This is a genomic window from Algoriphagus antarcticus, from assembly GCF_002150685.1.
Taxonomy (GTDB): domain Bacteria; phylum Bacteroidota; class Bacteroidia; order Cytophagales; family Cyclobacteriaceae; genus Algoriphagus; species Algoriphagus antarcticus.
On record NZ_MSSW01000073.1, the window covers coordinates 1 to 52272 of the forward strand.

Sequence of the window (52272 nt, forward strand, 5' to 3'; positions counted from 1 at the left end):
ATCTTGCGTTTTTATCCATTCGCAATCTTTGTTTTTTAGACGTTCTTATAAATTCCGTCGTATTTTTTTTAAAGTTCTAATTTAATAATTTCCATTTAGATTCCATTACGGTTTTCCGCATTCAGTGTTTAAATATTTTTTCGGATAAATCTAATTTGGTCGGGAAACACAAAGTTTCGGTTTTGCACTTATAAACCAAAAAAAATTTCGATTTAATTTCCGCGTTATTATTCCGTAAGAGTAAATTTCGGCGTAATGCTTTTAAAATAATTGGCAATTGCCTTGGGGCAAGCTCAATGTCTCCCGTGATGCAACTTAAAATTGGAAAGCGGGGAAATTAAATTTTTCGTATGAGTGATAATTTCGGCGTAATGATTTTTTAAGTTTCTATTTCTATTTCTATTTGTATTTCAGTTTCAGTTTATTTTTGGGATTTCAATGCGTAATGTCTTGAATTTCATCACAATTTTTGTTAAATGCAAGATAACGTTTTGGGGCTTTGCGAAGGTGGGGAAATCGAAGCACAAATGTTCATTTTAGCACAAATGCTGATTAGAATTCCAATGCTCAAATTTAGCACAAATGCCCCACTTTTGCAAAACCCTTGTTAGCGGTTCGTTGTTTTTTCAGTTTTAATGCCAGCTGGATTATTTAAACAATTTTAAAATTTCTTTATAAGTCCACTCGTTCCCTTTTTCAAAGAAAGTATATGTTTTGTCCCAATGACTGCCTTGTCCCCAACCAACCATAGTTGAAATGATTTTTGTTTTTCCGTTTCCAATATCAACACATTGAATTATCTCTTGTAGATTTTTGTCTTCACTTCTTGCTTCTATTGGGAAATTATTGTTGAGATTTACTTTTAGAGTTAGCATTTCATTTTCTAAGTAGTTAATAATGTCTAATTGAATAGCTGTTGAGTCTTCTGTTGTTTTTGTTTTGTCGTAATTTGTTCTTATCCAACCACCAATTTTTATATTTGTTTTTACAACAGGTGCTATCCATTTTTCAAGCCCTTTGTCTGTGGTAAATAGTTTCCAAACTTCTGCTTTACTAATTGGCACTTCTATCGAGAACTGTAAGGTTTTCTCTCCAAATTTTGTAACATATGATGAGTTGGTTACTTGTGCTTGAACTCCAACAAAAGGAATAGAAAACAAACTAAATAATATTAATAATTTAACGGGTTTCATATTTTTAAAATTTTATACTTAATATTTAAGATTTTTCTACAAAGTTTTTAAAGTCTATTAAATACTGCATTGATTGTTTTTTAAATGCACTTGGCATTAGAAAACCTATTATTTTCATAAAACCTTTAAATTGAAATTCTTGTTCAGAAATATATCTTGTTCTATTGTCAGAAAGTGAGATAAATTTATTCTTTACGATATTAAATACTCCTTTTGCCTCATAAGTTCCGCTAAAATCTTCTGGTAAATTTCTAGCTGTAATTGTTTCAATCATTTCGATTTCACGTTTACCCATTTTAAATTTAAGTCGTGATTTAGCCCCAACTTGTCCCGGCTTTCCACTAATTTGTTCAAAACTCTGGAGACCTTTCATCCATTTGTCCATATTGCTTGGATTGTCAAAGAGTTCAATTACTCTGTCAATGGGACTGTTGATTTCGATTTCAGAAGTATATTTCATTGGTCTTTATTTTGATTGTTTAATTTTCTTGTCTTTTGCTGTCTTCCTACAATGACCGCTAACGTTTTGCAGCTACCCGAAGGGCGGGAATTTTACCACTAAACTTCATTCGGAGAACTGAACTTTCGGCTACCACAAAACTGTCTGCGGAGCACGAAACCCCGCCTTTTGGGTAGGTGCTGTTATGTGTAGTTTTTCTTTCCATTGTCATTCGTTTATACTTTTATGTGTCCCCAGTTTTCGCCTGTCTTAATGCGATGCAATGTCATTTCGCTTACACCAAATTTTTTAGCAAAAATCTTCAAACGTGTCTTGCGGTTTGGGTCAAGCAGTTTCTTTTTTAACCATATTACTTGCGTTTCTGTCAATTAAGTGCCGTTCGATTTTATTCTGTGTTCAATTAGTTTTTTCTTAGCTTCAATAACATACGGGCTTGTCTTGCTGTGTTCCAACATTTCAGGTTTTGTCGCCCATTTTAAATTGCCCACAAAGTTGTTGGCTCGATTGCGGTCTAAATGCAAAACATAAACTTAAGTGTCTGATGTTTTTGGAATAAAATAATTTGCAACAAGTCTATAGAAGAAATATTGTTTATTTTTTATGTTGTTGTCAGCGTCACGAATTTTAAATCTAAATACTCTGTAGCCGTCTAAAATTGAACCTTTTACAAGTCTTCCGTTTTTTGGTTCGTCCGTGTAGCTCACAAGTCGTCCATAATTTGATATTGCGTAACGCAGTCTTAGTTTATAGTCAAATGAAATTTCTTTAAATGTTTCTAATGCAAAAAATTGTAGCATAAGTCGTCAAAATTGTTTTGTTGGTGATGTCAAAGTTAGATTTTATTTTTAAATAGAAATTGTCATTATTTGTCGGTCAGTTTTGATGTCTATTGGGTCGCACTAAAATTACACATAACGTTGATGTGTATGAGCAGTAAGGGGCAAAATAAGCAATAATATTCCGTCATTAACTGAACATTGCTGAAAGATAATAACTTTCGGGTTAAACACAAAGCCCTTATTGCTTATACACGGTGTTAGCGGCTGGCTTTGTTCCGTTCTGCTTTTCAATTCCGATGTTTCTATTTCTGTTCGGATTGAGCGTTGGCGAGACATACTCTTTTGCAATTTTTGGCTTGAGCTTTGGCTGGTGCGAATTGCAAATGTGTATGGCTTTTAGCGTTGGCATTATGCTATAAAAATATGATTTGTGAATAAAGTATGTGGTGCACTCACAAGATTAATGTCAAATTTCAATGATGGTTCAATTCTGGAACTTGCATTATGAATTCTAAAGGATATTTGCCAACCTTCATTTAAAGAAACCAATAAAGTGGTAGTCGAATTATCCTGATAAACAATTTCGATTAATCTTGTCGGCAATTTAAGTTTAGGAATTTTGGCTTTTGGTTTTACAGATTCAAATGGTAAATTCAAAGTTCCCTTTAAATTATATGCTTGAATTTCAACTTTTTTGTTTCCTTTGATGACTTTATAGAAATCTTCATTTCCAATCAAATATTGCACAAGATTCTCGGCTACAATATTTGGGTTTGCTTTATCAAGTCTTAAAAGTTCTTTTCTAAAAGCATTTAAAATTGGCACGTAAACTACTTCGTGCATATTTTCAATCGAAGTCCATTTCGTGGATTTATCCTTTGCTTTTAGATTTGCCAACATATCAAATATTGGCTTAATTTCAGCAAAGTAATTTTGTGAACAAGGAACTCCTAACCACTTTTCGCCAAAATCAATGTTCAATGATAATCGAGAATGTTTAACTGCTCTATGATTGTTCTTCGCAGAAATTCCAATTTCCCATTTTTGAAGAGAGCGAATTACTAAAACATCACGAACATCGCCTGTTTGTCCTGCTTGGTCGCTCACGATTTCAAGAACCAATATGTCATTTTTGTTAATTCCATTTGACAATCTTGGTTCAATATCAATCAAAAAATTAATCGCTGCACTTGCTGTGATTCTGAAAGTATCTTGCTCATCTTCAATAAAACTTTCAAAACAACCTTTTGCGTTTTGATAAGGTTCATTTTCGGTAATCGAAACACTTGTTATAATTTTCAAACGTTCATAAAATTCCAAAAGCAAAGCATATTCAAAAGCTTTTCCATTTATTGTCTGATTTGCCATACTTTAAGATAATGTGTTTTCTAATTCCAATTGTTTTTTATTTGTTTTTGCAGGTCGTTTTTCTGCGTTTTCAATTTGAATTTTAATGCTCAAAGCCATATGTTTTGCAAGATTTACTGGAACTGCGTTTCCAATCATTTTATAACCTGCTGCAATGTGGTGGTAATGGAACGTAAAATTATCTGGGAATGTTTGTATTCTTGCACATTCTCTTACGCTCAATCTTCTGTATAAATCCTCTTTTCCTTTCACAAACTCACGAACGTTTTGTTCAATAAATTTCATTTTTGGTGCTTGAGGATGAATAGGTGCGTGGCGACCTCCTGCTTGAATTGTAAATGATTGTTCGTCCCAAGTTCTCACTCGATTTCTCGACATAAACATTGAAGAAAATCCGCCAATCATAAATTCGTGATTTGAGATTTTACAAATTTCTTTGTTTGTTTTGTTTCCTTCTTTGGCTGGAACAACGCTATTTTTTAAATCCGAAATCGCTTGGTCGAGCGTAATTTTTTCTTGTACTGGTTTTGGAAATTGAAATTTAAAATTTAAGTCTTTGCGAATACCAACAAAAAATACTCTTTTTCTGTCTTGTGGAACATCAAAGTCAGATGCGTTGAGTAATTGGAATGATAATTCATATCCAATCCCTGCATTTTTAAAAAGTTCTTTAATGTTTTTTAAAGCTTCGCTATGTCTATCCAATAGCATTCCACTCACATTTTCGGCAAGGAAAAACTTTGGTTGTTTTGCTTCTAATATTCTTATGAAATCGAAAAATAATTGTCCGCGTATGTCATTTATTCCACGCAATGAACCTGCTTCGCTCCAACTTTGGCAAGGTGGTCCACCAATAATTCCATCACATTCAGGAACTTCATCAGATTTTATGTTAACAATACTTCTTTTATCCAAAGTCGTTTTGGGATGGTTTTTTTCATAAGTTTCCCAAATTTCTTTGTCATATTCGTTCGCCCAAATGACATCGAATCCCGCTTTTTGGAATCCTAAATCAAGTCCGCCTGCTCCTGCAAAAAATGATACTATTTTCATACTGCTTTTTCTGTTTGAAGGTTTTTATTGAGTGTTCTGCGATATTCTGCTTTTTCTTCAGCAACTTTTAAGAGTTGTTTTGTGCAGTTCGTTTCGTAGATTTTTTTTCCGAGTTGGTCTGTTATATATTCTTCTCGTAAATCTTTTAAGTTTAGTTTAAAAATTCTCGCCAATTTTGGAAGTCTTTTTTCGTCAAAATCTCGAATTCCATTCTCTATTTTGCTCAAATTGGCAGAGTCTAAATTCAGTTTGGCCGCAAGTTGGGTCAAGGTCAATTCCTTTTCGGTTCTTAAAAGTCGAATATATTCGCCAAATGTTGTTTTCATAAGACTTGTCATTTTTTGACAAATTTAAAACATTTTTATTAATATCCAAATTTTGCGGTGGGAAAATTTTAGCTCTTTTGGTTTTTTCAGCGTTGGCGTTTTGTAGTGGCAAAAACCAAATGTGCTAAAATGTGCGGCTGGCTTTTCGGTTGGATTTTCAATTGAAGCGAGATTTTTTTTTTAGCTTGCCGCTAACGTTTTGCAGCTACAAGAAGTTGGCGATTTTTACCACAAATGCCAATGCGGAGAACCAATGTTTGATTAACCACAAATGTGTCTGCGGAGCACTGAACCGCCAATTTCTTGTAGGTGCTGTTAGCGGTTCGGCTTTTTTCGTCTAGTTTTAAATTCATTTCAAGTTAGTCCCCTTTAATTTTCTTTGAATATATTCTTTATGTGCAAATTCAAATGCTTGAGGGTCTATGCATGAGCTGTTAAATGTTAAAACTTCTTGTTGATATAATTCTCTTAAGTCAAGAATAAATTTGGGATAGCATTCATCAGCATTTACCATTACCATTATTAAATATCTAAAGCCGTCCCAAGAGTAGGATTGTCGATTGTCACGATAGAGGGCAATGTTCATATACTTTGTATTCATTTCTTCATAAAACTGAACTCTATTTTTGAAAAATTTATCAAATAATTCCTTAGTATCATTTTCTGATAAAATTTTGTATTGCTTTTCGAATAAATAATCGTGTATGACAAGAAGTTGTTTGCTTAATTCCTTAAGCATTAGTGGATTCTCTTCTTTTAACTCACTTAAAAATTCTTTGGTCGTTTGTATCCAAATTGTTCTATTACTCGCTTTAAATGCATTGTTATTAGCGTCATTCATAAGCCCAAGTCGTTCGATTGCTAGATGCGTTGTTAATACAACGAAAGTTGCCGCAAACAATATGGAATATGGAGTGAACATTTTTAAATATTCTTGAAACCCATTTGATGAAAGATCTAAGGACATTTTAAATCCTTCAATTGTTGCTAGTATAAATGCGACAATGGAAAAGACTATTAATGTCCATTGTAGATAGAATATGGGTTGCTTAATTTTGTTCATTTCAATTCTTTTGCTTTTTTGATATTATCTCGGCAACTATGCAGGAGTTGTATTTTGAAACATAATTTGCAGTCACACGATTGAAAATTCTTAATACTTCTGGAACATCTGTCGGGAAGACTATGCCATGTTTATGAACTATAAATAACACTCCGTTTACATACTCATCAGAGCAAACTTCAAGAATTTCTGAGCATATAATTGTATATCTTTTGTCCTTAAATGTAAAGTCATGCGTGTTAAAAGTAAGATTGTTCAAAGTCCTTTTTATTGCTGTTTGAATTTCGTAAGAAGCTCCGCTAATTCGTTCTTCGTCCAAAAGTCCCTTCGGCAATATTTCGGAAAGTTCAAGCTCATCTCTAAGTATTATTAAACCTTTGTCTGAAATTGATTCCCAGTCCGAAATATACTTTCCCCATTCTGCTTCCTTAATTTCTATTTCGTCATAATTATTCGGAAACTTCTGGTATGCGTCAAGGTGAATGCCAATTGTAAACTTTTTTTCAGTTGATGTATCAAGAATAACGTCTGTGTATGAAACTATCGGCTGTAACAATTCAGTTAATCTTACCTCCAATTCCTTATCACATAAATGCTCATTGTCGCCTGCCGAATCTATAAAGCAAGTTTGTTTATTCAATCCCTGAATTGCAGTATTGATATATTCGTTAATCGCTTTTTGCCTGTCAAACAATTTGTTTTTTCTTCCAATTGTCTTTTAGAAATTAACTCATCAACTATTGAACTTGGAAACTTAAATTGATAAGCTGCTTTGATTACAACTAAAAATATATAAACCAAACTGCAAGCAAATAGTATTCCTGTCCAATGATTAAAATTGTCGTCAATTTTGTTTGAAGCAACACCTATAACGATTACAAGTATAGCTTCAATAATTATTGTCCCAAGTAATGCTGCTTGAATTACTTTTATCCAATCCTTAAGTTTTTCTAATAGTTTGTCCATTTATTTTCTTTTGGTGTAGTCTTTTAAGCTGACCGCTAACGGTTTGCAGCTACAAGAAGTTGGCGATTTTTACCACAAATGTTGATGCGGAGAACCAATGTTTGATTAACCACAAATGTGTCTGCGGAGCACTGAACCGCCAATTTCTTGTAGGTGCTGTTAGCGGTTCGTTGTTCTCTTTCGTTTTTATCGGTCAGCATTATTTTGTCTGTTGAACTCCGTCTAATATTGCCACCTCAAGCGTGTCAATATTTATGTCAGTTAGTGTTTTGAACTTTATGCAATAACCTGTTACACTTGCCTTACCTATTGTTTTTCCGTAGGTTTCAGTCAAATACTTTTTGTTTTCAATACCCATAATGTAAACAGATATTCCTGTCGTGTTTGCACTGATACCAATTTGATAAAACTCTTTGGTCTTTCCGTCAGCATATTTTATTGTTTGAAGACCGTAGCCTATGTTGGGATTTGAAACAATTTTCCCTTTATCGTCTTTACCGTCTAAGAAGCATAGTTTACATTTTGGCAAAGCTTGCATTATACGTAGATGCAACGCGTGAATGTCAGAACGTTTTGGCTCAGATTGGCTGTCGATGTAATTTTTGATTTGTTTTACTCCGTTCATCTTAGATTGTCAATTATCTTTTCAAGTGTAGTTATGGTTTGTATATACTCTTGTTCGGAAATATTTTTCATTGATTTATGTCTGAATTCTTTCTGTTTTTGGAAACATTTATTAAAAATATCTTTCCCTTTTTCAGTAAGTTTCAGTTCCGTATCTTCCTTTATTAATTCGCCATTTATCATTTTGCCGATAGTATTGATTATAACTTCTTTTTCTGCAAACTCTATCAATATACTTATTATGTGATTTCTGCTAATGTTATTGCTCTCATTTATTGAATTAAGAATTTGCCACTGAGTTCGGTTGATGTCAAACTCTTTATGAATGTCATTAATTCCTTCGGTCAAGACATTGTCGGCTTTTTTAAGGTAGTATCCTATTGGTAATTTATTTTTCATTTTTCTCTGTTTGTTTATTTGAGGGCTGTCGTCCTACAATGACCGCTAACGTCTTGCTATCACCCATTATAGCTGATATCTACCCCGATAGGAATGCTATCAGCTATTATAGGTGATATTTTTTATTTATTTCAAGTTAGTCAGCTTCGTTACAGATCCAAGGCATCCAGTGGACTTATTATTTGATCGAATCCTTTGGTGGTGATATGGGTATAGATTTGAGTAGTCTTGGGACTCTCATGACCTAACAAACTCTGGATGTATCTGATGTCTGTTCCTCTCTCTAGGAGATGAGTAGCGAATGAATGTCTCAAGGTATGGACGGTTATTTTCTTTTTGATTGTTGTCTTGGATACCGCTGTTTTTAGGATGGCACTAATGCTAGTCGTCGAATACCTCATCGGTTTTTCCGCAGTACTACCTTGTCCTTCAAATAGATATTCGTGTGGCCTTTCTTTTTGGATGTAGTCCCTAAGCGTCAATAAAGTTCTGTTTGAAAGCAAGGTATATCTGTCTTTTTTCCCTTTAGCTTGTTCGATTCTTATTTGCATTCGTTTGGAGTCTATATTCTTGATCTTAAGATTGACTAATTCGCCGATTCTTAGGCCTGCCGAATAAATTGTCATTAAAATTGCCTTGTGCTTTAGATTGTCTATTGCTTTAAGGATTGCTATTATTTCTTCCTCACTGCAAACCTCTGGCAGTATCTTTTCACGAATTGGCCTATCTACATGGTAGTATTTTCGTTCGCCTCCTTTGACCTTTTCGTAATAAAATTTAATGGCATTGATCGCTTGATTTTGATGGGAACTCGACACTTTCCGTTCGTTAACCAAGAACCTGGAAAACTCCATAATTTCTTTTTCTCCGAGGCTATCTATTTCGGAATCTGGGAAGTGGTTGATAAATTCTTCGAACAAAGGAACGTAGGATCTGATAGTGCTTTGACTATATCTCCTTTCCTCCAACTTATGAACATACGCTTCGGGGCACTTTTTGTAATTTGAAAAGGAGAGCGGACTAGCCTTTGGAACACCTTCATTTTTTCCCTCTTGTTCATAGCTAAAGGTTAAACCCAATTGTCCAATTTTCATTTTAATCTCGGCCTCAAACTGCTCAGAATAGGGAATCGTCCACCATTTGTTTTTACCATCCCAGTGATGATATGGAATAGTTTTGATGTGCTTGATCAGTTCAGTGAGGTAGCCAAAAATCAGTTTAATCCGACCTGAATTGGTCCGAATCATCAAGACTTGATCTTTTTGAAGTGCGGAATGGCCTGATAGAGTGACTGGTATTTCGGCTGATTTCTCAAGGGAGTCCACACGATCTCCGAAATAGCTGGTTATTCTCTCTAGGTTGCCGGGATAATGGGGGATTTCCCAATGAAAGCCAGACTGATTCCAGCGAACATAGCGTATTGATCTAATAAATTGGATGTCCTGCTCATTCTTGGGTATTTTGAGTAGGATTTTTCGACCAATCACTCGGATTTCTATAGGGCCCGATTTCATCATTTACAAAATAAAATTTGCATATATTTTTACATAGAATAAATATGCGAATTATTTTTTTGATTGTTAGACACAAAAAAAAATCCCTCAGATTGCTTTAAGGGATTTAGTTATTTTTCAGCTTTCTATTTTTAGCCTTCAGAATTCTCCTCAACCCACTCCCTCGCATTCACAAAAGCCTCCATCCATGGTGTAAAGTCATCTTTGCGATCTGCCGGATAGTGTGCCCAGTTCCAAGGCTTCAGGCTTCGCTCGATATGCGGCATAATTACCAAGTGTCTGCCGTCTGCTGATGCAATGCCTGCTGTGGCGTGGTCCGAACCGTTTGGATTGCCAGGATAGGCTTCGTAGCTGTATCTCATTGTGAAGTTGTAATCGCTTTCTGCCTGAGGAAGATAGAACTTGCCTTCTCCGTGTGCTACCCATACGCCCAATCGCTGTCCGCTGAGCGAACCTAGCATCACAGATTCATTCTGAGGAATAGTCACATTCACGAAAGTGGATTCGAACTTGTGACTTGCATTATGAAGCATCTTCGGTTTGTTCGCATGATCTGGAGTAACCAAACCCAGCTCGATCATCAGCTGGCAACCGTTACAGACTCCCAAGCTCAAGGTATCTTCACGAGCATAGAAATTATCCAAAGCCTGCTTTGCTTTTGGATTGTACAAGAAGGCGCCGGCCCAGCCTTTGGCCGAACCTAAAACATCGGAGTTGGAGAATCCACCTACAAAGACGATCATCTGCACATCTTCCAAGTTTTCACGACCTGCAATCAGATCTGTCATGTGAATGTCCTTCACCTCGAATCCAGCCAACCAAAGCGAATAGGCCATTTCTCTGTCACCGTTCACGCCTTTCTCTCGGATAATTGCGGCTTTGGCTTTGGATTTTTCGGTACGGAAAGGATCAAGTCCAGCTGTTTCGAAATTTCCTTTCCAGCCTTCGGCAAACTCATAAGACAAAGGCTGGTTTTTATAATTGTCAAAGCGGTCTTTGGCAAGTTGCTCACCGCTTTGCTTTTTGTCCAATAGATAAGAAGATCTGAACCATACATCACGAAGATCAGCGATGTCCAGTGTCAGGTCTTTTCCTGCAAACTCAATATTTCCTGTGTCAGTGACTTTCGCCAGCTCCACATAATCTACATCGGCTTCCACCAATAAGGCCTCCACTGCATGATCATCTTCGACTTGAATCAGGATTCCAGGATTTTCGGCAAAAAGTGCTTTGATGATGTCTTCCTCGTGCAAGCGATCTAGTTTTACTTTCAAACCTACTTGCTGCACAGGGAAACACATCTCCAACAATGCAGTGACCAATCCGCCCGAGGATACATCGTGACCTGCAAGAATCCAAGTCTGATCGATCAGATCCTGAATTGCTGTAAATGCTTTCGCAAAATATCTCGGGTTTTTGACGTCTGGAGTTTCTGTTCCGACTTTATTCAGCGCCTGATAGAAACTGGAACCAGCCAGTTTGAAGCTGTCCTTCGAAAAATCTATGTATAAAATTCTACTTCCTTTGATTGGTTGCAAGGCAGTTTTCACTGTTTTCTTGATGTCGCTACATTCGCCGACAGTGGAGATAATCACCGTCCCCGGAGAATAGACCGTTTTTCCGTCAGGGTATTTCTGAGTCATGGAAAGGGAGTCTTTTCCCGTAGGGATATTCACACCCAACTCAATCGCAAAATCAGAAACTGCCTGAACGGCTCTATATAATCTATCGTTTTCACCTTTGTTTTTCGCAGGCCACATCCAGTTGGCAGAAAGGGAAATCCCCTGCAAGCCATCTTGAATATGCGCGAAAATCAAATTGGTCATCGCCTCAGCAATCGCCAATCGGCTACCTGCTTCCGGATTTGCCAAAGCTGCCACTGGCGCATGACCGATGGAAGTTGCGATTCCTTTATTTCCGGTAAAGTCCAATGCCATCACTGCCACATCATTCAGCGGAAGTTGGATTTCACCCACCGTCTGCTGAGTTGCTACACGGCCAGTCACAGAGCGATCAACTTTATTCGTCAACCAATCCTTACATGCCACAGCTTCCAGTTGCAGGACTTGACGGATGTATGCTTGGATCAAATCGGCTTCATAGTTTGCTTCGGTAAAAGAAGCGTTTGAAGTATCGTCTTCCAAAATGGTTTTTGGCGATGAGCCAAACATATAGCTGAGGTTCCAGTCCACCGGCTTTTCACCGTTCTTCTGATTCTCAAACTTGAAATGCATGTCTCCGGTCGCCTCGCCCACCACATAGAATGGCGCGCGCTCACGGTCAGAAATCTGATGCAAGGTGTCCACGTCTTTTTTGCCGATCACCAATCCCATTCGCTCCTGGGATTCGTTTCCGATGATCTCTTTGGAAGAAAGGGTAGGGTCACCCACTGGTAGTTGATCGATGTGAATCGTACCACCGGAATTTTCCACCAATTCAGAAAGGCAGTTTAAATGTCCGCCAGCTCCGTGATCGTGAATGGAAATGATCGGGTTGTTTTCGCTTTCGGCCATCGCACGGATCACGTTGGCTACACGCTTCTGCATCTCAGGATTGGATCGCTGGATGGCATTCAGCTCGATTGCGTTGGATAGTTCGCCGGTATTCAGTGAAGAAACCGCCGAACCGCCCATTCCGATTCTATAGTTGTCACCGCCCATGATCACAATCTGATCACCGGCTTTTGGTTCGTCTTTCTTGGTGTATTTGGCATTGGTGAAGCCTACGCCACCAGCCATCATGATTACCTTGTCAAAGCCATGATGCTTGCCGTCTTCCTCATGTTCAAAAGTCAAGACTGATCCTGAGATCAGCGGCTGACCGAATTTATTTCCGAAATCAGAAGCTCCGTTGGAAGCTTTGATCAGGATATCCATAGGCGTTTGGTAGAGCCAATCACGTTCATCAAGGTTGCTTTCCCAGCTTCTTCCGCTTTCAGATCGAGGATAGGAGGTCATGTAAACAGCAGTTCCTGCGAGAGGAATAGATGCTGTGCCGCCAGCGAGACGGTCTCTGATTTCTCCACCTGCTCCGGTGGCAGCACCGTTGAAAGGCTCGACGGTAGTTGGGAAGTTATGTGTTTCAGCTTTTAGGGAAATGACTGTATCGATCTCACGGGTTTCGAAAAAGTCAGCTTGATGGGCTGTTTTTGGAGAAAATTGCTGGGCTTTTGGGCCACCTACAAATGCAACGTTGTCTTTGTAGGCAGAAGCGATTCTGTTCGGATGCTTCTTGGAAGTTTCTTTGATGAGTTGGAAAAGCGTCTGTGGTTTTTCCTCGCCATTTATTATAAACGTGCCATTGAAAATCTTGTGACGGCAGTGCTCAGAATTCACTTGAGAAAAGCCGAAAACTTCCGAATCAGTCAGTGGGCGTTCCAATTCTTTCGCAACATTGTCCAGGTAATCCACCTCTTCTTGGCTAAGTGCTAATCCATTCTTGGTATTGTAAGCAGCGATGTCGGTGACTTCTACAATAGGCTCGGGCTGCAAGTGGATGTCAAAAATCTCCTGATCCAATCCATCAAATTCATGCTGAAGCATCGGGTCTATCTTGTCTCCTTCGTTTAGCGGAGAGAACTCCTCGATGCGCACAATGCCCGCAATTCCCATGTTTGCGGTGATTTCCACGGCATTGGTTGACCATGGTGTAATCATTTCCTTGCGTGGTCCTGAATACTTTTCGGTGAGCGATGGGTCGCTTATTGCTGTGGCTCCGCCAAAAAGCCAGGTTAGCTTTTCTAAGTCTTCTGGTGCGAAAGGTTGTGGAGATTGTACAGCGTAAACGGTTTTTTGAGGGGATTCAAAGAAGAAAATCATGTCCTTTGGCTGGTAAGATGCAAAGGTAAGCATTTGGGGGGGAGTTTGAAATGTGTGGAGGGGAGAAAAGTTAGTGATCAGTCGCGGTCTCAGTGGGCAGTTACAGTTGTCAGTCTCAGTGGGCAGTCATAGTAGCAGTAGGCAGTAGAAGTCACCGTTGAGCGGATTCCCCCTTAGTTTAGGATTTCTTGTGAAAACGAAAAGTAAGTCAAAGGGGGCAAGGGGGATTTTTAAGATTTTCGTTTTGGTGTGGTAACGCCTTTGGTCATACTTCCCCCGTAATAATTCATGCATTGGCGATCCAATTAGTATTTGACTCTTGTTTCTTGTCTCTTGATTCCATCTACCTGTTAGTATTGACTTGGTACTTAATACTTATGACTTACTACTTAAAACTATTTATTTCACCATCATAAATTCTAAATAATCACCTCACTGTCCGCGATCGCACACTTTTCTATATTATTTTATTGTTAAAGCCGAATATTGTTCGTTTTTGATACGGAAGAAACTTTTGAAGAGAAGAAAGTTTCCGTAGTTTTGCATTTCGAAATTTAAGTTGATTAGCGGAGATGAGAGAGAAGATTCTAGGAATAGCCAGTGAACAGTTTAGCCAGTATGGGGTTAGAGCCATTACCATGGAGGATATTGCCCGATTGGCAGGCATTTCCAAAAAGACAATCTATCAGGAATTTGTTGATAAAAAGCAGCTCGTCAAAGAGGCATTTTCTTTGGCTTTGAAAGAAGATCAGGACACCCTCAAAAAAATTATGGACGGGGAAGATGGTGTCATTGAGCACCTAGTCCATACTTCAAAGATGGTTCGGGAGCGCTTGGCAACTTTAAACCCTATGGTTCTATTTGAAATACAAAAATACTTCCCGGAGGTTTGGGAGATGTTCAATGAATTCAAAGAAGAAATTATAGTGACAGACATCGTCAATGTCATCGAGAAAGGCAAAGCACTTGGATATTTTCGCCCCGAAATAAATGCCAAGATTTTGGCGAATATGCGAATGGATCAAATAAGTGCCGCTATGAATCCATCTAACAATAATAGGAGAGATGTCAGTCTATTGGCTATGCATATGGAAATGCTTGATCATTTCCTCCATGGTATTTTTACCGAGAAAGGCAGGCAGGCTTACTTGCAAAAGCAGAATTCGAATTAATCAATCTCTATTCATTACCTCTACCAGCTAGTTTTTAAGATCAGAACCTTTTTAGATTCAATTATGCATAAGACAAAAATTTATTTAATAGCTCTCCTTTCCTTGAGTTTGTTCAGGTTAGAAGCTATTGCCCAAGGAGCGCCACCCTTGGAGACGCTGCAACTTACTCTACAGCAGGCCTTAGAATATGCCTTAGAAAACAACGTGGATGCTAAAAATGCCCGTCTGGAGCTTTTGATAGCGGAGACCACCGTGAAAGAGGAATTATCAAAAGGTCTTCCACAGATCGACGGTTCGTTTAATTTTAATTACAATCCGGCAGTTCCTATATTATTTGTTCCGAATGAGGGGCCGTTTGGGGATCCTACTATTGATGCGGATGTGGTTCCACTAAGGCTTGGAGTAAGCTATCAATCTGGGTTAGGGGTGACTGCCAGTCAGATGATCTTTGATGGATCTTTTTTTGTAGGATTGAGAGCCTCCAAAACGCTCCGAGAATTGACTGAGTATGATCGTATCAAAACTGAGAATGATGTGCTTTTGACTGTCAAGAAGGCATATTTTGGAGCTTTGGTAAATAAGGAACGAATCAAACTGGCAGAGTCAAATCTCACACGGATTGATTCGCTTTTGGATGAAACCAAGGCAATATATGAAGCTGGACTAGCTGAGAAAATCGATGTGTCTCGAATTCAAGTACAGCGCAATAACATTTACACTCAAGTAGAGCGAAGCCGAACCGCCTATGAGATCAGTAAGCAATTGCTAAAAATACAAATGGGGCTACCAAAAGAATATGATGTCCTGATCACAGAAACTTTGGCAGAATTAAACCCTGAGGTAAAGCTGAATCAATTGCTGACTATGGAAGGCATGCCTAGAGTGGAAGTCAATCAACTTGAGAAAAATTTGGAACTCGTAGGATTGGATTTGAAAAACAATACGGTGCAATACATGCCGAGTATCACGTTCAATGCCAACTATCAGCGCTCAGGTGCATCAAATGACTTAAGTAATGTCTATGATTCTCGTAATTGGTTTAGCAGCTCATTGCTGGGAGTATCTATGCAAATCCCGATTTTTGATGGCTTTTTGAAAAGTGCTCGAATTCAGCGTAATCGCATCCAACAAGATCAATTGAAGAATCAGCGCTTGTTTCTCGATGATAATATTTCGCTCGAAATCTACCAAGCTCGAACCAACCTGAAAAATGATTTGAATATCATGGAGGTGCAAAGAGAGAACATGGCCTTGGCTCAGGAAGTGTACGATATTTCCAAGATCAAATACAACGAAGGCGTAGGCTCCAACTTGGAAGTGGTAGATGCTGATGCGGCTTTGATAGAATCAGAAATCAATTACCTGGGAGCGCTTTACGATGGATTGATTTCCAGAGTAGATCTGGAAAAGGCACTGGGAATTTTAAAAGAAGGAATCAACGACTAGTCCAATCCGCCCCGGCGACCAAGTCATTTTCTTTTCGAAAGAAGAGAATTATACAAAAACGAAATTATCAACAAATTATGAAAGCAACATATATATTTTTACCCCTAATTGCCCTTGCCTTCCTAGCTGTTTCCTGTGCTACCGAAGAAGGAGTGGATGCAAAAAAAGCTGAATTGGAGAAACTCAAAAATGAGTCTAACGATATCACCAATCAGATTAGCGAATTAGAGGCTGAGCTGATGAAACTCGATCCTGAGTTTGCGAAAGCAAATCACAAGTCTATCCTCATCACTACGGCTCAGGCTAAGAAAGGGAGATTTGAGCACTATGTAGAAGTGACAGGATCAGTACTTTCGAAGAAAAACGTAAGCATCAGTGCTGAGACCTCAGGAAGAATTCTGGAAGTCCCGGCTATCGAAGGGATGAGAGTAGAGAAAGGTCAGGTGTTGGCAAGAATTGATGCTGAATCTGTTCAGAGATCTATCGATGAGCTCCAGAACAACATGGATCTTGCAAATACCTTGTTCGAAAAGCAAGAGCGACTTTGGAAGCAGCAGATCGGGACGGAGGTACAGTATTTGGAAGCAAAAAACAGAAAAGAAGGGTTGGAGAGAAGCCTAGCCAGCGTCAAAACTGAGCTGTCAAAGGCGGTAATTCGTGCTCCTTTCTCAGGAACTATCGAAACGGTACAAGTGCGATTGGGTGAATTGGTTCAGCCAGGGGCAGCGATGTTTCAGTTTGTGGGTGAAAGTGACTTGTTTATAGAAGCAGATATTTCTGAGTCTTATGTGGGAGTACTTGCAAAAGGAGATTCTGTAGATGTAAGCTTTCCTTCTATCGATCAGGACATTCAGACCAAAGTATCTGCGATAGGTGCGATCATCAATCCAAACAATAGAACATTCAAAGTAGAAGTATATCTACCAAAGATACCGCTGGTGAAACCTAATATGATTTCTGTTTTGAAAATTCAGGATTATGAAAATAATGAGGCTGTCACTGTACCAAGTTATTTGATTCTCAGTGACAACAGAGGAGATTATGTATTTGTAGTGGTGGATGGTATAGCTAAGAAAAAATATGTCGAAAGAGGAAAGACGTTTGATGAACAAACGGAAATCCTAAAAGGACTGGAAGGTAACGAAGTACTGGTGGACAAGGGCTTCCGTGAAGTAGGAGATAATTTCAACGTGAACATAGCTCAGCTTTAATAAGATGGCGGAAAACCAAAAACCAATAAAAACGCGTGAGTTCGGATTATCCAGTATGTCTGTGGATAATTCCACCTCTGTCGTGATCCTTACGCTGATAATTACCTTCCTAGGCTTAAGTGCTTATCGCAATATGCCTAAGGAGAGTTTTCCTGAGATTGTGATACCTACAGTGTACATCGGGACGCCTTATCCTGGCAACTCACCTGTGGATATGGAGAATCTGATCACCAGACCTATAGAGAAAGAGCTTAAGTCTTTGAACGACGTCAAAGACATCACCTCTACATCTGTTCAGGATTTTTCTTCTATAGTAGTAGAATTTAATGCGGGTGTGGAGATATCCAAGGCCATTCAGGATGTGAAGGATGCGGTGGACAAGTCCAAAAGTGAATTGCCTACTGATTTGGATCAGGATCCTAACGTATTGGAAATCAATACATCCGATTTCCCGATCATGAATGTGAATATCTCTGGAGATTATTCTGAAGCGGAGCTGAAGAAATTTGGCGAATACCTGGAGGATGAAATCGAGAAACTTGCAGAAATATCCAAAGCAGACCTGGCAGGAACGGTAGAGCGTGAGATTCAAATCAATGCTGATCCCTATAAAATGGAATCGGTAGGGGTGAGTTTCGGTGATATTTCTTCTGCTGTACAGTCTGAAAATGTGACTATTTCAGGTGGAAATATTCGCTCCGGAGATTTCCAGCGTACACTTCGAGTGGACGGTGAGTTTACCGATCCTATGCAGATTCTGAATATCATAGTCAAAACTGATAATCAGAAAATCGTTTATCTCAGAGATGTAGCCGAAGTAAAGGATACTTATAAGGAGAGGACCAGTTATGCCAGAAGTAAAAATCTACCTGTTGTCACGATCAATGTAGTGAAGCGTAGCGGAGAGAATTTGCTATATGCTGCTGATAAAATCAAGGAGATAATAGAAACAACCAAGGCGAACAGATTTCCTCCAGATTTAGAAATTAGTATCACCAATGATCAGTCCAAAGCAACTAGACTTCAGGTGAGTGATCTGGAAAACTCCATCATCTTTGGGGTAATCCTGGTCGTATTGGTATTGATGTTCTTCTTAGGATTCAGGAATGCTCTTTTTGTAGGGATAGCAATTCCACTTTCGATGTTCATATCATTCTTGATTTTGAACGCCTTCGGGATCACGCTTAACCTAATGGTACTTTTCTCCCTGATCCTTGCTCTGGGTATGCTAGTGGATAATGGTATTGTGGTGGTGGAAAATATCTATCGCTTGATGTCCGAGGGAAAAGACGCCGTGCAGGCAGCAAAAGAAGGAGTTGGGGAAGTCGCCTGGCCTATCATTACTTCTACTGCTACTACTTTGGCAGCGTTCCTGCCACTGGCTTTTTGGCAGGGTACAGTAGGGGAGTTTATGAAATTCCTCCCGATCACCTTGATTATCGTTCTTTCTTCCTCCCTTTTTGTGGCACTGGTAATCAATCCTGTATTGACTGCACTTTACATGAAAGTGGAAGATGTGAGTAAAGATAAACCTAAGCAAAAATCAATTATTGTAGCAGGTGTATTATTGATACTTTCTGCCCTGTTTTATCTGATAGGATGGGCAGCTTTTGGTTCTTTGATGATGATTGCAAGTGTGTTTACGGTCTTCAACGTTTTTGTACTCAGAAGGGCAATTCGCTGGTTTCAGACCGTGCTTTTGGTCAAGCTGGAGAATATATACGAGACAACTTTGAATTACGCATTGAATGGGAAAAAGCCATATGGCTTCCTTGGAGGTACTGTGTTATTGCTTGTGCTTTCTCTTTTGCTTCTGGTAGTAAGAGCACCGGAGGTACTTTTCTTTCCGGATAACCAACCACAACTGATCAATGTATTTGTTGAATTCCCTATAGGAACGGATATCGAAGCGACAAATGAATTTGTAGATGGAATGGAAGAAGAGCTGATGATAGCGCTGGATGATTACAAAGGGATTCTGGAGTCGGTCATATCTCAAGTGGGTGAGGGGACAGGAGATCCTATCGAAGGGCCTAGTAACCAACCTACACCCCATAAAGCCAAAATTACCATCGGCTTTGTGGACTACATAGACAGACAGGGAGTCAATACCAACGGTGCGATGGAGAAAATTCGCGATTTGGCTGAGAAATATCCGGGTGTTCTGGTGACTGTAGATAAGCAAACGAGTGGACCTCCAGTCGGTAAGGCGATCAATTTGGAGTTTGCTGGTGAAGATTATGATCAGTTGATTTCTTTTGTCAATCAAACCCGAGAATACCTAAATGATCAAAATGTACCAGGTGTTGAGGAACTGAAATCGGATTTATCATTGGGAAATCCTGAAGTGGTCTTGAATATAGACAGAGAAAAAGCAAGAAGATTTGGGCTGTCTACCTCAGAAATCGCTACTGATCTACGTACAGCTCTTTTTGGACTGGAAGTTTCCAAATATAAAGAGGGCGAGGACGATTACCCTATTCAATTGAGATTGAAGGAAGGTTTCAGATATGATATCAATACCTTGGTCAATAAGAAAATTGGCTTTAGGGATAAATTCGGAGATAAGCGGGAAGTGCCTATCTCATCAGTTGCCGATGTAAAGTACGGATCAACTTATGGGTCTGTGAAGAGAAAAGATCTTGAAAAAGCGATCACTATTTATTCCAATGTCTTGGATGGCTACAATGCTACGGCAGTAAATGCTCAGATTCAGGCAGCACTACAAAACTACGAAGTGCCAGATGGGATCTCTGTGAAATACACCGGAGAGCAAGAAGAGCAGCAGAAGTCTATGGATTTTCTTCTGGGAGCATTGGGTATCGCAGTTTCCTTGATATTCTTGATTATTGTAGCGCAGTTTAACTCAGTTACAACGCCATTTATAATCATGGCTTCCGTAGTCTTAAGTACGATAGGTGTATTCTTGGGCCTGGTGATATTCAATATGGATTTCGTCGTGATCATGACGGGAATCGGAATTATATCCCTTGCAGGCGTGGTGGTAAACAATGCGATTGTATTGATTGATTATACTGATCTGGTTCGAGAGAGAAAAAGATATGAGCTAGGTATGGGGCCAAAAGACCATTTGCCTTTCCCGCTCATGATAGCAAGTATCATAGAGTCAGGCAAAACAAGGCTTCGCCCGGTGTTGCTGACAGCGATCACTACAGTACTCGGCTTGATTCCTCTGGCGATAGGAATGAACATCAATTTCGGGACATTACTTAGTGAATTTGATCCTCAATTTTATGTAGGCGGAGATAATGCTGCTTTCTGGGGACCAATGGCTTGGACTGTTATATTTGGGTTAACCTTTGCGACCTTCCTTACGTTAGTCATCGTACCAGTCATGTATTTGTTGGCAGATAAACTCAACATGAGAATCAGCAAACTCAAATCTTGATCGGATTAAGGTTGGTGGTTTTTTTTGTTAAATCCTCCGAGACTATGTCCCGGAGGTTTTTTGCGTTTTAGTGGGGTGTTTTTTCCCTTTCAAAGATGGAAGTTGTAAATTCACCTTCCAAAATAGTGGGATGAAGAAATGGAAGAATTTAAGTGGTTTGTGATGTACACCGCCTCACGATCTGAGAAGAAGGTGGCTGACCGGTTGAAAGAAAATGGTGTCGAAGTTTACTTACCGATGATAGAGGAACTTAGGCAGTGGTCAGATCGAAAGAAGAAAGTTCGGCGTGCCATGTTTAATGGATATGTTTTTGTAAAGACTAGTCGCAATAAATTATGGGAATGTCTTCAAGTTCCTGGAGCAGTTAAGTTTGTGCATTTTTCCGGACAACATGCCACTATTCGAGAAGAAGAATTGGATATCATCAAGCGGGTAATCGAAACTGGAGTTGGGGTTGAATCTGATGGGTCTACTATTGACCCTGGAGAAAAAGTACTCGTGATCGGCGGGCCACTTCAGAATATGACAGGAGAAGTAATAGAGAAAGGGAACAAGGATTATTTCTTAATTCGAATCCCCGGAATTTATCAGAATTTGTTGATTTCTGTTCCCCGCAAGTTTTTGGAGGTACTAGCTTAGTTGTTAATTCGATTAGGTCTCAGAGTAGATGGTTTCATTTTCCAGTTTCTTTGAATTACCCCAACTTTTACAGAATCCTGAATTTGCTTGACATTAACTTCTTTAGTCCGGAAGTCAGACAATTTAACAGTGTCTTCAAGACTGTAAAGCGTAATTACTGACTCCTTAAGCTCTATCGTGTCTGAAGCAAAATAGTCCACCAAAAACAGGAAGTCGTTTTCTTCAAGAGCAATACCATCCGTAGGTAGGCCCATTTTTATTCCAATTAAAACTAACCTACTGACGGGTAACTGTATTTCTACATTATCTGAAATTGGAAATTCATACATTGATTTATCAACTGATTGCGCCGTTTGAGAAGGTGAAAAAACGGGAGGAATTGTTGAGGATTGCGGTTCCTGAATAGGCTCTGATGAGGTTGATGTGGGAGTTTGCTGAATGCCATCTGAGTCATTTATCACTGTAGAAGTAGTAACATCTTCCTCAAATGTATTTTTTATTTCTGGCCACATCACTGTGCCCGCAACACAAAGTAGCAACAAAGATGCTGCGTAGGGCATTAACTTTCTAAAGGTGAAATTTGATTTTAGAGTTGCCGCGGTTGAGGGATATGGAAGCGGAATTGGCGGCGAAGCCATCGAAGCATTCTGCATTGACGGCAAAAACGAAACTACTGGATTATTCGGAATGAAGTTGACTTCCGAAGCTTCAAATACAGGTAAAGCCTCTGGCGCGAAAGCTTTGGTGGTTACATTGCGCTCTAGCACAATGTCTTTCTTACGCTCTCCAAATCCTTCAATAATCTGTAGTAATGTGACGCGCAGAACAAGCGTAAATGTGCCTTCCCGTAGCGCTTTGACATCGAAAAGCCATTCGGTATAGTCATCGACTAAGATCACCTGCTCTGTAGAACTTAGACCTTTGATCTCAAATGTGTCCCCGTCTCTTCCTTCTTCGAGCGATACCTGCATGACTTCGCCAAGGCGGATATCGTCGATTACTTGTTCTTCTTCAGGAATTTTAAGGTTTTCAATGAGCAAAAGTTCATCCCAAGCCAAGCGCACAATGCATCGTGTCCATTCTTGAATCTGCATCATTTCAGGAATATGATATAGGACTTTGCCGTATTTTGATTTTGGTTTCGTACCTACTTTTTTACCTAATAATTCCAATAGGGGAGCAAAAGATTTAGTACGCATTTCTTCGACCGTCAAGGTATTCATATTCCGAAAAGTCGCCGCAAGGTTTGCGATAGCTCCTCTAATGTCTGTAAAAAGATCAATGTCGTCTCTGATTCCTTGGGTATCGGCAAAGCTATCTAGCCCTTTGATCGCTAAGTTTAACTCTTCAATTTGATCTTCCCAGTATTTGAGGTAAGATATGATGCCTGTAGACTTGTAGATTGCTGCGTCAGGCAAAACTAATGGGAAAACGCGTTCATAGAAAGCTCCACTTTTTTGAACTTCAAGAAGCTCGAACATGCAATTGGCGGATTTTAGGTATTTATCACTGATCACAAGGATAATTGCATGACCTTGGCCGATCTGCTCCATAAACTCTTTGATCAGCCCTTTAAATCCAAGATCCCTCTTGTCTCGAACCAAATTAATCCCAGCAGACGTGACAGCTTGATCAATTTCGTTGGCTACTGATTCGCTTTCTCCACCCCAGGCATAGGATATAAATACAACTTGCAGATCCATTGGCATAAAAAAAATAGTATATAAAACCGTTATTTTGAAGTTAATCCTATTTTAGGAAAACATCAAAAGGATTTTAAATACTATAAATGCAGGTGTATGGCAGGTATGTTTAATAGAATTTACGTGCTTATTCTTAATATTCAGATTTGCTAAAAAAGTATCTTCTATATACGAGTTGACCCTGTACGAGGTGATCGCCAAACCTATTGAAGCCTACATTTCCGTCAAGATTATCAGTAAAAGTAGCTAGCATTGTGCCTTCCAGTGCAATATCAGAAAATGGTCCTAGGGTGTAGCTTATACCAGCTCTGATTGGCACATATCCAGTGGTGATTCTCTGGCGCTTAGGGACCTCATCTTTGCTGAAGGATTTAGTTTGTTTCGTATTGGCACGCATCACACCTAAGCCAAATCCACCGTAGAAATTAATGATGCTTCTGTTCATGTGATTTCCAAAGGGAATTACATACATGGTAGGCATTACATCAAAATAATAAACTGATCCATTGGTCGTAAATGAGGAGTTGTTTGCGGTCCATATGTTTTGAACATAAGCACTTGGGTTTCCACCACTGGAAATCCACTGTACCCCACCAGTAGCTCTCAGCTCAAATCTGTCATTGAGCCTCTTGGTCAATGAGGCAGAAATAGATGGCTTAATTTCAAAATTAATTGATCTAAACTGTCCGCCATTATCAAGATATGCGAAGGATGGACCCATCCCGATACTCACGATATTGTCTCTGGAATTTTTCTCTTTATAGAAATTTTGAGCAGAGACATGCATGCTTGCAAAAAGAAAAAAAACTAATGTGGAGACTTGGAATATTTTTAACATAACGATGATTCTATAAAGGGAATTTTGCCTTAGGATAGAACTTGTTTGCAAATTTGGCAACAAATATGCCAACACTCTGTATGAAATATTATTTAAAACAGAGGAATGTAAAATTTAGTATGGTAAAGGTAAAAAATTAAGCGCCTTCAAAAGCTTTTTTAATGTCTTCTTCAGTGGTTTTTAATTTGCTTCTACAGGATTTTACCAGCTCGGCTGCCTCTTTGACTAGCTCAGAAAGCTCATCTACACTTTTCTTTCCTTCTTCGAGTTCTGCCAGGATAGTCTCTAGACGACTCATGGCTTCGTTGTACTTTAGTTCGCTCATTTTTCCTCAATTTGTATAATAGTGCTTCTGATTTTTTGCTTGGAAGTATGCGTCTGCAATTCATCTCCAAGTAGGATTTTCGTGCTATTGATTGGCTTACCGTTGATTTCTGTTCGTGTATAGCCTCTGGCTAAAATTACTTCAGGATTCAGTTGACGTAGCAATAATTCCTTGGAGTTCAGGTTTTGTTTTTGATTTTGCAAAAAGCCCTCCAATCCCCGAATCATATTTTTCTCAAAAGTAGCCAAGGTGTTTTCCTGAATCTGCAGGATGTTTTTGCCGGAAATCCGAATTCGACTCATCGTGGAATTCAATTTCTCAGCTTCCAGCTTTAGTCGGCTTTCTGAAAATGCTTTTACTTGATGTGCTATTTGATGTATTTTGGTTTGCTCGTCGCTGAGTTTTTGACGCGTTGCCCGATCAAGTCTTAGCATTGCCAAGCCTAGATTTTCTTCAAATTCTCGAAAGCCAGAAAGTAGAAACTCTGCCACTGCAGTTGGAGTCTTCAGGCGAGTATGTGCTACCAAATCCGCTATGCTCTCATCGCGTTCATGGCCTATTCCAGTGAAGACAGGCAAAGAGAAATTTGCGATTTTGGTTGCAAGTATATAATCATCAAAGCAGTCCAAATCCAATTGGGCGCCACCTCCACGTATCATCACCACTGCTTCAATTCCTAATGCATCTTTCACAGCTTCGATCTGCTGAAGACTTCTGGTCAAAGAAGCCACAGCCTCATTTCCTTGCATCATCGAAGGGAAAAGCTTGTGATAAACCTGATATCCGTAAGAATTATTTTCTAGTTGATTGATGAAATCTCCATAGCCCGCCGCCGTAGGACTACTGATGATAGCGATTTTCTGGATAACTGGAGGAATTAGATGTCTGGCGTTAAGTCTTAATAAACCCTCCTTCGTAAGTCTATCGATAGTTTCTTGACGGACCCTTGCTCTTTCTCCGAGAGAAAAAGAAGGATCGATATCCTTCACGTTGATGCTTAGACCATATACTGGATGGAAATTTACAGCTACTTGAGCTAGCACTTTCATACCGTTTTTTATACTGGATCCAGTTACGGATTCAAATCTAGCAGCGACCGAGCGATATGCAAAAGACCATAGGTTTGCCTTGATTTTTGCCTGAACTGTGTTTCCTTGTTTTTCAACCAGTTCAAAATAAGCATGTCCTTGAGGTGCCTGACGAAAATCCGCGATTTCACCAATCACCCAAATCACCGGATCAAGTTCGTTCTCTAGTGCTTGTTGGATCAGCCGATTGAGTTCGGAAATCGATCTTGCATTTTGCATGCTTACGTCAGTTTTTGGAATTCCGCCTTGATCTTTTGGTTCAATTCCAGACTCGCTCTTAGCATAGGAAGTCTAACCTGATCGTCGCAGATACCCATGTGGCAAAGCAGATTTTTAATACCCACAGGATTACTTTCGGCATACATTAGGTTATTCAGAGGCAAAAGCGAGAATGCTGCTTTCAGACTTTCTTCTTCGGTGCCATGGCATAAAGCTTTAAAAGTTGCAGGAAGCGCATTTGCCATTACAGAAATAATTCCTGATCCACCGATGCTATACAAAGCTTTGGTCATTAGGTCATCACCCGAAACCAACAAGAAATTGGTTGGCATTTTAGACGCAATTTGCATGCACTGCTCCAAATTCCCACTGGCCTCTTTCATACCTATAATATTGGAATGCTCAGCAAGACTCAGGGTAGTTTCGGCAGTGATATTAGACATTGTTCTGCCTGGAATATTATACAAAATCACCGGAACTGGACACACATCTGCAATCGCTTTGTAGTGAGCGATAATCCCCGCTTGGGTTGGTTTGTTGTAATATGGACTTACAGAAAGGATGGCGATGATGCCTGTGAAATCTGTATTTGCAATCTCACTCAGTACCGACATGGTATTGTTTCCGCCCATACCATATACCACTGGCACCCGGCCAGCATTATAATCCAGACAGGCATCTAGCACCTGTTTTTTCTCAGAAGATGAAAGAGTAACTGTCTCCCCAGTAGTGCCTAAAACCACCAAATAATCCACTCCACCTTCGATCACATAATCGACAAGTCTTTTTAGACCATCGAAATCTATGGAGTAATCGTCGTGAAATGGGGTGACAAGGGCTACGCCGGTTCCTTGGAGTTGGTTCATGATTGTAAGGTTTGGGAGGCTAAAGATAATGGGATGAGAGGAATTGGCATTCTGTTTTCGGAAAAAATGGTATTCCTGTAGGGGCGAAAAATCTTTCGCCTGGAATGATGATTTCAATATCTGTGTCAACCGCGAATAATTATTCGCCACTACATGCCTCCAATAATGATTTTTGGTATATTCATCCTAGATTTTTTAGGATGATTAATCACCATATTTTTATCAATCATGAAATACAATCCTGATTTTCACCATCGCCGCTCTATCAGATTGAAAGGATATGATTATTCTAAAGCAGGTCTATATTTCATAACAATTTGGTGTAAAAAGCGGCAATGCTTTTTTGGAGAGATTTTAAAAAATGGCACGGAACAAGTTATGTCTCTCAGTAAATTTGGAATAATAGCTAAGGATTGTTGGTTTAAGATTCCGTCGCATTATCCCAATGTGGTTCTTCATGAATTTGTGGTGATGCCAAATCCTATTCATGGGATTATTGAAATCGCTGTAGGGGCGAATGACCATTCGCCCCTACGCAGGGGTAAATCAATATTTCGTTCACCGTCAAGAAAAATAGGGGGCTATCCTTAGAGGGTATAAAATAGGGGTGACCAAATGGCATCGTTCAAATACAGATATTTATAAGGTATGGCAAAGAAGCTATCATGATCATATCATTCGTAATGAAGAGGCTTATTTCAACATTACAAATTATATTAGGAACAATCCTGATTCATGGGAGATTGACACTTTTTTTAAAACATGTTGATAAAATGAAACTATGTAAGGGCGAATAATTATTCACCCCAACAAATGGTATAAAACCTCTAAAGCGAATAATTATTCGCCCCTACCAATCATTTTCAAAAAGTCCTCCTCTGAAATCATCGAAACGCCCAGCTTTTGGGCCTTTTCTTTTTTGCTTGGCCCCATATCTTCGCCTTCGATGATGAAATCAAGATTTTTGGAAACGGCGGAAATGTACTGTCCTCCATGAGCTATGACGGTATCTTTGATTTCATCCCGCTTGAAATGGACTAATTTCCCACTGGCCAAAATTCGCTTGCCTTCAAGTGAGTTTCCAAGTTTGATCGAAGCGTCTTTGTCGATTTCAAATTTCAGCCCGAATCCTTTTAGCCTGACGATGATCTCTTGGTTTTTTGACTGCGCAAAAAAGTCATGAAGGCTAAGCACAAGCGTATCGCCTACGCCATTGATATCCAGCAATTGTTCGGAACTGGCAGCTTCGAGTTTTTCTATTGTTCCAAAGTGTCTAGCTAAAAGCTGAGCCGTGTTTTCACCAATATTTCTAATTCCTAAAGCGAAAAGCACTTTCTCGAAAGGTTGATTTTTCGATGCCGAGATTCCCTCCATCATGTTTTTGATGACTCCATCCTGGAACGTATTGGCTTTGAGTTTTTTGATTCGGTCAGTTAATTCCTGATTGAGATCAAGATTGAGTTTTAGAAGAATGCCATGAACGGCACCCTCTTTTTTACTGACTTCCAGTACTTTATGAAAATCAACTTTTCTACTGAGGAAGAGATCCAACACCACAGCCACCGGCACGTAATCTTCCAGTTTTGGGAGGTTGTGATCCTTAAGGTTTGTAATCAGATAATCGATCATCCCCGTATTGGAAGGGACTTTTTTCTTCCATTTTCTGATTTGCTCCTGAAAAGCTTTCAGTGTTTCTGCCAAAGGAAGCTCGGTGTTGTCAATTAGAAAATCATGAATCTGCTTAAATGAAATTTGTTCAGTAATTGCAAAAAGGGCCTTCTCCAAGGTGATGTAAAGCAATCCATCACCCTCGGTTTCGTACTGATCTTGGGACATTTCCAGACCCAAAAGTTCCTCTTTTCTGCCTTCCAACTCATAGATATCCGCAGGATCAATAATGAATCCCTGATCGATCAGCGCTCTGATTCGCTCCGTTCCCATGGAGTCGATATTCATAGCTCGCTTAGATACAAAATGCTCGATTCTTCCCAGCACCTGAGGCGGACAGGATTCTGCATTTGGACAGTAGTGCTTGGCTTCGCTTTCTTTCCGCTGCAGTTCGGTTCCGCATTCCGGGCAGCGCGTGATATAAGAAATTGACTTAGCCTCAGGATTTCTTCCATCTGGATTTACTGCCGTGATTTTCGGGATTATTTCCCCGCCTTTTTCCACAAATACAAAGTCGCCATCATGCAGATCCAAGCGCTCAATCTCATTGGCATTGTGGAGGGAAGCCCGCTTTACAGTCGTACCAGCCAAACTCACAGGGGAAAGGTTCGCTACAGGAGTGATTGCTCCAGTTCGACCTACTTGATAGGTGATCGACAGTAGTTCTGACTCCGCGCTTTCAGCTTTGTACTTGTATGCAATCGCCCAGCGTGGATTTTTGGCGGTAAAACCCAATTCCTCTCGCTGATCGTAATTATTGACTTTTAGGACGACTCCATCGGTTTCTACGGGAAGTGAATGACGTTTGTCTTTCCAGTCCTCTATGTATTGGATGACCGCTTGAATGTCTTCAACTTTTCTATAGGTTTGGGAGACGTTGAATCCCCATTTTTCAAGCAAGCATATCGCCTCCGAATGTGTGTTTACACTGAGTTCATCGCCTAGCAACTGGTAGAAATAGCAGTTCAATCTACGCTTGGCTACCACCGAGGAATCCTGCATCTTCAGTGTTCCCGAAGCTGCATTTCGGGGATTTGCCAAAAGCGCATCACCAGCTTCGTCTCGTGCTGCATTGATTTTCTGGAATTCCTTCAAAGGCAAAAAGATCTCTCCACGTACTTCAAACTTTGCCGGAATGTTTTCGGCTTTTACTTCCAAAGGGATATTGCGAATTGTCCGCACATTCGCTGTGACATCATCTCCTTTATATCCATCACCACGGGTGACAGCTCTCAACAATCGGCCATTTTCATAGACCAAACTAATGGCTACTCCATCGAATTTCATTTCGCAGAAATATTCAAAATCCGAGTGACCCAGCCCCTTTACTACGCGCTCATCAAAGGCGACAAGCTCTTCCACCGAATACGTGTTTCCCAGCGAAAGCATTTTAGTGCTGTGCTCCACCGTCTGAAAATCCTTGGTGATCGTCCCGCCTATACGTTGGCTAGGGCTGTCAGGATCAAGCAAATCAGGGAAGCTAGTTTCCAACTGGATCAATTCTTCAAGCAATTGGTCAAAGGCAAAATCAGAGATCTCAGGGCTGCTTTCCTGATAATATCGATTATTGTGATGGTTGATTTCTTGGCTAAGCTGGGCAATTCGCTTTTCGGCTTGCTGTGGATTCATGGGCTGTTTAGAAAAATTCGGGCTCGTAAAAATAGGAGATACTTACCGCAAAGTCGCAGAGGTAGCGAAGAAAGGCGTGAAGGGATTTGCAGAGTTTGTGGTTTACGTCACCGACCATGGTCTGTGTCGCACAGACCATAATTATGAAAATTGTTCAATCCTTTCAGGATCATAACGATAAATCGGGTTGTACAAAAAGTCTGGACTGCGTCGCAGTCAAACCATGATTAGCCATGGGTACAACACATGGAAAACGGTGATTAAGTAGATTTTGTCATGCCTGAAGGCTGGAACTCGAGGAAAAGTGGAGGTTTCTAGTTGGAGATCCATTACAAATTGATTTGGATAGAGGAGTGTAATTACTTCCAAATACTGTACTATACGGAATTTACACACAGCTCAACGCTTGTTCAACGCTAAGTGGAGAATTTGGATAGTAAAGGAACAGTTTATTCACAGCGATGGAAAGAAAGTTTTTTTGTCCCAGCTTTTTCTGCCTATACTTCTTGTATTAGCTATTACAATCGATTAATGGTTTATTTCTTCGCCTCCTTTAATCTTTGATCAAAAACCATTTTTGCAGTGCCAATAACTATTATCCCAGATGAATCTGGATGATTGGGATTTATCAAATAATTAAATTCTTGGGGAACGATGCTGCTAGGTACTTTGAGAATTGCTGCTTCATTAAAAGTTACAAAGTCATCCCCAATTACTTGAGTTGTAGCTGATGGAGGATGTGAGTCCCAGTTCTCTGGTAGATCTTCCAGCTTTACCTCCTGGATAGTAAGTTCATCCGAAATCTCAATCTCCACATAGTACCGATCATCAGGTAGATCCTCGCTCAAATCTAAATGAACTGAAACTTCAAGTGTAGCCAAAGCACGCGTCTCTGCTGTATATACTATACGCGTGTTAAAACTATTCCAACGATAGCCTTCAGACAATGAAGCTCCTGTACCAGTTAAAGTAGTTTTCAAATACTTTTCTCTTTCAATCCTGAAAACTACCATTAAGCTAAGTTTCCGTATTCTAACCGAGTAAGGCAGAATCTGACTTCGTTGATTCCTGTGACAGTATCAAGCATACTTTCAGGTGAATTTCCACCAATAGATACGTTTGACTTCTTAAACCATCGGTGAAATTTCGCTTCCTCATTATTAAAAACTTCTAAACCGTAATCAATCAGCTCATTTATCAAGATCAGTAGTTCGCTATCTCTACTACTTAATAGTAAATGCTCGCTTTTCTTCTTGTTATAAGTAGTTTGAGGTATCCCTATAATTGCTAATACAGATTTTATAGGATTATTCAACCTTTTGCTCAGTGCGTCAATAGTTTCGTAGGGAATCCCTGCTCTGATGACATCAACTCGCTCAAGTTTATTGCCTCTATGATATTCGAGCGCATCAGAATTGATTGAAGATTTGATACTACTTGAGGATTTTCCATAAGCATTTTGGATGCTTCTCTTAGTGTCGAACGGTTTAGTTTTTTGTACTGTTTTCTTCATAAAGCAACTTATTTGTTGTTAATATAAAGCAATTTTGTTGTTTTGGTTCAGCTTCAATAAAAAAAATCCCTTAAGGTTTTTCTTCACCGCTCCTTATTTGACGTCTGCACAGACAAGTTTCTCCATTTTTTTTGATCCTTTACTTAGCGAAATCACTTCCGACACAAAACCTTCGAGGTTCGAAAAAAACCTCAAAGGTTATACACGTTGCGTCACTGCGAGAGATTTTCTTAATACTTTTTGGAAGCTCTGGCATATCCTCCCATTATTTTAAATCTTTGTTTTTCTCTTTCCCCAAATACCTATGCCTAGTAAAGCCACAATTGAAAGCAAGATTCTGGATGCAGCTTACAAACTTTTTCTAGCAAATGGCTATCGTCATACGACCATGGATGATATTGCCCAAATGCTGGGAATGAGCAAAAAGACGCTTTATAAGTATTACCCTGGCAAACTGGAATTGCTTGCTGCTTCCTTTCAGGTAACCAGAACCAAGCTTACAGCCAAAATGGAGGCAATTGTGGAAAATCGATATATTTCTTTTCCACTGAAACTGAAGTCAACTTTGACGGTGATGGCCTCTCTGCTAGGCCCAATTAATCCTGAGCTTTTCGAAGACCTGCGGGAATATGCTCCCGAAATCTGGGAGGATCTGGAACAGTATATCAATGAATCTGCCTACATCCGAGTCAAGAAATTGTTGGACCAGGGAAAAAGTGAGGGTTTGGTAAATCCATCTATGAATATCAATCTGGTTGTCATGCTTTATGCAGCTGCGGTACAATCACTTATGGATCCAAAATTCATCAACCAGTTTCCGGAGCTAATCCAAAAAGGCATGAAGATTCCCCCTGCTGATATCTACGACCAGGCAATCACTATTATTTACAATGGTATTTTGACGGAAGAGGCACGCAATGAATTTGCAAATGCCTAAGGCAGCCTTTGCCCGATTTGCCTATCTTTGCGCCCTGATCTTGCAATGAATTTTATTTTTCAAAGCTGGGTTGACTATTTCGAATCTTAGATTGATCATGAGCAATACCAATTTCAAAAGATATACAGTCACTTCCGCGCTTCCATATGCCAATGGGCCGCTTCATATTGGTCACTTGGCTGGATGCTACATCCCCTCAGATATTTATGTGCGCTATTTGCGAAGCCTGAGAAAGGATGTCGTGTACATCTGTGGCAGTGATGAGCACGGCGTGGCGATTACGATCAAGGCGAGAAAAGAGGGGGTGACTCCACAGGAAATCGTGGATAGGTATCATGAGATGATGAAGGGAAGTTTTCAGGAATTTGGGATCAGTTTTGATCATTATTCCCGCACTTCAGCACCAATTCATCATGAGACTGCCCAGGGATTTTTTAAAGATTTGTATGAAAAAGGCGAATTCATAGAAGAGACTACGGAGCAATATTACGATGAGGAAGCCAACCAGTTTTTGGCAGATAGATACATCGAAGGTACTTGCCCCAAATGTGGCAATCCAAATGCCTATGGAGACCAGTGTGAGAAATGCGGTAGCTCACTGAGCCCTAACGAACTGATCAATCCTAAATCCAAATTGAGCGGAAGAACTCCAGTTTTGAAGGAAACCAAACATTGGTTTTTGGATTTGGCGAAGTACCAAAATTTCCTGAAAGAGTGGATCTTAGTAGAGCATGCGAATGATTGGAAAAATAATGTGCTTGGGCAGTGTCGTTCTTGGCTAGAGGCTGGCGAAGGCTTGCAAGCTAGATCTATGACCAGAGATTTGGACTGGGGAATAAAAGTGCCTTTGCAGGACGCAGAGGGCAAAGTTCTATATGTTTGGTTTGATGCACCGATTGGCTATATCTCTTCGACAAAAGAGTGGGCGGCAGAAAAAGGCATATCTTGGGAACCGTATTGGAAGGACAAAGAAACCAAACTGGTACACTTTATCGGCAAAGATAACATCGTATTCCACTGTATCATTTTCCCTGCAATCCTGAAAACTCACGGCGATTACATCCTTCCGGATAATGTGCCTGCAAATGAGTTTTTGAACCTGGAAGGAGACAAGATCTCCACTTCCAGAAACTGGGCAGTTTGGCTTCATGAATATCTTGAGGAATTCCCAGATAAGCAGGATGTGCTGCGCTACGTGCTTACTGCAAATGCGCCTGAGACTAAGGATAATGACTTTACCTGGAAGGATTTCCAGACTAGAAACAACTCAGAACTCGTTGCCATTTACGGGAATTTCGTGAATCGTGCTGTGGTTTTGACTCATAAATATTACAAGGGATTTATCCCTCAGCGTGGCGAATTGACTGGTTATGATCAGGAGGTTTTGGATGCTGTGGCTGAATTTCCTGAGAAAATCGCTTCTTCTATTGAGCGCTACAGATTCCGTGAGGCGCTGAGCATAGTGATGGAATTGGCTCGATTGGGCAATAAATACCTAGCGGATACTGAGCCTTGGAAAGTCATCAAAACCGATGAAACCCGAACAGCAACAATCCTGAATATCGCGCTGAATATCGCTGCTAATCTTGCGATAGTCTCCGAGCCATTTTTGCCATTTACTGCTGGGAAACTGGTGGGTCTTTTTGGAATGGAAAAGATAAATTGGTCTGAAGCTGGTCAGGGAGAACTATTGAAAGCGGGAACCTCACTAGGAGAGATGGGATTACTTTTCGAGAAAGTCGAAGATGAAACTGTAGAAAAACAAGTACAAAAACTATTAGATGCTAAGAAGATGAATGAAGCTGAAAATGCCCCGGTTACACCAATGAAAGAGATCATTTCATATGACGATTTTGCGAAGCTGGATATGCGTGTGGTGACTATTTTGGAAGCAGAGAAAATGCCGAAATCCAAGAAACTACTCAAGCTTAAAGTGGATATTGGCTTGGGACATAGAACGGTGCTTAGCGGAGTAGCCGAACACTTCGAACCAGATTTTTTGGTTGGAAAGCAGGTGACGATGTTGATCAATCTGGCGCCTAGAAAAATGATGGGCATCGACTCAGAAGGAATGATCCTGATGGCTGAAGACAAAGACGGCAAGCTGAAGCTTTTGGTGCCTCACGAAAGCACAGCGAGTGGATCGGGTATTTCATAAATATCATGTTGTTTGTAAGGGCGAATAATCATTCGCCCTTTTTCAATTCATATCATGAATCAAATAATTTTTTAAATTGATTTACGTATGGAAAATGATATTAGGTGGAAGCAACGTTTAGAGAATTTTTCAAAAGCAGTTAAACTTTTGGGGGAAGTCGAATCTCTTGATCTAGAGAAAACTTCGCAGTTGGAGAAAGAAGGGATTATTCAGCGTTTTGAATTTACGCTCGAATTGGGATGGAAGACTCTAAAGGATAGAATGGAGTCTGACGGTTTGGTTCTCCACCAAATTTTCCCGAAAATGGTAGCTAAGGAAGCTTTTAAACCTAAGTATATAGACGAAATAGAAAACTGGATAGACAAGATCAATGATCGCAATTTACTTAACCATACTTATAATTTTTCAGTTATGGAAGAAGTAATTCCTGATATTCAAAAACGATATTCGCCGGCGTTATCAGCTTTGCATCAAACATTAATGTGAATTGAGAATATGAAATTCGGCCTAACGAACTCAGCTCAGGAGATCCTTATCGATATTTTTAAAAAGTCTCCTCAAGTTGTGCACGTGGTTATTTACGGGTCGAGGGCAAAAGGTAGCTTCACGAGTAGAAGTGATTTGGATTTGGTAATTGCCGATCAGGAAATTGATCGCTTTACTTTAGGGAAAGTGATTTCTGAAATTAATGAGAGCGATTTTCCATATACTATCGATCTTCAAAGTCTTGGCAGGATTCAGAACAAAAATCTACTCGATCATATCAGTAGAATGGGGAAGACCTTTTACAGAAAAGATTAAAATTTAGGTAGGGGTGAATAATTGTTTGCCCCTTCCACCAAATGATTAATGCAACGGTCTTTTCTTAATCATCCCACCCTTGGTGTCTTTGATCGGATATTGGATCACGAAGGCTTTTGGGTCTATTTTATTGATTTCTACTAACATTTTGGTGACCTCCAGTCGCGTGATTACACAGAATAAAACTTTTCTATCAGGAAGTTGTTTGGCTTTGGCACCATAGCCCCCATCGGACTTTAAGACAGTTACACCACGTCCCAAATCGTATGAAATCATTTGTTTGATGTCTTCATTATGTGGGGACATGATCATCACTCCAAGGTATTCTTCGACTCCATTGATGATGAAATCCACTGTTTTCGAAGCAGAAAAATAGGTTAGCATGGAATACATGGCTGTTTCTAGATCTACAAAAATGGCTGCCACTATAAAAAGGCAGACATTGAATACCGTGATAAAATCACCAACTGTTAAGCTTGATGTTCTACTGACGGAAATCGCCAAAACTTCAGTGCCATCGATCACAGCCCCACCTCTAATAGCGAAACCAATGCCGCTTCCAAGAAAGAATCCACCAAAGACGGCAATCAGTAATTTGTCCGCAGTAATTGCCGGCACTTCTATATAATGCACTAGTAATGCCAAAGCAAAAATAGCAAATGTGCTTTTGATAGCGAAAGGAACCGAAACTTGCCTTGCACCAAGCAAAATAAATGGCAGGTTGACAAGGATAATCAATACGGAAAGATTGACTGGAGTGAGCATTTCCAAGAGTAGTGACATACCCATTGCTCCACCGTCAAAGAATCCATTTGGTAATAGAAAACCTTTCAGGCCAATGCTCGCCATTACTACTCCGATTGCGATGAAAATCCCGTCCTTGATTTGCCGCCAAATCGTAATTCGCTTCACTAGTTTGCTATCCTGAAATTTTAAAAGTCGCTTCACCATAATTCGAAAATAGTTGTTTTTAATCAACAGTTCTGCTTCTAAAAGCATCTAAGCCAAGAATAAATACTTAACTTAAGTGAAAAGAGCCGGTCAAACTGATAGTTACTTTATTTAAGAAATCGGTAATTAATGAGTCAAATTTTTATTAAAACTTGATTAGAGTATAAGTTTAGGTAAAAGCATGAGCCTATTTTCATAAAATTTTTGACTATTACTCTTTTTCATCTATCTTTTTGCAGCTTGTTATATTTTAGATAAACTTATGAAGACCGACGGATACAATGCAGGGGAACATTATGATGAGATGATCTCTGAAGATGGGAATATTAGAGAGCATTACAGTGAATTTTATAATCATTTAAAAAAGACAAGTTCTCGAAAGATGAACCACCTGCAGCACTCTGCTAACCAAACACAGCGCTCGATGGGTATGACTTTCAATGTCTATCATGACAATCAAGGGATGGAGAAAATCCTCCATCTGGATATTATTCCCAGAATCATACCCAATTCAGAATGGAAGAAACTTGAGGCTGGACTTAAGCAGAGGACGCTTGCCCTGAACCATTTTCTTCAGGATATTTACAATGAGCGTAAAATCCTTAAAGATGGGATTGTTCCTTCTGATCTGATTTTGAAAAGTAAGGATTATCTAGAGCCTTGTATTGGTCTCACGCCGCCAAAAGGTATTTGGTGCCATATTACTGGGACTGACTTGGTGAAAAGTAAGGATGGCGAATATTACATCTTGGAAGATAATCTCAGATGTCCATCTGGAGTTTCCTATATGCTGGAAAGCCGGGAGATTATTAAGCGCGTTTACCCTGATATTTTCAATCAAAAGGGTGTAATGCCTGTCTCTGATTATCCGACAAAACTACTTCGGATGCTACAGAATCTTTCGGATAAGCCAAGACCAGTAGTAGGTGTATTGACTCCTGGCATTTATAATTCTGCATATTATGAGCATTCCTACCTCGCATTGCAAATGGGGGTGGAGCTGGTGAATGGAGTGGATCTAATCGTGGAGAACAAGAGAGTTTATATGCAGACCACCAAAGGTTTGCAGCAGATCGATGTTCTTTATCGCAGGATCGACGATACGTTTTTGGATCCAGAAACCTTCAATCCGAAGTCAATGCTTGGTGTTCCTGGACTTTTCGAAGCTTATAAAGCTGGGAATATTGCCATGGCAAATGCACCGGGAACTGGTGTGGCAGATGACAAGGCTGTCTATGCTTACGTCCCCCAAATCATTAAATATTATCTGAACGAAGAGCCTATTTTAAACAATGTGCCTACCTATCTCTGTAGAGAAGAGAAGGACAGACAATACGTGCTGGATCACATAGAGGAATTGGTAGTGAAGGAAACAAATGCCGCAGGAGGCTATGGGATGCTTATCGGCCCCAAAGCTACTGAAGAAGAGCATGCTAAATTCCGCGAATTGATCAGGAATAACCCTTCCAATTATATCGCTCAACCAACCTTATCTCTCTCCACTGTACCGACTTTGACGGATGAGGGAATTAGTGGACGGCATGTCGATTTGAGGCCTTATATATTATATGGGGAGGAGATAGAGGTGATTCCAGGGGCGCTCACTCGGGTGGCGCTGAAAAAAGGTTCGCTGGTGGTGAACAGTTCACAGGGTGGAGGAAGTAAGGACACTTGGGTTTTATATTAAATAAACAGAAAGAATATGCTAAGTAGAGTAGCAAATAGTATTTATTGGCTGGGAAGATACCTGGAGCGTGCAGAAAACTATGCACGATTTATTGATGTGAATTTCAATCTGATGCAAGATCTCCCAATAGATCTCAAAGAGCAGTGGCATCCTCTAATCGCAGCTACGGGAGACTTGGCTATTTATGAAAAGAAATGTATTGGCTATGAGAAAAATCAGGTTTTATTCTTTTTGGGATTTGATGCCGAAAATCCTAATTCCATGCTTTCTACCATCAAAAATGCCCGTGAGAATGCCCGAATCATCCGTGAAAATCTAAGTAAGGAAACTTGGGAGAAAGTTAACGAACTCTATTATATGATGCAGGATGGCTTAGAAAAGAAGGTTTGGAAGAAAGAAGATCCAAGACCATTTTTTGAGAAGGTGAAAAACCAAATCCTATTGATTTATGGCATTGCTGATAGCAGTGTAGCAAGAATAGACGGCTGGTATTTCAGGCAACTTGGTCAATACCTAGAGCGCGCGGACAAGACTTCCAGGATTTTGGATGTGAAATATCATATCTTATTGCCTTCTGATCAGGAAGTGGGAACTCCCCTAGATTTCCTTCACTGGATGGCTTTGCTGAAGTCAGTTACCGCTTTTAATACCTATCGCAGATTGTATGGAAATATTGATTCTTCCAATGTCGTGGAGTTTTTGATGCTGAATAAATTCTTCCCCAGGTCAATTTACTACTGCCTCAAAGAAGCGGAAAAATGCCTGCATAATATTTCGGGCAACTTAGGAGTTGGCTATATGAATTCGGCGGAAAAAGCTATGGGCGAACTTCGTTCAAAGCTCGAATTTGCAGAAGTAAGTGAGATTATTGGCTTTGGCTTACACGAGTATTTGGACAATCTTCAGTTGAAAATTAACAGAATCTCAGAAGAAGTGGACTCTAACTTCTTTACAATCAAAGATAATCAAACCTTTCAGACGCAAAGTCAGACTCAGAATTAATTAATCTGATTATCCCTAATGAGGCCATTAGAAAATTGATAGGATCGAAAATTCAAAGACACCTTGAATTCTGGTTTACTCCGGTCTTCGGTCATCGGTCTTCCAACCCATTGACCAAAGAGAATTCGCTAACTGGCTGAAAAGCTTACATAAATATTAATTAATCTGCGAAAACTCCATCTTCAGGTTTTTCAAATATTTCTGAATCAAACTCTTCATCGAGAAGCAAGGCATCTGCAAAGGTGACTTGGTATCTTATATTCTTTGTGGAGTCGTTTTCAAAAGTGTAGCCCGTAAGAATTCTTGGGAAATATACGCCGTCTGCATTGCGATAGTCTTCGTATTTCAACGCACTAAAAGGCGGGTTTTCATTCCCAAAGTAAGAGACAGTATAAAGCAGATATTCAAGTCTATTTGTCTCAGGATTAATCAGCATGAAATATTGATCATTTGGACTGTCGCCAGTACTGGAGTCAAACTTGGCTTGATAGGTCGGGTATTTTTTACCATTGAGGGTTTTATCGCCGACCTTCTCTACAGTCACTCCAGGATCAGTAAATACATAAGGGATATTGAAAAAATAGAAATATAAGTTGTGGTAAAACTTAACGGAATTTCCTTTGTAGGTATCTCTATTTGGACTGATCCAAGTCTGATTTCCATCAAAACCAATTTCAAACTCCGTGTTGGAAAGACGTATTTTTCTGCTGTCCAGATTGATAAAGGCAGCTTCCTGCGTCATGACACCTTCATGGATCATTGCATAGCTTTCAGCTTTAGCATGGTACCATTTTTGCCAGTCACCATGGGCTTCAAGTACAGAAGTGAATTCAGGAGAAAGCTCAGGAAGAGTTTTTTCCACTTTAGTTTCACAGGAAATGAAAGCGAGAATGAGTACTAATTGGGTAAAAGCCAGACTGAGATTGCGCATTTGATGGGTGTTTGGGAGTTCAATTTAGCAGGAAATTGAGTTATACCCAATCTGGTGATTTCATTAAAGTTCTTAAAAGGGATGTGATCTTTATGGTGAAATAATGTGTGAATTTATGATTCACAAGGAATAAGGACCGTAACATCAGAATAACTGTGGGATTACTTTTTTCTTCCTACAGAATGATAGTTTATGTTTCGATATGATCCTTAAATTCATTTCAAATTTTTGGCCATTGAATTTGATAATTGCTCCATTGAGCTTTCGTAAGATCTCCAGCGAATAGGATTGCATAAAAAAAGCCCAAGCATTGCTCGGGTATTTTTGATTTTTCAGACCTATCGATTATTCAATTAACCTACTGTTTTTTATTCTGCTGAACTGTCTTTTAACTCTTTTTCTCTCAAATTGTCTAAGCTGAAATCAGCGCTTTTGATCCATTGGATAGCTTTTGGCAACAAAGCTGTTCCAACTAATATTCCACCTATGGAGATGACATGAAGTGGGTAGGTGAAATAGCTGCCTGATGTAAATACCCCGAGAATCAATAAGGTGCTGTAAGGCATAGACACTGCCAGAACGTTGATACCCATTTCTAGATCAAATGTTGGATTTTCCTTCTGAGCCTCGTTTTCATATTCAAACTTCCGTATCGCGGACATATGGGCAAATGGCCAAAAGCTCACCGCACTCTGCGGAAATACAACAGCAAGTAGTACTGCTGCTTCAGAGGGCATAGGCACTAACCAGATGAATAGTCCACTCAGCAGAAAGGTAAATCCTGCTCTGAAAGTGAGTATGGAAGTGATCATTCGCAGTTGACCCCATTTGAAAATCACTGCTATTCCGATGAACAGCAAAACCAAAGGTGTCATCATGTCCTTCATCATAAGAATGGATTCGCTTAGAAATCCTGGCATGCTTTCCAAATTGAATCCAAAGCTGAGCAGACCTATTGCGACAAGCATTACCATATTGATAGGTTCGCTCACCATAGCTATTAGTAATTCTTTTACTTTTTGACCATTGGATTTAGCCTTTAGGTTTTGGTTTTTATAATACCAAGACATGGCTAGTAAATAGGCTAAAACCAACACAAATAGCTTATTTCCAATGTCAGCAAGTGCCGCTAAAGCCAGCACATCGTCTCCCAGATATTCTACTATAAAAGGGAAGCAAGTAAGCCCCGGAGCCAAAGATGGGAGAAGCAACATCAGTGTTCGCATAGCCGGAGTATCTGCCTTGATGCCAAAGAATGGCAAGGAGAACTTGGTAAGGAAAATCATCACAATATTGAAGATCAAAGCCAAAACCGGAAGAATCAGTAGATCCGGATTGATTTCGATTTTCAGCAAAGCGACAAAGATCATTGCCGGTAAGGCTATGTTTAGTATTATGGTTTTTAACCCCTTTTTCTGATCCTCATTTTGTAGTTTTTTCTGGAGAATTATCCCGATAACTATCAATAGGAGCAGCGATAGGGTCTTCTGAAGTGCAATACTCATAGTAAAATACTAGTCTATGCTGTGACTTTTTTGAAAGCATCTACAAAAATTTCCATTTCGTCCATAGTACCCATACTTACACGACACCAAGGTTTGTTATCAATATTGAATACACGAATACCAACTCCGCTGTCGTACATGCCTTTCATAAATGGCTGACCTTCCATTCGGAGAGGGAAAATCATAAAGCTGGTTTCGGAAGGAATGATGTCATATCCAAGAGAAGCAACTTCACCTTTGGTATATTCTCTGCATTCGGTATTCATGCTTCTGCAATTGCTTAAGAAGCTTGGATCTTTCATACTTGCAATCGCACCATTTAATGAGGTAACACAAAGTCCCATGGTGCTTCTCACCTTAGAAGTGATGCTTTCGATACGCTCTGGAAGTGCCACTAAATATCCGATTCTGAGACCCGCCATTCCATGCACTTTGGAGAACGTTCTGGCGATCATCACATCTTTTCCCTCTGCCACAAGTCCCACCATGGAGCTTTCTTCTGGTTTTTGGAGGAATTCCAAGTAGGCTTCATCTACGAACACGGGTGTTTTCGCAGATACTTTTGAGCAGAATGCTCTTAATTTCGAAGCATCAGTTATAGACCCTGTAGGGTTATTAGGGTTACAGATGTAAACTAAGTTGGTTTCAGAATCTACAGCTGCTGCCATTCCGTCCAGGTCATGCTGAAAATCGCCAGTCAATAGTACGGGCTTCCACGTTGCTCCAAGCTTTTGAGCGGTGTTCATCAGAGACATGTAGGATGGATCTGCTGATACTACATTGCCGCCATTCATGAATTGGACGAAAGCTGTCTTCTCCAGAATATCCGATGATCCCGGCGACAGCATAATGTGATCAGGAGTCACACCTTCTTTCTCGGCGATCATGTCGATTAGCACTTTAGCTTCCCCATGGCCATATCGGTTTCCCAATGAAATTGAGTCCGAAATGGCTTTGATCACTTTTGGAGATGGACCGTAAGGATTCTCATTTGCATTTAATTTTGCGATAATACGGGCTTCATCGTATCGAAATGCAGGAATATGCTCATTTAGAATTGAGTCCGGCTGATAGACAGCTAGCGCCTTATTTTTTGGAAGGGCAAAAGCAGGAGCTACTGCCATAGTTCCCATGGCCATAAGGCTGGATTTGATCCAATTTCGTCTGTTAATAGAGTGATTCATAGCGATTTTAATAAGGTTGTAGAAAATTTTAGAAGAATAAATTTTTGATTTTTTATAACTAGTGACTTGTGTTATTTAACTCTTACCGTGTGGTATTTTCGAAAGGAGACGTTTTTGTAAATCCCTGCGAATTCTAATCGAACTGAGCTTCCGGTTTTTGCTGATGCCAAACCCAGGTCAGCCCAAGAAATGACCAAGTCGGCACTACCGTCTGAACTGGTCACAAGATTTGCCACTTCATTTGTATTACTGATGAAGACAGCGATGTTGAGATTAGGGACTGGGATAGAGTCTATCCCTTTGGTGTAGTCTAGGATGTTGGTTTTGTCAAGTTCCAAGAATCTGGTTCCTACAGTCACTGGTGATTCAGCGCCGAAGGAAGTTCCGTTAAGCAAAACCAAAACTGGCGAAGCTACATTTGGAGTAGCCAAATCTTCTGCTTCCACACAGGATTGTGTGCAAGCAAGAGTGGTGAAGGCTGCCAGAACTAAATATATATTAAATGACTTTTTCATGTGTTTATAATTTTTTTTAGTGGTCACATGGAATCTTTTATGATAGAAAGACATCCCTTTGTGCGAAGCTTTCGTCATGCTCGATTTCATATAGATTTCAGTTGAATGATTGGAGATGGATTTTGATTATTCTACCCACCAAAGAGGAGTTCTCATATTGTCGGCGCCGCCGAGTTTACTTACACCTTCATCTAGATTTGCTTTGTTAAGAGAATATTCTGAAGTAGGATATTCTAATCTAGTTGGAAGGATTCCGTCGTTAGAGAACACTGCACTTGGGTTAGGTGCTGGCATCACGGGATAACCTGTTCTTCGGTATTCATTCCATGCTTCTACACCTTGTCCGAAAAGAGCAATCCATTTCTGAGTCATGATGCTTTCCTTAGTGACTCCACCTATTCGGCTCAAATAATCACTTGGCATGGTAAGGCCTTGCTGTTTGAAAGAAGCTTTGATGGCGCTCTCAAGTAATTCAGATGCATCCCCGGTAATATCTCCGTCTAATGCTGCCTCGGCCTTGATGAATTCCACTTCCGCATATGTCATCAAAACACTTGGTGCAGTTGGATCTAGATACTTGAGACCAATTCTAGAAGCATTGTAATTGCCAGCTGCTGCATCCGTAAGTCCATTTGGCAAGCCTGCATAGCTCCCGTCTTCTAATGGCTGGGCATATACTGTGATTCTTTCATCATCCAGTGCAAGCAGTTTTTCGATTAGTGTGGTGCTAATATTCCAATCTGACCGAGTAGAAAAGACATCAAACATCTTATTTCTACTGCCAATCACATCAAAATGTATTAACTCAGCAGCTTGATCGTTACTTTGTATTATCGGATACTTAGCTGGATCTGAGAGTATTTGACTCATTATTGCGCGGGATTCTGTTGGCTTTTTGGCAGCTTGTCTATTTGCGATTCTCAAGGCAAGTGAATTTGCAAATCGCTTCCACTTCATAATATCGCCGTTGAATAGAATGTCTCCGACTACAGCTGGTCCAGAGGTAGAGAGGTGATCGTTAGCTTCCATCAGATCAGCTAGAATTCCCGCATAAACCTCCTCCATTGAATCATATTTAGGAGAGTTTATAGCATCTTTCGCAGTGCCCTTTAGTGCTTCAGAGTAAGGAATAGGCCCGAATACGTCGGTGAGGTAAGCATAGGAAAATGATTGCATTACAAGGGCGATACCTACATAATTGGCATTTTCATAAGTCTCACCTGGGCCAGACAAGGATTTAACTTTTTCGAAATTGATAAGAGATTCTCTATAAAGGTTGTTCCATGTGCCCGAAGAGATGGTGAGAGGTATCTCGTAACTGTCGCCTTCAGCATTGATGTATATGTTTCTAGATAGATGCTGAATCCAGCACATGGCAGCATCGATATTGAGTCTTTCGTATCTTGTGCTATGTCCCCAGTATCTATCCGCTACTACTTGAATTGCATTTGGTAAAAGCAAGGATGGAGAGATAGCGACTGGGTTGTTTGGATCTGTATTGATTTCTTCAAAATCCTTGGTACAGGAAGTCATTGTACCAAACGTCAGCAGAAGTATTGCGATGGTGGATATGTATAGTCTTTGCATGATAAGTTCTTAATAGGTAGAAGATTAGATCAGAATGTTACGTTAAGATTGAATCCCAGATTACGTGTGGTGGGCATTTGACCGTAGGCAAATCCTTGTCCGTTGCCCCCCTTCATATCCACTTCTGGATCCATGTGAGGGTGGTTTTTGAAAAGAATAGCCAGGTTACGTCCCACGAAAGAGAGCTTCATGCTTTGGATGAACTTATTGCCTAAGAAGCTTTTTGGAAAGACGTAGCCCAAGGACAGTTCGCGAAACTTCACAAATGAGCCATCAAAAATCCCGGATTCATGATAGGTACGAGGGTTCTGTGAATTCCAGAATGTAGTAGCATTTGCGATCACATCGTTTGGAACATAGACTGGTTCTTCTGAGGTGCCTACATTCATTACCCCTTGGCCTATTACTCCTTCTTCGCGCCCTATTGATGTCTCGGCATATTGTCCGGTTTTTCTGGCAAGGCCAGTTCCCACGTCGAATATGTCGCCACCCATTTTCACATCTATCAGCGTATTGAGCTCAAAACCTTTGTAAGCAAATGAGTTGGTCCAGCCGCCGATCCAGTCCGGCTGAATATTACCTAAGGTATAAGTGCCTTCTTCCAATACAGGAAGACCATTGTTGTAGACAAGTTCTCCTTCTGGACTTCGCAGGTATCTTCTTCCGTACAGCGAGCCATATGGCTGACCCACTCTCGCTTCAGATGTCAGGGAGTTTTGAGTACCCAAAATGTAGTTCTCCAAGCCTTCAGCTAGTTCTACTACCTTGTTTCGGTTTCTTGCAAAATTCAATGCAGTGTACCAGCTGAATCCTGACGCTGTATTAATGGGAGTGGCATTAATTGTTAGCTCAATTCCCTGATTAGTGATTTCTCCTGCATTAAGGATTTGACTGCTATATCCTGATGCTGTAGAAATAGATACTGCAAGGATTTGGTTTACAGTGGATTGGTGATAATATGTGAAGTCGATTCCTACTCGACCTTCAAAAAACCTCAAATCCAAACCAACTTCTTTACCCGTAGTGATTTCCGGCTTTAGTGTTCTATTAGCGATCTCATTCGATTCTGCGTAGGTAGGTGTGGTTCCCGCCCAAAGTCCTTCGGAGGAATAAACTTGGTTTAGCAGATATGGATCTGCATCGTTACCCACTTGTGCGATACTACCTCTGATTTTGGCAAATGAAAGGAAGCCGGACTGTACATCGAAAATATCAGTCAGCACAGCACTCATAGCTACCGATGGGTAGAAGAATGAGTTGTTCGTAGTAGGTAGTGTACTTGACCAATCGTTTCTTCCAGTCACATCCAGAAACAAATAGTTGTTGAATCCGAATTGTGCGGAGCCAAAAACACTGTTCACCACTTGCTTTCTAATCGTGCTTGACGGAGTCACTGGGCTAGCATAGTTGCCTAAGTTGTATAGTCCATCAATAGTAAGCTGACCTACGTTTACTGCCGTGCTTTTATAGTTGTTGACTCTGTTGTTTGCTCCGGCTTGGATTTTCAAAGAAAGTTTTTGGGTCAGATCTTTGTCATAAGTCAGGATTACGTCACTATTTGTTTCCTGACTGTTTAGAACTGATTCTGAGTATGACCCAAATCTTTTGACATTGTTTTTGAAGCTTTCTGCGCTGTTGATGTTTATCCTTGTGTCACTCCAGTAGTCAGTGCCTGATCGAGCCATGATGCTGAAGTTCTCAGAGATATCGTAGTTGAGCGCGATACTTCCAACCAAGCGGTCTTTTTCATTTGAATTGGGCAAATACTTTTGGTTGAAAAATGGATTGGAAAAGTATTCATGCTGCCAGTTCGCATAGGGATAATCATCGCCTGGTCTGAATGTCGCTCTTTGGATGTCATAGTAATCCTCCCAGTTTTTGAGCTTGGTATAATCTGTATGTCTGTGAGCCCAAATAAAATCTTGGCTGCCTGTAAAGCCTCTATTGTCCGAGCCCGATTTGACATATTCGGCATTCACGCTCATTTGAAGATTTGGAATGAATTTGTAGGAAGTATTTAGCTTGAAGTTATTTCGATAATAATCGTTGTCGGCCATGATACTAGTCTGGTCCAATCTGCCGATAGCTAGTCGGAAGCTGCCTTGCTCATTTCCTCCGGAAAGTGCGACGGTATTTGAAAAGCTTTGACCTGTTTCCCAAAAATCATCGTAGTTATTCGGCTGAGGAAAAAGTGCAACTTTCTCTGGAGCCGAATACCAAAGTGGCACCATTCTGCCATCCATTGGCGCTCCCCAGCTTTCATCCACACCGGCAGTACCTCGGATGCCGTCTGCATCAAACCCATTTCTTCCGTTCACATACCAGGTTCTGTAGCCAGCACCGCCGCCATATATATTTTGGAAATCCGGTTTCACCAGTGGATTGTCAAAAGTCATGTTGCTGTTGAATTCGATGCCTAATCCTTTTGTCCCAGATCCATTTTTGGTGGTAACCATAATGACTCCGTTTGCTGCACGCGAGCCATATAGTGCTGCCGCTGTAGCACCTTTCAGGATGGTCATTTCCTTGATGTTGTCCGGACTGATTTCAGAAAGCCCATTACCATATTGTCTGCTGGATGTTTGCTCCAATGGAACTCCATCCACCACAACTAATGGCTCGTTGTTTCCTGCTACTGAAGATGATCCCCGGATTATGATGTGTGCACCACTGCCCGGCATGGAGTTTCCGGTTACTTGGACACCTGCTACTCGTCCAGAAAGGCTGTTTGCTACGTTTGTTGGGCGAGATTCTGTTAGCGCGTCTCCATCTACACTTTGTGTGGAATAGCCCAGCGCTTTTTTATCCCGTTCAAGGCCAAATGCAGTTACCACCACTTCATTCAAAGCCATATCTGATGAGGCTAATTCGATCGTGAACATGGAAGTAGATCCAACTTTGATTTCCTGAGTAGAGAACCCGATAAAGGAGACCACTAGGATTGCTTCAGAACTGTTGTCCTCTAAGGTCAGCGAGAATTTCCCGTCAATGTCGGTCACTGCTCCATTCATTGTTCCTTTAATGAGGATACTTGCTCCGGGTATTGGAATTTGCTCCTCATCGAGAACTACTCCATTGATAGTTCGCTCTATTTTAAGAGCAGTTGGAGTCGATATTTGATAGGAAAAATTAGAGGCTGCGGAAGCTGTTGCCGGACTGGGTTCCGATAGTTCAAGCATGTAAAAGCTGCCTGCTCCTTTTTTATATTCAATCCGACTTCCTTTTAAAATTCGTTGTAGATTCTCCTCTGCAGTAAGTTTGGAATTGATAGCTGCTGGAATTTTAGTATCAGAGTCTATCAAAGTGGAAGGGTATGCAATGGATATAGCATATAAATCTTCCAGCGCTTTTAGAGTTGACTCTAGATTTTTCTTATCCAACTTCTGATCAGAAGCTGGGCCTTTGGCAAATTGTGTGAGATTCTGGCCTTGTGCGGAAGGTGGGAGTGCAAGCACTCCAATCACGCCGACAACCAATAGATAACGGGTAAATTTGATGAGCATAGATTAACAGGTTAGTGGTTAGAATGATAACTCGCGTTTATTTTGGGCCAATTGCTAATCATTCATTGATCAGGATAGGGTAGATATCCAGACCTCACTAGTGTAATTTTTCAGCTGCTGGTCTTCTCCAGCGCTTTTTGCTCGAACTCGGTTTGCTTTTATTGAAGTTGTAGCTTGCGATCCGGCCGAAAGGCAAGCGGTAATCTATTTTACTCTTATGGAATTTTGATTGAAATCTATCTTTGTAGCGAACAGAGCTTCGATATTTGCGATCACTTCATTTGGATTGTCGGTTAGAGGTAAGCTTCCCGAGATAAGTTGAGAAGTTGGTGGTGTTTTTTGATCCAATAATTCTAAATCATACAGTTCCGTCACTATGCTTAGCACTTCTTCAAGGCTTTCGTTTTGCATCCGAAGTTTTCTGTCTTGCCAAGCAAGTAGTCTTTGTGGTTCATCTATAGTTTTGGATTCTATTCGATGATTTTCTACGTTCAGTTTTATTGTTTCTCCCGGTACTACCATTCGATTTGAATTGCCTCCTTCACTTTGATAGCCTAATTTGACGCTACCTTCTATTAAGGTAAGTTTGTAGACTGGAGGCTGGTGTTTGAAATTGAATTCAGTTCCAAGGACTTCTACTTCCATCACTTCTCCCTCGTTAATCACAAATCGCTTCGACTCTGCGTCCTTGGCAATATCGAAATATGCCTCTCCGTTCAATTCTACTTTTCTCTCAAAGCCCGACACCCATGTATAGGAATAAGTCAATATGGAATTGGAATTCAGTAAGGCTTTAGAGCCATCAGGCAGTTCTATTTTTAAAGTTTCATTTGCTCCAGTTTGATATTTTTGTTCTTTTAATTTTAGTGATTGCCAAATACCTATGTGTAAAGAAAGAATTAGGAGTACAGAGGCAGCTATTTTAGTATGGTGGAGAATTCTCGTTTTGTTTTTTGCCTTTTCCTCATGTCTTCTGATTCCTGTCATTATTTCTCCGAATATTTTCTTTTTCAGAGCTAACTGATCTTCCTTCTCCATTTGATCCACAAAGTCGGATTCGAGGGATTCTGTAAACCCTGAAGAGGACTCTGTAATCTCGTTTTGAAATAAATTGGAATTGTCTACAGTCATAACTTTTCTGTTATACTGTATATGTCAATTCAAACAGAATTATCCTCCATTGCAAACTGAAAAAATACCAACTTTTTTAATTTTATCATTTTTTTATCTAAAAATGGCAGTTTTAAGACCCTATTGTTTAGAGTATCGCGGAAAAATTAATTTGTGAATATTGATTAAAAAAATCTGATCTAGGAAACTGGGATAGGGAATCAATTGAAATAGGATGATGTGCCGAGTATTTCAAACACGGGATCCGAACTTAAGTAGGTGAGTGTTGAAAGAGTAAGTTCTCTAAGGCTGATTCGGATGTCTTTTAACGCTCGCATCAGATGTTTTTCAACAGTGCTTACAGAGATTTCCAGATTTTGGGCGATTTCTATATAGCTCAGACCTTTGTTGAAGCGGAGTTGGTAGACTTTTTTGCGCTGTGCGGGAAATTCCTGAACTACTTTTTTGATATTTGATTTCAAGTCGTTATAGAGAACTTTTTCGTCAGTTGAAGAGCTATTTTGCTCGCCTTTGGTTTTTTCCTGCGCTGAATATTTGTCACGAATGCTCTGCGATTTGTATTGGTTGATGATTCTATAATTCACTGAGGTGAATAAATAGGAGGAGAGTGAGGTGTGAATTTCGAGTTTCGCTCGCCTCGTCCAAAAATCAATAAACACTTCTTGAACAATCCCTTCTACGATCTCTTTTTTACCAAGCTTTTTATATCCGAAATTGAATAAGCGCTTCCAGAAAAGTTCGTACACTTCAATAAATGCTGATTCATCATCATTTTTGATTCTCTCGATGATTTCCAGTTCGTTTAATACTTTTTCGGGCATCTGCTTTTACTTAATAGTTGGCTTTCGATTTTGCTTAATCAGTAAAAGTGGGTTTAAAATTTTCAATAAAATCGAATATTTTCTGTTAAAATATCAAATAGTGGGTTTAAATAAAATACAATGACAGAATAATTATTATTAAAATAAATTTTTAGGGTAAAAAATCGATTGCATGACCGTTGTTTGATATGAGAATTTTCAAATAGTTGAAAATCAGTTATTAATGCGTCGTTCAATTGCGTTTTCTCTAAAAGGCAATTTTTTTGAATTTCGTTTTTGTGTCAAATAGTCTGAATAAATTTTCCGCTTATATTTTTCAGTTCTTTCTTAGATTAAATCTAAATAATAAAATACTTCCTTACTTTTGCCTTCCGTATACGTCTCCATTTACCTTAAACTGATCATGTTATGCAGCCAAAGAAATCTACTGCTTGGAAAAGTATCCGAAATATTTTTGACCAAATACACTTGTATGCCGGGTTGATTTCTGGTTTGGTGGTTATCGCGGTTTGTTTCAGCGGGACTATCTATGTGTATAATACAGAGATTAGAGAGTTCATGGATTTGGAGCTTTACTTCGTTGAGGAAACAGGAGCGCGTATGTCCGCCGACGAATTAAAGAATTCTTTGGAGAAAAGTTCTGATGCGAATGTGGTTGGACTGATGTGGAATGAGGAGTCTAATCGTAGTGTACAGTTTACTTTGAAGAAAGAAGGAGAAGAAGGTAAAGGAGCAACATATTATATAGACCCATATAGCGGCGAGATTTTGGGAAATAGTTCGGATAAAACCGCCACAGCTGAATTCATGGGTTATATATTCAGTCTTCACAGATGGCTATTGCTGGATAGATTCGAGGAGCCAATACTTGAGAGCATCGGTAATCGAGATTTGGGAAGGTTTATTAATGGAGTGACAACGCTATTATTCCTTCTGGGAGTGATTACGGGTATAGTGATCTGGGTTCCAAATAAAGTGAAGAATTGGAAGCAAGGTTTGAAAATCAAGTGGTCTGCCAATTGGAAGCGTGTCAACCATGATCTACATAATAGTTTGGCATTTTACTCGCTCATTTTCCTTTTTATCATGTCTGCCACTGGGCCTTTCTGGTCGTACGAATGGTATAAAAAGGGATGGCAAAAGACATGGGATACTTATCAAGAACCAGCATCCAAAGGTGAAAATGCAGAAAAGCCAAAACCTGAGACTACCTCTGAAATGATAATTCCTGTAGAAGAAGGCAACCTAGCTGTTATTTCATTGGAAGATATTTTTGCAAAAACCAATACGGAGCTTCCTTATGCGGGAAATATCAGAGTCTCTCTTCCTTCCATGGCATCTGATCCTATCAGCGTAAGTAAATACAGAACTGGATTTTTCGCAAGAGCAGGATCAGATCAATTGACCTTGTCTTCAGTCGATTTGGCTGTCACGGAAGCTAATTTGTTTTCAGATTTGCCTCTCCGTCAGCAGATTGGTCGGTCAGTGAAGTCTTTGCACGTCGGCGATATTTTTGGGAAATTTTCTAAATTCCTATGGTTTATAGCTTGTCTGATAGCTACATCTCTTCCAATCACAGGCACCTTGATCTGGTGGAATAAGAGAAAGAATAAGCCATCCAAGAAAAAACCTACCGAACATCACGTAGCTGAAATGGCATAAAGTAAAGAAGATCTTCTGATTTAGGAAGGTTTTTTTTAACCGCAAAGTTCATAGAGTTTTGCGCAGAGGGTGAGGGTGACAAGCTGGTTCAAAGTCTTCAGACTTGGAATTAAAACAATGCAGTCTTCAGACTGCCGTTTATTTAATGGGATGTTATTGGTCTGCGACATTAACCACCAAGACAAACCTATGCTTGATCACTCTCTTTCTACCTGGCGGTCCGATGGAACGCTCCTTAGAACAACATATCATCTTGCTACCACCCAATTGTCAATTGTGACAGATTCGCGTCGAAGTGCACCATTGTCCTTCCTTAGGAAGGTATGGTCGCTAGTGTTAAGTTAATTATGATATGACGTTTTATTTTTATATTTTTCCCTCAAAAAATACAAATGGCACATTATACAATCCTGCTTAGTAAAACAGAGGTTCAAGAACTCAATGAGATCATTAGCAAAGGGCGTCATACCTCTCAGGCCTTTCGCTCCGCTTACATTTTGTTAAACTGCGATAAAGGGGTCTATTCCGATGATATCGGGATAAAGAATGAGGAAATCTCCAAGGTGCTTAAAATCGGAGAAAGGACAATTGACCGGGTAAAGAAGAAA

The 52272-nt window shown here is 40.0% G+C and carries 43 protein-coding genes and 1 pseudogene; 14 read left to right on the plus strand and 30 right to left on the minus strand.

Annotated features, from left to right (window positions below; translation table 11 throughout):
• Positions 1-647: 647 nt before the first annotated feature.
• The 13 genes from BVH04_RS21025 to purL all read right to left on the minus strand — a co-directional run bounded on the left by BVH04_RS21025 (position 648) and on the right by purL (position 13563).
• The gene (locus BVH04_RS21025) at positions 648-1193 is read right to left on the minus strand and encodes an SRPBCC domain-containing protein (RefSeq protein WP_086543433.1); all 546 of its coding nucleotides are present in this window, start codon (positions 1191-1193) and stop codon (positions 648-650) included.
• 25 nt (positions 1194-1218) lie between these two features.
• Positions 1219-1653, minus strand: a complete 435-nt coding sequence (locus BVH04_RS21030) for an SRPBCC family protein (protein WP_086543434.1) — start codon at positions 1651-1653, stop codon at positions 1219-1221.
• A 58-nt stretch (positions 1654-1711) separates the two neighbouring features.
• Positions 1712-1858: a hypothetical protein gene (locus BVH04_RS25560; protein ID WP_169714477.1), complete on the minus strand. Its 147-nt coding sequence runs from the start codon at positions 1856-1858 to the stop codon at positions 1712-1714.
• A gap of 982 nt (positions 1859-2840) precedes the next feature.
• Positions 2841-3800 carry a HaeIII family restriction endonuclease gene (locus tag BVH04_RS21040; RefSeq protein WP_086543435.1) on the minus strand — a complete coding sequence of 320 codons (960 nt, stop codon included), beginning with the start codon at positions 3798-3800 and terminating at the stop codon, positions 2841-2843.
• A 3-nt stretch (positions 3801-3803) separates the two neighbouring features.
• Positions 3804-4853 (minus strand): DNA cytosine methyltransferase, encoded by a 1050-nt coding sequence (locus BVH04_RS21045; protein WP_086543436.1) that lies wholly within the window; start codon positions 4851-4853, stop codon positions 3804-3806.
• Positions 4850-5179 (minus strand): helix-turn-helix domain-containing protein, encoded by a 330-nt coding sequence (locus BVH04_RS21050; protein WP_169714478.1) that lies wholly within the window; start codon positions 5177-5179, stop codon positions 4850-4852. The genes BVH04_RS21045 and BVH04_RS21050 overlap by 4 nt, the downstream gene beginning before the upstream one ends.
• A 349-nt stretch (positions 5180-5528) precedes the next feature.
• The gene (locus BVH04_RS21055; RefSeq protein ID WP_086543438.1) at positions 5529-6242 is read right to left on the minus strand and encodes a hypothetical protein; all 714 of its coding nucleotides are present in this window, start codon (positions 6240-6242) and stop codon (positions 5529-5531) included.
• Position 6243: 1 nt separating this feature from the next.
• Entirely contained in the window at positions 6244-6882 is a 639-nt protein-coding gene (locus tag BVH04_RS21060) for a hypothetical protein (RefSeq protein WP_086543439.1), read from the minus strand.
• Complete coding sequence (locus BVH04_RS21065) at positions 6879-7208, minus strand: hypothetical protein (RefSeq protein ID WP_086543440.1); 330 nt, start codon at positions 7206-7208, stop codon at positions 6879-6881. Before BVH04_RS21065 ends, BVH04_RS21060 begins: the two co-directional genes overlap by 4 nt.
• A 199-nt stretch (positions 7209-7407) precedes the next feature.
• Positions 7408-7833 carry a hypothetical protein gene (locus BVH04_RS21070; protein WP_086543441.1) on the minus strand — a complete coding sequence of 142 codons (426 nt, stop codon included), beginning with the start codon at positions 7831-7833 and terminating at the stop codon, positions 7408-7410.
• Positions 7830-8231, minus strand: coding sequence for a MarR family winged helix-turn-helix transcriptional regulator (locus tag BVH04_RS21075; RefSeq protein WP_086543442.1), 402 nt, complete (start codon positions 8229-8231; stop codon positions 7830-7832). Before BVH04_RS21075 ends, BVH04_RS21070 begins: the two co-directional genes overlap by 4 nt.
• Positions 8232-8380: 149 nt before the next feature.
• Positions 8381-9748, minus strand: a complete 1368-nt coding sequence (locus BVH04_RS21080) for a tyrosine-type recombinase/integrase (RefSeq protein WP_240511008.1) — start codon at positions 9746-9748, stop codon at positions 8381-8383.
• Between the two features lie 128 nt (positions 9749-9876).
• Complete coding sequence (gene purL / locus BVH04_RS21085) at positions 9877-13563, minus strand: phosphoribosylformylglycinamidine synthase (protein WP_086543471.1); 3687 nt, start codon at positions 13561-13563, stop codon at positions 9877-9879.
• 572 nt (positions 13564-14135) lie between these two features.
• On the opposite strand from purL, the gene BVH04_RS21090 reads away from it, so the two are divergent.
• From BVH04_RS21090 to BVH04_RS21110, 5 genes are all read left to right on the plus strand, one after another.
• On the plus strand, positions 14136-14735 hold the full coding sequence (locus tag BVH04_RS21090; RefSeq protein ID WP_086543443.1) for a TetR/AcrR family transcriptional regulator: 600 nt from the start codon (positions 14136-14138) through the stop codon (positions 14733-14735).
• A gap of 63 nt (positions 14736-14798) precedes the next feature.
• Entirely contained in the window at positions 14799-16181 is a 1383-nt protein-coding gene (locus tag BVH04_RS21095; RefSeq protein ID WP_086543444.1) for a TolC family protein, read from the plus strand.
• A 77-nt stretch (positions 16182-16258) separates the two neighbouring features.
• On the plus strand, positions 16259-17392 hold the full coding sequence (locus BVH04_RS21100; RefSeq protein ID WP_086543445.1) for an efflux RND transporter periplasmic adaptor subunit: 1134 nt from the start codon (positions 16259-16261) through the stop codon (positions 17390-17392).
• Positions 17393-17396: 4 nt separating this feature from the next.
• Positions 17397-20801: an efflux RND transporter permease subunit gene (locus BVH04_RS21105; protein WP_086543446.1), complete on the plus strand. Its 3405-nt coding sequence runs from the start codon at positions 17397-17399 to the stop codon at positions 20799-20801.
• Positions 20802-20939: 138 nt separating this feature from the next.
• Entirely contained in the window at positions 20940-21440 is a 501-nt protein-coding gene (locus tag BVH04_RS21110; RefSeq protein ID WP_086543447.1) for a UpxY family transcription antiterminator, read from the plus strand.
• On the opposite strand, the gene BVH04_RS21115 is transcribed toward BVH04_RS21110, so the two are convergent.
• The 5 genes from BVH04_RS21115 to dapA all read right to left on the minus strand — a co-directional run bounded on the left by BVH04_RS21115 (position 21437) and on the right by dapA (position 26479).
• Positions 21437-23143 (minus strand): toll/interleukin-1 receptor domain-containing protein, encoded by a 1707-nt coding sequence (locus BVH04_RS21115; RefSeq protein ID WP_205635897.1) that lies wholly within the window; start codon positions 23141-23143, stop codon positions 21437-21439. The genes BVH04_RS21110 and BVH04_RS21115 overlap by 4 nt on opposite strands.
• 133 nt (positions 23144-23276) lie before the next feature.
• Positions 23277-23981 (minus strand): hypothetical protein, encoded by a 705-nt coding sequence (locus BVH04_RS21120; RefSeq protein WP_086543449.1) that lies wholly within the window; start codon positions 23979-23981, stop codon positions 23277-23279.
• Between the two features lie 136 nt (positions 23982-24117).
• The gene (xseB, locus tag BVH04_RS21125; RefSeq protein ID WP_086543450.1) at positions 24118-24306 is read right to left on the minus strand and encodes an exodeoxyribonuclease VII small subunit; all 189 of its coding nucleotides are present in this window, start codon (positions 24304-24306) and stop codon (positions 24118-24120) included.
• Positions 24303-25613: an exodeoxyribonuclease VII large subunit gene (gene xseA, locus BVH04_RS21130; RefSeq protein WP_086543451.1), complete on the minus strand. Its 1311-nt coding sequence runs from the start codon at positions 25611-25613 to the stop codon at positions 24303-24305. The genes xseB and xseA overlap by 4 nt, the downstream gene beginning before the upstream one ends.
• A 2-nt stretch (positions 25614-25615) precedes the next feature.
• Positions 25616-26479, minus strand: a complete 864-nt coding sequence (gene dapA, locus BVH04_RS21135) for a 4-hydroxy-tetrahydrodipicolinate synthase (protein WP_086543452.1) — start codon at positions 26477-26479, stop codon at positions 25616-25618.
• A gap of 228 nt (positions 26480-26707) precedes the next feature.
• Here dapA and BVH04_RS21140 point away from each other — a divergent pair, with 228 nt between their 5' ends.
• Positions 26708-27070, plus strand: a complete 363-nt coding sequence (locus tag BVH04_RS21140) for a hypothetical protein (RefSeq protein WP_205635898.1) — start codon at positions 26708-26710, stop codon at positions 27068-27070.
• A gap of 249 nt (positions 27071-27319) precedes the next feature.
• Here BVH04_RS21140 and ligA read toward each other — a convergent pair whose 3' ends face one another.
• From ligA to parS, 3 genes are all read right to left on the minus strand, one after another.
• Positions 27320-29776 (minus strand): NAD-dependent DNA ligase LigA, encoded by a 2457-nt coding sequence (gene ligA, locus BVH04_RS21145; protein WP_086543453.1) that lies wholly within the window; start codon positions 29774-29776, stop codon positions 27320-27322.
• A gap of 536 nt (positions 29777-30312) precedes the next feature.
• Positions 30313-30789 carry an RES family NAD+ phosphorylase gene (locus BVH04_RS21150; RefSeq protein ID WP_086543454.1) on the minus strand — a complete coding sequence of 159 codons (477 nt, stop codon included), beginning with the start codon at positions 30787-30789 and terminating at the stop codon, positions 30313-30315.
• Positions 30789-31289, minus strand: a complete 501-nt coding sequence (gene parS / locus BVH04_RS21155; protein ID WP_086543455.1) for a type II RES/Xre toxin-antitoxin system antitoxin — start codon at positions 31287-31289, stop codon at positions 30789-30791. Before parS ends, BVH04_RS21150 begins: the two co-directional genes overlap by 1 nt.
• A gap of 304 nt (positions 31290-31593) precedes the next feature.
• Between parS and BVH04_RS21160 the strand changes: the two genes are divergently transcribed.
• From BVH04_RS21160 to BVH04_RS21175, 4 genes are all read left to right on the plus strand, one after another.
• Entirely contained in the window at positions 31594-32226 is a 633-nt protein-coding gene (locus tag BVH04_RS21160; protein WP_086543456.1) for a TetR/AcrR family transcriptional regulator, read from the plus strand.
• 97 nt (positions 32227-32323) lie between these two features.
• Positions 32324-34384, plus strand: coding sequence for a methionine--tRNA ligase (gene metG, locus BVH04_RS21165; protein WP_086543457.1), 2061 nt, complete (start codon positions 32324-32326; stop codon positions 34382-34384).
• 87 nt (positions 34385-34471) lie between these two features.
• Complete coding sequence (locus BVH04_RS21170) at positions 34472-34870, plus strand: nucleotidyltransferase substrate binding protein (RefSeq protein WP_086543458.1); 399 nt, start codon at positions 34472-34474, stop codon at positions 34868-34870.
• A 9-nt stretch (positions 34871-34879) separates the two neighbouring features.
• On the plus strand, positions 34880-35185 hold the full coding sequence (locus tag BVH04_RS21175) for a nucleotidyltransferase domain-containing protein (RefSeq protein ID WP_086543459.1): 306 nt from the start codon (positions 34880-34882) through the stop codon (positions 35183-35185).
• A 45-nt stretch (positions 35186-35230) separates the two neighbouring features.
• On the opposite strand, the gene BVH04_RS21180 is transcribed toward BVH04_RS21175, so the two are convergent.
• On the minus strand, positions 35231-36184 hold the full coding sequence (locus BVH04_RS21180) for a YitT family protein (protein ID WP_240511009.1): 954 nt from the start codon (positions 36182-36184) through the stop codon (positions 35231-35233).
• A 214-nt stretch (positions 36185-36398) separates the two neighbouring features.
• Here BVH04_RS21180 and BVH04_RS21185 point away from each other — a divergent pair, with 214 nt between their 5' ends.
• Positions 36399-37823 carry a circularly permuted type 2 ATP-grasp protein gene (locus tag BVH04_RS21185; RefSeq protein ID WP_086543460.1) on the plus strand — a complete coding sequence of 475 codons (1425 nt, stop codon included), beginning with the start codon at positions 36399-36401 and terminating at the stop codon, positions 37821-37823.
• Positions 37824-37838: 15 nt separating this feature from the next.
• Positions 37839-38825, plus strand: a complete 987-nt coding sequence (locus BVH04_RS21190) for an alpha-E domain-containing protein (RefSeq protein ID WP_086543461.1) — start codon at positions 37839-37841, stop codon at positions 38823-38825.
• A 160-nt stretch (positions 38826-38985) separates the two neighbouring features.
• Here BVH04_RS21190 and BVH04_RS21195 read toward each other — a convergent pair whose 3' ends face one another.
• From BVH04_RS21195 to BVH04_RS21230, 8 genes are all read right to left on the minus strand, one after another.
• The gene (locus BVH04_RS21195; RefSeq protein ID WP_086543462.1) at positions 38986-39756 is read right to left on the minus strand and encodes a DUF6503 family protein; all 771 of its coding nucleotides are present in this window, start codon (positions 39754-39756) and stop codon (positions 38986-38988) included.
• A 368-nt stretch (positions 39757-40124) separates the two neighbouring features.
• Entirely contained in the window at positions 40125-41261 is a 1137-nt protein-coding gene (locus BVH04_RS21200) for an AEC family transporter (protein WP_086543463.1), read from the minus strand.
• A gap of 14 nt (positions 41262-41275) precedes the next feature.
• Entirely contained in the window at positions 41276-42445 is a 1170-nt protein-coding gene (locus tag BVH04_RS21205; protein ID WP_086543464.1) for a pyridoxal phosphate-dependent aminotransferase, read from the minus strand.
• A gap of 71 nt (positions 42446-42516) precedes the next feature.
• Positions 42517-42960: a hypothetical protein gene (locus tag BVH04_RS21210; RefSeq protein WP_086543473.1), complete on the minus strand. Its 444-nt coding sequence runs from the start codon at positions 42958-42960 to the stop codon at positions 42517-42519.
• Positions 42961-43086: 126 nt separating this feature from the next.
• Positions 43087-44547, minus strand: coding sequence for a SusD/RagB family nutrient-binding outer membrane lipoprotein (locus BVH04_RS21215; protein ID WP_086543465.1), 1461 nt, complete (start codon positions 44545-44547; stop codon positions 43087-43089).
• A gap of 29 nt (positions 44548-44576) precedes the next feature.
• Complete coding sequence (locus BVH04_RS21220) at positions 44577-48050, minus strand: SusC/RagA family TonB-linked outer membrane protein (protein ID WP_086543466.1); 3474 nt, start codon at positions 48048-48050, stop codon at positions 44577-44579.
• Between the two features lie 204 nt (positions 48051-48254).
• Positions 48255-49181, minus strand: coding sequence for a FecR family protein (locus BVH04_RS21225; protein WP_086543467.1), 927 nt, complete (start codon positions 49179-49181; stop codon positions 48255-48257).
• Positions 49182-49381: 200 nt separating this feature from the next.
• Positions 49382-50002, minus strand: coding sequence for an RNA polymerase sigma-70 factor (locus BVH04_RS21230; RefSeq protein WP_086543468.1), 621 nt, complete (start codon positions 50000-50002; stop codon positions 49382-49384).
• A 408-nt stretch (positions 50003-50410) separates the two neighbouring features.
• On the opposite strand from BVH04_RS21230, the gene BVH04_RS21235 reads away from it, so the two are divergent.
• Positions 50411-51664: a PepSY-associated TM helix domain-containing protein gene (locus tag BVH04_RS21235; protein ID WP_086543469.1), complete on the plus strand. Its 1254-nt coding sequence runs from the start codon at positions 50411-50413 to the stop codon at positions 51662-51664.
• Between the two features lie 392 nt (positions 51665-52056).
• Positions 52057-52272, plus strand: a pseudogene (locus BVH04_RS21240) (IS630 family transposase); the annotation flags it as partial.

Coding starts and splice junctions, on each gene's coding strand:
- BVH04_RS21025 (WP_086543433.1), bottom strand. CDS start 1,193: ATGAAACCCGTTAAATTATTAATATTATTTAGTTTGTTTTCTATTCCT.
- BVH04_RS21030 (WP_086543434.1), bottom strand. CDS start 1,653: ATGAAATATACTTCTGAAATCGAAATCAACAGTCCCATTGACAGAGTA.
- BVH04_RS25560 (WP_169714477.1), bottom strand. CDS start 1,858: ATGGAAAGAAAAACTACACATAACAGCACCTACCCAAAAGGCGGGGTT.
- BVH04_RS21040 (WP_086543435.1), bottom strand. CDS start 3,800: ATGGCAAATCAGACAATAAATGGAAAAGCTTTTGAATATGCTTTGCTT.
- BVH04_RS21045 (WP_086543436.1), bottom strand. CDS start 4,853: ATGAAAATAGTATCATTTTTTGCAGGAGCAGGCGGACTTGATTTAGGA.
- BVH04_RS21050 (WP_169714478.1), bottom strand. CDS start 5,179: ATGAAAACAACATTTGGCGAATATATTCGACTTTTAAGAACCGAAAAG.
- BVH04_RS21055 (WP_086543438.1), bottom strand. CDS start 6,242: ATGAACAAAATTAAGCAACCCATATTCTATCTACAATGGACATTAATA.
- BVH04_RS21065 (WP_086543440.1), bottom strand. CDS start 7,208: ATGGACAAACTATTAGAAAAACTTAAGGATTGGATAAAAGTAATTCAA.
- BVH04_RS21070 (WP_086543441.1), bottom strand. CDS start 7,833: ATGAACGGAGTAAAACAAATCAAAAATTACATCGACAGCCAATCTGAG.
- BVH04_RS21075 (WP_086543442.1), bottom strand. CDS start 8,231: ATGAAAAATAAATTACCAATAGGATACTACCTTAAAAAAGCCGACAAT.
- BVH04_RS21080 (WP_240511008.1), bottom strand. CDS start 9,748: ATGATGAAATCGGGCCCTATAGAAATCCGAGTGATTGGTCGAAAAATC.
- purL (WP_086543471.1), bottom strand. CDS start 13,563: ATGATTTTCTTCTTTGAATCCCCTCAAAAAACCGTTTACGCTGTACAA.
- BVH04_RS21090 (WP_086543443.1), top strand. CDS start 14,136: ATGAGAGAGAAGATTCTAGGAATAGCCAGTGAACAGTTTAGCCAGTAT.
- BVH04_RS21095 (WP_086543444.1), top strand. CDS start 14,799: ATGCATAAGACAAAAATTTATTTAATAGCTCTCCTTTCCTTGAGTTTG.
- BVH04_RS21100 (WP_086543445.1), top strand. CDS start 16,259: ATGAAAGCAACATATATATTTTTACCCCTAATTGCCCTTGCCTTCCTA.
- BVH04_RS21105 (WP_086543446.1), top strand. CDS start 17,397: ATGGCGGAAAACCAAAAACCAATAAAAACGCGTGAGTTCGGATTATCC.
- BVH04_RS21110 (WP_086543447.1), top strand. CDS start 20,940: ATGGAAGAATTTAAGTGGTTTGTGATGTACACCGCCTCACGATCTGAG.
- BVH04_RS21115 (WP_205635897.1), bottom strand. CDS start 23,143: ATGGATCTGCAAGTTGTATTTATATCCTATGCCTGGGGTGGAGAAAGC.
- BVH04_RS21120 (WP_086543449.1), bottom strand. CDS start 23,981: ATGTTAAAAATATTCCAAGTCTCCACATTAGTTTTTTTTCTTTTTGCA.
- xseB (WP_086543450.1), bottom strand. CDS start 24,306: ATGAGCGAACTAAAGTACAACGAAGCCATGAGTCGTCTAGAGACTATC.
- xseA (WP_086543451.1), bottom strand. CDS start 25,613: ATGCAAAATGCAAGATCGATTTCCGAACTCAATCGGCTGATCCAACAA.
- dapA (WP_086543452.1), bottom strand. CDS start 26,479: ATGAACCAACTCCAAGGAACCGGCGTAGCCCTTGTCACCCCATTTCAC.
- BVH04_RS21140 (WP_205635898.1), top strand. CDS start 26,708: ATGAAATACAATCCTGATTTTCACCATCGCCGCTCTATCAGATTGAAA.
- ligA (WP_086543453.1), bottom strand. CDS start 29,776: ATGAATCCACAGCAAGCCGAAAAGCGAATTGCCCAGCTTAGCCAAGAA.
- BVH04_RS21150 (WP_086543454.1), bottom strand. CDS start 30,789: ATGGTAGTTTTCAGGATTGAAAGAGAAAAGTATTTGAAAACTACTTTA.
- parS (WP_086543455.1), bottom strand. CDS start 31,289: ATGAAGAAAACAGTACAAAAAACTAAACCGTTCGACACTAAGAGAAGC.
- BVH04_RS21160 (WP_086543456.1), top strand. CDS start 31,594: ATGCCTAGTAAAGCCACAATTGAAAGCAAGATTCTGGATGCAGCTTAC.
- metG (WP_086543457.1), top strand. CDS start 32,324: ATGAGCAATACCAATTTCAAAAGATATACAGTCACTTCCGCGCTTCCA.
- BVH04_RS21170 (WP_086543458.1), top strand. CDS start 34,472: ATGGAAAATGATATTAGGTGGAAGCAACGTTTAGAGAATTTTTCAAAA.
- BVH04_RS21175 (WP_086543459.1), top strand. CDS start 34,880: ATGAAATTCGGCCTAACGAACTCAGCTCAGGAGATCCTTATCGATATT.
- BVH04_RS21180 (WP_240511009.1), bottom strand. CDS start 36,184: ATGCTTTTAGAAGCAGAACTGTTGATTAAAAACAACTATTTTCGAATT.
- BVH04_RS21185 (WP_086543460.1), top strand. CDS start 36,399: ATGAAGACCGACGGATACAATGCAGGGGAACATTATGATGAGATGATC.
- BVH04_RS21190 (WP_086543461.1), top strand. CDS start 37,839: ATGCTAAGTAGAGTAGCAAATAGTATTTATTGGCTGGGAAGATACCTG.
- BVH04_RS21195 (WP_086543462.1), bottom strand. CDS start 39,756: ATGCGCAATCTCAGTCTGGCTTTTACCCAATTAGTACTCATTCTCGCT.
- BVH04_RS21200 (WP_086543463.1), bottom strand. CDS start 41,261: ATGAGTATTGCACTTCAGAAGACCCTATCGCTGCTCCTATTGATAGTT.
- BVH04_RS21205 (WP_086543464.1), bottom strand. CDS start 42,445: ATGAATCACTCTATTAACAGACGAAATTGGATCAAATCCAGCCTTATG.
- BVH04_RS21210 (WP_086543473.1), bottom strand. CDS start 42,960: ATGAAAAAGTCATTTAATATATATTTAGTTCTGGCAGCCTTCACCACT.
- BVH04_RS21215 (WP_086543465.1), bottom strand. CDS start 44,547: ATGCAAAGACTATACATATCCACCATCGCAATACTTCTGCTGACGTTT.
- BVH04_RS21220 (WP_086543466.1), bottom strand. CDS start 48,050: ATGCTCATCAAATTTACCCGTTATCTATTGGTTGTCGGCGTGATTGGA.
- BVH04_RS21225 (WP_086543467.1), bottom strand. CDS start 49,181: ATGACTGTAGACAATTCCAATTTATTTCAAAACGAGATTACAGAGTCC.
- BVH04_RS21230 (WP_086543468.1), bottom strand. CDS start 50,002: ATGCCCGAAAAAGTATTAAACGAACTGGAAATCATCGAGAGAATCAAA.
- BVH04_RS21235 (WP_086543469.1), top strand. CDS start 50,411: ATGCAGCCAAAGAAATCTACTGCTTGGAAAAGTATCCGAAATATTTTT.